The organism is Pseudoclavibacter sp. Marseille-Q434 (assembly GCF_050315415.1).
GTDB lineage: Bacteria > Actinomycetota > Actinomycetes > Actinomycetales > Microbacteriaceae > Pseudoclavibacter.
On record NZ_JBNPQH010000001.1, the window covers coordinates 1 to 55,687 of the forward strand.

The following is a 55,687-nucleotide window of genomic DNA, read 5'->3' on the forward strand; positions in this document are numbered from 1 at the left end:
CGTCTTCCGCGCCGAAGTGGAACAGTGCGCTCGTGCCGCCGCATCCGTTGTCGCACATTCCCCAGAGCGTCTGCGTGGACTCGTCGTAGTCGAGGGCCATGATGCCGCCGAGGCCGGACTCGAGGGTCGCGACGCGACCGGCGCTGCCGTCGTCGAAGAGCGCGTAGGCGTAGACGCCTGCGGTCTCCTCGACGGCGACGAAGAACAGGCCGCCGGCGCCCGGGTAGTTCGCCGAGTCGTACGGGGCACCCGTGTTCTCGTCGAGCAGCTCGCCCTCGAGCTCGCTGTCCGCGACCCACTCGATCGCCTCGATGCCCGTGTTGGCCTCGACCGAAGGGAGGCTTGCGGTCAGGTCCCACTCGGTTGTCGCCACGATCTCGGCGCCCGTCGCGGCTCGGACGTTCACCTCGAGGATCGTGTTCCGGTTCGTCGACTTGACGGAGTTGTCGCGCTCGGCGCCGACGAAGACGGAGTCCGGCCGCTCCGGCGAGAACGTGACGCCCTCGGTGTCCGGGCCCGCCGCATCCGGCTTGCTCGCATCAGCTTGGAAACGCACTCGCTTCGGCGTCTCCCAGCCCTGCGCGGGGGTGACGCCCCCGTCAGCCGTCACCTCGAAGCGGTAGAGCCCGCCCGTGCCGTTCTCGACGGCCCAGAGCGTGCTGCCGTCCGGCGAGTACTGGTAGTCCAGGCCCGACATGTCTTCGGCGAGCGTGATGCCACCGGCGATCGGAGCGACGGCGGCGTCACCCGGCCAGGGCTCGCTGTCGGGAGTCGTGGGACCTGGTGTCTCGGTCGGGGCGTCGGCGCAGGCGTTCGCGCTCCCCTTGGTGACCACCGCGGTCTGGGCGAACTCCCCGGTGCCGTCGGGGCAGCGTCCGTACGTGGTCGCCGCATGCCGGGTCCACGAGTACTGATCGACGACGGTCGTCCCGTCCGTTCCGAACAGCCGCACGCTGTCAGCGCCGCCCAGGCCCAGATCGCTCTCGCCGTCCTCGATCACGAGGTGCGCTCCCGGCGCGACGACCGTGCCGGCCGGGATCGTGTAGCGGTGCGTCGGGTCTTCCGGCGAGTTGTCGGTGAGGACGTAGCCTTCGAGGTCGATCGCCGCCGTTCCCGGGTTCGCGAGCTCGATCCAATCCCCTGGCTCGCCACCGGACGACTCGATCTCATTGATCACGACGATGCCGGGGCCGGAGACGGGCAGCTCAGTCGCGTTCGCGGATGCGGGCACGGCCAGCACCGCACCTCCACCGATCATGAGGGCGACAGCTGCCGCCAGGTTCATTCGTTGTGCTTGCACGCACGCTCCTCTGTTGTGAAATGGCGACCTGGGGGAGCTCAGGCGGGCGTCGCCGCGGGCAAGTCTAGACACCGGGTGGGGATTCGCACCCGTGCCGGATCCCTTCCACGAGACGAATCGCGAATCGTCGTCCTCATTGACGGGAAAAGCGAAGCGCCGACCTCCATTGGAGGTCGGCGCTTCGCGGAACTGCTGCTGCTGCGGCGGTCAGGCTGCCTCATACGTGAGGCAGTCCGCGGCGTCGTTGCCCTGGGCTCCGACGCGGATGGCAGGGGCGCTGCAGGTCAGGTCCTTGTTGAAGCGGCAGTCTGCGGCCTGGCAGGCACCCACTCCTGCGATGACCTTGTCGAGGCCACCCTTGCGGTCGAGGGGGATGAACGTGGCGCAGCCCTCGTCGCCGTCGATCGTCACAGCGGGCGCGTGGCAGCCGTCGTGGTTGAACGAGCATCCGGCGACAGAACAGGTGCTGACGTTGGGGAGATCGAGCAGTGTCATGATGTGCCTCCGTTGTTGGGTTGCCTCAACGGTAGGAGCCCGCGGGCCCCGTATTCAAGCCGACACTGGACTCGATCGTGTCTTCCTGATAAGGGGAGGTTCGCCTTGCTGAGCGGAGCCTTGCCTGCCTCCACGCCCACCCGGCGAGGTCCGGACGAGGCGCGTTATACCTGAGATTTCAGATTGAGGCAAGGTCGGGGTAGACATACCACCAAACGGCGCATACACTCGATGTTTGCGCTTCGTCTCACCATGCCTTCATATTGCGGTCGGCCTGGCAGTGCTTCTCTCACCAACATCTTCGCGGGTCGTCATCGACCGCGTCCGTTGATGATGGGCATGCCTTGTACATCGTGAAACGTGGCGGAACCTCACCGACGACACTACTGGCATCTCGCGGAATCCGCGGGATCGTGGAGGGAACTTCCTTGGCTGCTGCGCGCAACGCATCTCCGACGCCTACGACCGGTCGGAATGCACGCCGACTCTCATTCGCGAAGATCAGCGACACACTCGATGTGCCAGATCTCCTCGCTCTGCAAACCGAATCCTTCGACTGGCTCGTCGGCAACGACGCCTGGAAGCAGCGCCTCGCTCAGGCGCAGGCTGAAGGCCGCACCGACGTCGCTCTCCGCTCCGGCCTCGACGAGATCTTCGAGGAGATCTCTCCGATCGAGGACCTCGGCGAGACGATGCAGCTGAGCTTCACCAACCCGTACCTCGAGCCCGAGAAGTACTCCCTCGAGGAGTGCAAGGAGCGCGGCAAGACGTACTCCGCGCCTCTCTACGTCGAGGCCGAGTTCATGAACCACCAGACGCTCGAGATCAAGACGCAGACCGTCTTCATGGGCGACTTCCCGCTCATGACGAGCAAAGGCACGTTCATCATCAACGGCACCGAGCGTGTCGTCGTCTCGCAGCTCGTCCGCAGCCCGGGCGTCTACTTCGAGCGCACCCCCGAGAAGACCAGCGACAAGGACGTCTTCTCGGCGCGCATCATCCCGAGCCGTGGCGCATGGCTCGAGTTCGAGATCGACAAGCGCGACCAGGTCGCCGTTCGCATCGACCGCAAGCGCAAGCAGTCCGTCACGGTCTTCATGAAGGCCCTCGGCCTGACGACCGAAGAGATCCGCGAGCAGTTCGCCGGGTACGAGTCCATCGAGCTCACGCTCGAGAAGGACGACATCCGCACGAAGGAAGATGCCCTCAAGGACATCTACCGCAAGCTCCGTCCGGGCGAGCAGGTCGCCACGGAGGCGGCGCGCGCTCTCCTCGACAACTTCTACTTCAACTCGAAGCGCTACGACCTCGCCAAGGTGGGTCGCTACAAGATCAACCGCAAGCTCGGCATCGAGTCCGCGATCAGCGAGTCGGTTCTGACCGTCGAGGACATCGTCTCGACGATCAAGTACCTCGTCGCGCTGCACGCCGGCGACGAGAAGTTCGACGGCAAGCGCAACGGCGAGCCCGCCGACATCCGCCTCGACGTCGACGACATCGACCACTTCGGCAACCGTCGCATCCGTGCTGTCGGCGAGCTCATCCAGTCGCAGGTCCGCACCGGACTCAGCCGTATGGAGCGTGTCGTGCGCGAGCGCATGACGACGCAGGAGATCGAGGCGATCACCCCGCAGACCCTGATCAACGTGCGACCAGTCGTCGCCGCGATCAAGGAGTTCTTCGGAACGTCGCAGCTCTCCCAGTTCATGGACCAGAACAACCCGCTCGCGGGTCTCACGCACAAGCGTCGCCTCTCGGCCCTCGGGCCCGGCGGTCTCTCGCGTGAGCGCGCAGGCGTCGAGGTCCGTGACGTCCACCCGTCGCACTACGGCCGCATGTGCCCGATCGAGACGCCTGAAGGCCCGAACATCGGTCTGATCGGCTCGCTCGCGACGTTCGCCCGCATCAACGCCTTCGGCTTCATCGAGACGCCGTACCGCCGCGTCGTCGACACCAAGGTCACGGAGCAGGTCGACTACCTGACCGCGTCCGAGGAAGACGAGTTCGTCGTCGCACAGGCCAACGCGCCCATCGGCGCCGACGGCCACTTCGTCGAGGACGAGGTCCTGGTCCGCCGTAAGGGCGGCGAGGTCGAGCTCGTCCCAGCCGGCGAGGTCAACTACATGGACGTCTCCCCGCGCCAGATGGTGTCGGTCGCGACGAGCCTCATCCCGTTCCTCGAGCACGACGATGCGAACCGCGCGCTCATGGGCGCCAACATGCAGCGTCAGGCCGTGCCGCTCGTCCGCAGCGAGAGCCCAGTCGTCGGAACCGGTATGGAGGGCTTCGCAGCCATCGACGCCGGTGACGTCATCACGGCGAACCGCGCGGGCGTCGTGCAGTCGGTCTCGGCCGACCACGTCGTCCTGCAGCTCGACGAGGGTGGCACCGAGTCCTACTTCCTCCGCAAGTTCGACCGCTCGAACCACGGCACGTGCTACAACCACCGCGTTGTCGTCTCGGCCGGCGAGCGCGTTGAAGAGGGAATGGTCATCGCGGATGGTCCTGCGACGGAGAACGGCGAGCTCGCGCTCGGCAAGAACCTCCTCGTCGGCTTCATGCCGTGGGAAGGCCACAACTTCGAGGACGCCATGATCCTCAGCCAGAACCTGGTGAAGAACGACACCCTCTCCTCGATCCACATCGAGGAGTACGAGGTCGACGCTCGCGACACCAAGCTCGGCAAGGAAGAGATCACCCGCGACCTGCCCAACGTCTCGCCCGAGCTCCTCAAGGACCTCGACGAGCGCGGCATCATCCGCATCGGTGCAGAGGTCCAGCCGGGCGACATCCTCGTCGGCAAGGTCACGCCGAAGGGCGAGACCGAGCTCAGCGCGGAAGAGCGCCTGCTGCGTGCCATCTTCAACGAGAAGAGCCGCGAGGTGCGCGACACCTCGCTCAAGGTCCCTCACGGTGAAGCCGGCACGATCATCCAGGTGAAGGTCTTCGACTCCGAAGAGGGCGACGACGAGCTCGGCTCCGGCGTCAACCAGCGCGTTGTCGTGTACATCGCGCAGGAGCGCAAGATCACCGAGGGTGACAAGCTCGCCGGCCGTCACGGCAACAAGGGCGTCATCGCGAAGATCCTGCCGGAAGAGGACATGCCGTTCCTCGCCGACGGAACTCCGCTCGACATCGTGCTCAACCCGCTGGGCATCCCGAAGCGCATGAACTTCGGCCAGGTGCTCGAGACGCACCTCGGCTGGGTCGCGAAGACCGGCTGGAAGATCGAGGGCGAGCCCGAGTGGGCGAAGAACCTCGTCCCCGAGGCCTACGAGGGAACCCCGGGCGTCAAGCTCGCGACCCCCGTCTTCGACGGCGCGACCGAGGAAGAGCTCACGGGCCTCCTCGACTCGACGCTCAAGACGCGCGACGGCGACCGCCTCATCAACTCGACCGGAAAGACCGTCCTGTTCGACGGCCGCTCCGGCGAGCCGTTCCCGGACCCGATCTCCGTCGGCTACATGTACATCCTGAAGCTGCACCACCTCGTGGACGACAAGATCCACGCGCGTTCGACGGGTCCGTACTCGATGATCACGCAGCAGCCACTCGGTGGTAAGGCGCAGTTCGGTGGACAGCGCTTCGGTGAGATGGAGGTGTGGGCGCTCTACGCGTACGGCGCCGCATACACGCTCCAGGAGCTCCTCACCATCAAGTCCGACGACATCGTCGGACGCGTCAAGGCCTACGAGGCCATCGTCAAGGGCGAGAACATCCAGGAGCCGGGTATCCCCGAGTCCTTCAAGGTTCTCCTCAAGGAGATGCAGTCGCTCTGCCTGAACGTCGAGGTCCTCTCGGCTGACGGCACCGCGCTGAGCCTCCGCGACAACGACGACGAGGCCTACCGGGCCGCCGAAGAACTCGGCATCAACATCTCCAGCCGCTTCGAGTCCTCGTCCGTCGACGAGATCTAAGCCTCCCCGACACGACGAAGACTCATTCTTCACAAGGAGACAACAGCATTGTTGGATGCAACCAAGTTTGATGAACTGCGCATCGGCCTAGCCACGGCAGATGACATTCGCAAGTGGTCGTACGGCGAGGTCAAGAAGCCCGAGACCATCAACTACCGCACGCTCAAGCCCGAGAAGGACGGTCTGTTCGGCGAACAGATCTTCGGCCCTTCCCGCGACTGGGAGTGCGCCTGCGGCAAGTACAAGCGCGTCCGCTTCAAGGGCATCGTGTGCGAGCGATGCGGCGTCGAGGTCACGAAGTCGGCAGTGCGCCGTGAGCGCATGGGCCACATCGAGCTCGCGGCTCCCGTCACGCACATCTGGTACTTCAAGGGCGTTCCGAGCCGTCTCGGCTACCTCCTCGACATGGCGCCGAAGGACCTCGAGAAGGTCATCTACTTCGCCGCGTACATGGTCATCTCGGTGGACGAGGAGGGTCGTCGCGACGACCTCAGCGGCCTCGAGAGCGAGATGCGTCTCGAGCTCAAGAGCCTGAACGACCAGAAGGATGCGGCCATCGCGGCTCGCATGCTCCGCCTCGAAGAGGAGCTCGGTGCTCTCGAGACCGAGGGCGCCAAGGCAGACCAGCTCCGCAAGACGAAGGACGCCGGCGAGAAGGAGATGGGTCAGCTCCGCAAGGGGTTCGACGAGGACATCACCCGCGTCGAGCGCGTCTTCGAGTCGTTCAAGAACCTGAAGGTCGGTGAGCTCAAGCCGGAGGACACCGACTTCCACGAGCTCGTCGACCGCTACGGCGACTACTTCGAAGCCCACATGGGTGCCGAGTCGATCCAGAAGCGCCTGCAGAACTTCGACCTCAAGGCCGAAGGCGAGCTGCTGCGCACCCAGATCGCGGAGGGCAAGGGTCAGAAGAAGATCCGCGCCATCAAGCGCCTCAAGGTCGTCTCGTCGTTCCTCGCAACGGGCAACAGCCCCGCCGCGATGGTCCTCGATGTCGTCCCGGTCATCCCGCCGGAGCTCCGCCCGATGGTGCAGCTCGACGGTGGCCGCTTCGCGACCAGCGACCTCAACGACCTCTACCGTCGTGTGATCAACCGCAACAACCGCCTCCGTCGCCTGCTCGATCTCGGTGCTCCCGAGATCATCGTGAACAACGAGAAGCGCATGCTCCAGGAGTCGGTCGACGCGCTGTTCGACAACGGTCGCCGCGGCCGCCCGGTCACGGGTACCGGCAACCGCGCTCTCAAGTCCCTCAGCGACATGCTGAAGGGCAAGCAGGGCCGCTTCCGCCAGAACCTCCTCGGAAAGCGCGTCGACTACTCGGGCCGTTCCGTCATCATCGTGGGACCGCAGCTGCGCATGCACCAGTGCGGCCTCCCGAAGCAGATGGCGCTCGAGCTGTTCAAGCCGTACGTCATCAAGCGACTGATCGACCTGCAGCACGCGTCGAACATCAAGGCAGCCAAGCGTGCCGTCGAGCGCGCGAAGCCCGAGGTGTGGGACGTGCTCGAAGAGGTCATCCGCGAGCGTCCGGTGCTGCTCAACCGTGCACCCACGCTGCACCGTCTGGGCATCCAGGCGTTCGAGCCGCTCCTCGTCGAGGGCAAGGCGATCCAGCTGCACCCGCTCGTCTGCGCGGCGTTCAACGCCGACTTCGACGGCGACCAGATGGCCGTTCACCTGCCGCTCTCGGTCGAGGCCCAGGCCGAGGCCCGCGTGCTCATGCTCGCGTCGAACAACATCCTCAAGCCGTCGGATGGACGCCCCGTCACCCTGCCTTCGCAGGACATGGTCGCGGGTCTGTACCACCTGACGACGCTGCAGGACGACGTCGAGGGCGCCGGACGAGTCTTCTCGTCCACGGCCGAGGCGATCATGGCGTTCGACCAGGGCTCGCTCGACCTCAACGCTCCGATCAGGCTGCGCCTCACGGGCATCACGTTCGAAGAGGGCAAGGCTCCTGAGGGCTACGTCCAGGGAGAGACCGTGCTCGTCGAGACGACGCTCGGCCGCGCTCGCTTCAACGAGCTGCTCCCGTCCGACTACCCTTACGTCGAGGACACGATGACCAAGGGACGTCTGTCCGGTGTCGTCAACTACCTCGCGGAGCGGTACTCGAAGGACGAGGTCGCCGAGACGCTCGACCGCATCAAGGACTCCGGCTTCTACTGGGCTACCCGCTCGGGCATCTCGATCGCGCTCAGCGACCTCGTGACGCCCGACTCGAAGCGCGAGATCGTCGAGCGCACCGAGGCCGAAGTGGCCGAGCTGCGCAACGAGTGGCAGGTCATGGGCGCGATCTCCGAGCAGGAGTACCGCGAAGAGGTCATCAAGAAGTGGGAAGCTGCAACCGCGCTCGTCGCCGACGAGATGCAGGCGGCCTTCCCGTCGACCAACTCCATCCACCGCATGGTCACGGCAGGCGCAAACGGCAACTGGCTGCAGGTTCGCCAGATCGCCGGTATGCGCGGCCTGGTCGCCAACCCGAAGGGTGAGACCATTCCTCGCCCGATCGTGCACTCGTACCGCGAGGGCCTGACGGTTGCCGAGTACTTCATCTCGACCCACGGTGCCCGCAAGGGTCTGGCCGACACGGCTCTCCGTACGGCCGACTCCGGCTACCTGACTCGTCGACTCGTCGACGTCTCGCAGGACGTCATCATCCGTGAGGACGACTGCGGCACCGCTCGTGGCCTCGACATCCAGATCGCCCACATCACGGATGGCGGCGAGATCGTCGTCGACGACAACGTGGAGAACGCGGTCTACGCCCGCAGCATCTCGGTCGACGCAGTGGACGCCGACGGCAACGTCGTCGCCGCTGCCGGCACCGACATGGGCGACGTCGTCATCGACCAGCTCATGGACGCAGGCATCACCGAGGTCAAGATCCGTTCTGTCCTCACGTGCGAGTCCAGCGTCGGCGTCTGCGCAGCGTGCTACGGCCGCTCGCTTGCCACCGGCAACCTCGTCGACATCGGTGAGGCCGTCGGCATCATCGCGGCACAGTCCATCGGCGAGCCCGGTACCCAGCTCACGATGCGCACGTTCCACTCCGGTGGTGTGTCGAGCGCTGGTGACATCACGCAGGGTCTGCCGCGTGTCCAGGAGCTCTTCGAAGCCCGCACCCCGAAGGGCGCATCGCCGCTCGCCGAGGCCGCTGGTCGCATCGAGATCCAGGACACCGACAAGTCGCGCAAGATCGTCCTCATCCCGGACAACGGCGACGAGCCGCACATCTACCCGGTGCTGAAGCGCGCTGAGCTCCTCGTCGAGGACGGCCAGCACGTCGAGCACGGCCAGCAGCTGCACGAGGGTCCCATCGACCCGAAGGACGTGCTGCGGGTCAAGGGTGCTCGCGAGGTGCAGAAGTACCTCGTCAGTGGTGTGCAGGGCGTCTACCGTTCGCAGGGTGTGCCGATTCACGACAAGCACATCGAGGTCATCGTCCGCCAGATGCTCCGCAAGATCACGGTCATCGACCACGGCGAGACCGACATGCTGCCGGGTGAGCTGGCTGATGGACAGCGCTTCGCGTCCATCAACCGCGCAGCGGTCATGTCGGGCCGCAAGCCCGCGACCGGCCGTCAGGAAGTCATGGGAATCACGAAGGCGTCGCTCGCGACCGAATCGTGGCTGTCGGCCGCTTCGTTCCAGGAGACGACCCGCGTGCTCACGCAGGCCGCCATGGAAGCGACGACCGATCCGCTGGTCGGCCTCAAGGAGAACGTCATCATCGGTCGCCTCATCCCGGCTGGTACTGGTCTCACCAAGTACCGCGAGATGTCGGTCGAGCCGACCGACGAGGCTCGCGCCGAGCGCTACCCGTTCGGCGCAGACGAGGGCAGCTTCGACGAGAACGACCTCACGTTCGTCGACTTCGAGGCCTTCTCGAGCGATGACTTCGGCGGTTCCAACTTCAGCTAGCCCTGAAGTCGCGTCGGCTCGCCGACGCACCAGTGCGAACGCCCCCACCCGTCACGGGTGGGGGCGTTCGCGCGTCTGCGGCTTGTCACCGGGAAGAAGCGAGCCTGCGGCCCTAACGTTGGCTCCATGAGTGACGACACGCGCGCGCCTCGCCAGCCCTCGGATGACGGCCACGAGCCGGAAGCAGGCGGCGGAGCCGGCGAACCCCGAGAGCTTCCCGACCCCCAGGATCGGCTGGAGGCCGCGCTCGCTCGCAGCCGCGGCATCGGCGAGGACGGCGAGGTGCCGTCCGGTGAGGTGCTCGCGGGGGATGACCTCGCGTTCGACGGTCGGGCGGAAGCGCCGACCGATCCCGCGCTCGCGCCTCAGGAAGACGTCAGGGTCGCCTTCGCGGATCCCCTCGCGACCGACGGCACCGACCCGAACGCGACGGTGGGCCTCGATCGGGAGGAGCTCGCGGCCGTGCTCGCCGACGGACCGCGTCCAGGCGCACCTGCAGGTGCGGCAGCCGACACCGAGCAGACAACGGAGGTCGACGGCGAGTCTGCTTCGACGTCTGACACGGTGCCGTCCGCGCCGGAGGCCGGTGCTGATGGCCACGCTGGACCAGAAGATGCCTCGGCGTCGGAGGACGTGCCGGTCATGGAACGCGAGAACGCCGAAGGGGATGACGCCGCGGACTTCCCGGTGACCGAACCGGTTCCCGCCCAGGACCTCGCGGCTGACGCGCTTGGCGCCGCCTCGGTCTCGGCCATCACGGTGGACGCCGCCGGATCTGCCACTGCGCCTGACGAGGAGCGTGAGTCTCCGCGCCGCACCCTCGAGATAGACCGCACAGCTGCCCGTGTCGCGGCCTCGAGCGCAGCCCGCCCATCGGCGCAGGCAGCGGTCGATCCGGAACCGTCTGACGACCATCAGGCCCTCGACGGGGCCACCCCTGTCGCGGGGGAGGTCACGCGTGCGGACGTGGTCGTGACGGAGACGGTCACCGAGCAGCTCGCCGAGGACGGGGAGACCGTGGAAGCGGTCACCGTCACGGAGCGAGTGGACGTCCTCGACGAAGCAGATGCAGCAGCTGTGACCCACGTGCCGACCGAAGACGCGGCTGACGCTGACGCCGACGCCGACGCCGACGCCGACGCCGACGCCGTCCTCGAGACGGATGCCGCGGACCGTCCCGAAGCCGCACCGACGGTCGAGTCGACGCACGCGACCGACGAGCGCCTGGACACCGACTCCGCCAAGCCGGACGCCGACGCGTCCGCCACGCAGGCAGACGACGACTCGACGTTCGCGCCACTCCGACTCTCCGCACCGACGGACAGCGACGACCTGGCCCCGGTGAAGCCGAAGAAGCGCGGGAACCGGATGTTCGCGGTGTTCGTCGCCCTGGTCGCCTCGGTGGTGTTCGCAGCCCTCTACCTGCTGGCCTTCGCCCTGCTGCGGACGGCGTTCAACACGGGGCTCGACCCCATCGGCGAGGCCTCCGAGTTCGCGATCACCGCGGCCTTCACGGTTCCCGTCACGGTCTTCGCCGCGTTCGGCGTGCTGTGGGCACTGATCGTGAACCGCGCCGGCTGGTGGGCCTACGTCCTCGGCGGGTTCCTGGCAGCGGTGCTCGTGGCGGCCGGCTACTACTTCGGAGCGGCTCTCCAGCAGCACCTCGCTGACGGGCTCCCCATCACGAGCATCCAGCTCGACGAGGTCCTCGCGAAGTTCAGGGCCTCCGAGCATCTGCTGTCCGCGCTGGTCGCTGCGATCGCGGCCAGGGAGGCCTTCACCTGGGTGGGCGGCATCGCCGCGGCTCGAGGGCGACGGGTGTCGCGAGCCAACCGCAGGGCGAAGCTCGGGTACGAGAAGCGCATGGCGGAGCGCTCCGCCGAGACCGCGGATGCGAACGGAGTGGCCGAGTGAGCGGTGACCAGCTGCGCAGACTCACGCTGCCGAGCGCCGACTTCCCGGCCTTCCCCGAGGTGGCGATCGACGTGCCCGCCGGGTGGGAGCCGCTGCAGTGGGCTGGCTCGGTGCTCGGTGCGCGGCACCTCGTCGCGACGAACGGCTTCAACCCGAATGTGCTCGTGACGATCGAGCGGTGGCCTGGCACCGTCTCGCACGAGGATGCGCTGACAGTGCTGCGTCAGCGCATCACGCAGGGCGGCGGCAAGGAGCGCCTCGCCGAGTCCGGCACGGAACCACAGCTCATGCACTACGTCGAGTCGACGCAGCGGGACCCGAGGCTGGGCGGGCTCGAGGTCCGCTCGAAGATGGTCGTCCTGCATCGCGGGCCGCTCACGGAGATCGTCACCGCGGTCGGCACGAGCACGGCCGCCCAATCGGCGCACATCGGCAAGGACATCGCGGTGATCGTCCGCGGACTCCAGGTCGAGCTCGCGGCCTGACCTGGACGGCAGCGGTCCCATGATCGAACGCCACGACGCGGAGCTCCCTCCCGACCCGGGTTCGACCTGGGGGAGGGCCGTCACGTGGGGAGCCGTCAGCAGCCTCGTCTTCGCCTCCCTGGTCATAGCAACCTGGGGCTTCGTCGCCCTCGGCCTGGACCGCGACGTCATCGACCTGCCCGGTGTGAGCGTGCTCGTGGCCCCGCTCGCTGTGGCGGCAGGAACGGTCGTGGTGGCCGCCTCCGTGGCGCTGGCGCTCCGCAGACGGTACCGAGGCAGGCCGGGCGTGCTCTGGCTCGCCGCCCCCGGGAGCATCCTCGCCTGGCTCGCCTTCGCGATCGCGGCCGGCATCGCAGCCACGGGGTCCCGAGCAGAGGCCGGAGACCCGGACGCCATCTCACCGCTCCCGAGCCAGGTCGCCATCGGGCTCTCCGTGGGCCCCTTCGGGCTCTCGATCGTCCCCCTGGCGGCGCTCGTCATCCTCGCGGCGGTGCTCTCGACGTCACGGCCGACGCGGCCCGGTCGGGGTCCCGCTTGACCCTGCAAAACTGACGGGGTAGGATTTTTCGGTGCGCGCGCCCTGTCGCGCCCAAAACCGTGCGAACGCTGAAACTGCGAAGAATCTGCAGCGAAGCGCGCAACTGTAAGCAACGCCAGTCGCCTCGACTGCCACCGCTTCACCAACCAGCGATACCAGAGATTTTGTACCGCCGGTCGGTTATCAAGAGGCAAACAGTGCCTCGTAGGCACAGGAATCGTGCTTACCACGATCACGCAGTACAAAACCAAGGAGATTATTCGTGCCAACAATTCAGCAGTTGGTCCGCAAGGGCCGCCGCCCCAAGGCGTCGGCGTCCAAGACGCCAGCCCTGAAGGCCAACCCTCAGCAGCGCGGGGTTTGCACCCGCGTCTACACCACGACGCCCAAGAAGCCGAACTCGGCGCTCCGTAAGGTCGCTCGTGTCAAGCTGTCGAACGGCACCGAGGTGACCGCCTACATCCCAGGTGAGGGCCACAACCTCCAGGAGCACTCGATGGTGCTCGTCCGTGGCGGTCGTGTGAAGGACCTCCCGGGTGTGCGGTACAAGATCGTCCGCGGTGCACTCGACACCCAGGCAGTGAAGAACCGCAAGCAGGCTCGCAGCCGTTACGGCGCGAAGATGGAGAAGAAGTAATGCCACGTAAGGGTCCAGCCCCCAAGCGCCCCGTGGTCGCCGACCCCGTGTACGGCGCCCCCATCGTCAGCCAGCTCGTCAACAAGATCCTGCTTGACGGCAAGAAGGGCCTCGCAGAGCGCATCGTGTACGACGCGCTCGAGGGCGTTGCCGCCAAGTCGGACCAGGACGCGGTCGCGACCCTGAAGAAGGCGCTCGACAACGTGCGCCCCACGCTCGAGGTCCGCTCGCGTCGCGTCGGCGGCTCGACGTACCAGGTCCCGGTCGAGGTCAAGCCTCACCGTGCCAACACGCTCGCACTGCGCTGGCTCACGAGCTACGCGAAGAACCGTCGCGAGAAGTCGATGACCGAGCGCCTCACGAACGAGATCCTCGACGCATCCAACGGCCTCGGTGCCGCGGTGAAGCGCCGTGAAGACACGCACAAGATGGCCGAGTCCAACAAGGCCTTCGCGCACTACCGCTGGTAATCCAGCAGCTGGTAGCCCTCACCACTCTCGCTTCAATCCTTTCGGAGGACACCCGTGGCACAGGACGTGCTTACTGACCTGAACAAGGTCCGCAACATCGGCATCATGGCGCACATCGATGCCGGCAAGACGACAACCACCGAGCGCATCCTGTTCTACACCGGTGTCAACCACAAGCTCGGCGAGACGCACGATGGCGCCTCGACGACGGACTGGATGGAGCAGGAGCAGGAGCGTGGCATCACGATCACCTCGGCTGCTGTGACGTCGTTCTGGAAGAAGAACCAGATCAACATCATCGACACGCCCGGTCACGTCGACTTCACCGTCGAGGTGGAGCGCTCGCTCCGCGTCCTCGACGGTGCAGTCGCCGTGTTCGACGGCAAGGAGGGTGTCGAGCCCCAGTCGGAGACCGTCTGGCGCCAGGCCGACAAGTACGACGTTCCGCGCATCTGCTTCGTCAACAAGATGGACAAGCTCGGCGCTGACTTCTACTTCACGGTCGACACGATCGTCAACCGCCTCGGCGCGAAGCCGCTCGTGATCCAGCTCCCCATCGGCGCTGAGAACGACTTCATCGGCATCGTCGACCTCGTCGAGATGAACGCCAAGGTCTGGCCGAGCGACTCCAAGGGTGACACCACCCTCGGTGCCGCCTACGAGACCCTGGAGATCCCGGAAGACCTCAAGGAGCGCGCGGACGAGTACCGCACGAAGCTCCTCGAGGCTGTCGCCGAGACCGACGACGAGCTCATGGAGCGCTTCTTCGCGGGTGAGGACATCTCGATCCCCGAGATCAAGGCGGCCATCCGCAAGCTCACCGTCACGAGCGAGATGTACCCCGTGCTCTGCGGCTCCGCGTTCAAGAACCGCGGCGTCCAGCCGATGCTCGATGCAGTCGTGGACTACCTTCCGTCGCCGCTCGACGTTCCTGCCGTCATCGGCATGAACCCGCGCGACGAGTCGGAGGAGCTCACACGTCGTCCGAGCGCCGACGAGCCGTTCGCTGCTCTCGCCTTCAAGATCGCCGTGCACCCGTTCTTCGGTCGACTGATCTACACGCGCGTCTACTCGGGACACGTCCCGTCCGGCGCGCAGGTGGTCAACTCCTCGAAGGGCAAGAAGGAGCGCATCGGGAAGATCTTCCAGATGCACGCCAACAAGGAGAACCCGGTCGAGTCGATGACCGCGGGACACATCTACGCCGTCATCGGCCTCAAGGACACCATGACCGGTGACACCCTGAGCGACCCTGACAAGCAGATCGTCCTCGAGTCGATGACCTTCCCGGAGCCCGTCATCGAGGTCGCCATCGAGCCGAAGACCAAGGCCGACCAGGAGAAGCTCGGAACGGCCATCCAGAAGCTCGCCGAGGAAGACCCGACGTTCCGCGTCATGCTCGACCAGGAGACCGGTCAGACGGTCATCAAGGGCATGGGCGAGCTCCACCTCGACATCCTCGTCGACCGCATGAAGCGCGAGTTCAAGGTCGAGGCGAACGTGGGCAAGCCCCAGGTCGCCTACCGCGAGACGCTCACGAAGGTCGTCGAGAAGTTCGACTACACCCACAAGAAGCAGACGGGTGGCTCCGGCCAGTTCGCAAAGATCCAGATCAAGCTCGAGCCGCTTGAGATGGACGCGGACAAGACCTACGAGTTCGTGAACGCCGTCACCGGTGGTCGCGTTCCTCGTGAGTACATCCCATCCGTGGATGCTGGCATCCAGGATGCGATGCAGGTCGGCGTCCTCGCCGGCTACCCGATGGTCGGCGTCAAGGCGTCGCTCCTCGATGGTGCTGCGCACGACGTCGACTCCTCGGAGATGGCGTTCAAGATCGCGGGCTCGATCGCGTTCAAGGAAGCAGCTCCCAAGGCCGGTCCCGTCATCCTCGAGCCGCTCATGGCGGTCGAGGTCCGTACTCCTGAGGAGTACATGGGCGACGTGATCGGCGACCTCAACTCGCGCCGCGGCCAGATCCAGTCGATGGAAGATGCCAGTGGTGTGAAGGTGGTGCGTGCACTCGTGCCGCTGTCGGAGATGTTCGGATACATCGGAGACCTGCGCAGCAAGACCTCTGGTCGCGCCGTGTACTCGATGACGTTCGAAACGTACGCCGAGGTCCCCAAGGCTGTTGCCGAGGAGATCATCCAGAAGAACCGGGGCGAGTAGCCCGAACCTGCTCGGGTGACGCAACGCGTCGCCCGAGCGGGTAACATTCATCACTGAAAACCCGGAAGTCATTCTGCGTCATTCGCGGACTGGCACCAACGACGTCCTAGGAGGACCACAGTGGCTAAGGCCAAGTTCGAGCGGACCAAGCCGCACGTAAACATCGGAACGATCGGTCACGTCGACCACGGCAAGACCACGCTCACCGCAGCGATCTCGAAGGTGCTTGCTGACAAGTACCCTTCGGCGACCAACGTGCAGCGTGACTTCGCGTCGATCGACTCCGCTCCGGAAGAGCGTCAGCGCGGTATCACGATCAACATCTCCCACGTCGAGTACGAGACGCCCAAGCGTCACTACGCTCACGTCGATGCTCCGGGTCACGCCGACTACATCAAGAACATGATCACGGGCGCTGCGCAGATGGATGGCGCAATCCTCGTAGTTGCCGCAACCGACGGCCCCATGGCTCAGACGCGTGAGCACGTGCTGCTCGCGAAGCAGGTCGGCGTGCCGTACCTGGTCGTCGCGCTGAACAAGGCCGACATGGTTGACGACGAGGAGATCCTGGAGCTCGTCGAGCTCGAGGTTCGCGAGCTCCTCTCGAGCCAGGACTACCCCGGCGACGACGCACCTGTCGTTCAGGTCTCGGGCCTCAAGGCGCTCGAGGGCGACGAGAAGTGGGCCGAGAAGATCGTCGAGCTCATGCAGGCTGTCGACGACAACGTGCCGGAGCCCGTCCGCGACAAGGACAAGCCGTTCCTCATGCCCGTCGAGGACGTCTTCACGATCACCGGTCGTGGAACCGTCGTCACGGGTCGCGCCGAGCGTGGCACGCTCTCGATCAACTCCGACGTCGAGATCGTCGGCCTCCGCCCGACCGTCAAGACGACGGTCACGGGTATCGAGATGTTCCACAAGCAGCTCGACGAGGCCTGGGCCGGTGAGAACTGTGGTCTGCTCCTCCGTGGCACCAAGCGTGAGGACGTCGAGCGCGGTCAGGTCATCGTCGCTCCCGGTTCCGTCACGCCGCACACGAACTTCGAGGGAACCGCATACATCCTCTCGAAGGACGAGGGTGGCCGTCACAACCCGTTCTTCACGAACTACCGCCCGCAGTTCTACTTCCGCACCACGGACGTGACCGGCGTCATCACCCTGCCCGAGGGCAAGGAAATGATCATGCCTGGTGACACCACGGACATGACCGTCGAGCTCATCCAGCCGATCGCCATGGAAGAGGGCCTCGGCTTCGCGATCCGTGAGGGTGGCCGCACCGTCGGCGCCGGCACGGTGACGAAGATCAACAAGTAAGCTTCCAGCTCACTGCAGAGTGGGGTCGGACCTTCGGGTCCGGCCCCATTTTTGCGTTCTCCGCGTCCGAACGGCTCGTGACTGCTCGCGGGTCGTCACCGCAGCTCACCGATTCGGGAACCGGGTTAGAATCAGAAACCGTGTGACGAGCGAAGCTCCGCAGCCTCTCGATCCCCTCCGATGAGCTCCTCGACGCACGAGCGGAGGAACGCCCACCGCCTCAGCGCAGCCCCAGGAGCTCGACGAATGTCCGTACGCGCAGAACGCCCCACGAGCGCGACCGCTCGGTCTGCGCCGAACCGCTACCGCACCGACATCCAAGGGCTGCGGGCGATCGCGTCCCTCCTCGTCGCGTCGTTCCACATCTGGTTCGGCACCGTCTCCGGCGGCGTCGACCTCTTCTTCGTCCTCGGCGGATTCCTGCTGGCCACGACCCTCGTCGGTGAACTCGAGCGTCGGGGGAGCATCCGAGCCTGGCAGTACGTCAAGCGCACGGCCACACGCCTGTTCCCCATGGCCGGTCTCGTCCTCCTCGTCGTCGCAGTCGTTCTCCTGCTGACGGCCCCGGCGCTGTCCTTCCAGCGCAATGTCACCGACCTGTTCGCCGCCGCCACCTACTGGGAGAACTGGCGACTCGCCGGCGACGCGACCGACTACATCGCTGCGGGCCACGACAAGTCAGCGGTCCAGCACTTCTGGGCCATGTCGGTGCAGGGCCAGTCCACGCTGATCCTGCTGGGGTTCGTCCTGCTGCTCGGCGCCGTCGCGAAGCTAGCGAAGTGGCCCGTGCGGCGCGTGGCCATCGTGGGGTTCGCGCTGCTCACCGCAGCTTCCTTCGCTTACGCCCTCAACGGGGTGGCGGTCGACCCGGTCCCGACGTACTACAGCACATGGGCCCGCCTGTGGGAGTTCGGGATCGGGGCCGTCGCCGCGCTCGTCATCACGCGGATCCACCTGCCGAAGACGCTCCGGGCGATCGTCGGCAGCCTGGGTCTCGCGCTCGTGCTGACCGCAGGTCTCCTGCCGAGCTCCTGGCCGTATCCGGGACTCATCGCGCTCTACCCGGTCGGCGGGGCGCTGCTCGTCCTCATCGCCGGGGCGTCGGGAGACCCTGCTGGAGGCAACCGACTGCTGACCTGGAGGCCCCTGGTCTGGCTCGGCGGCTTCTCGTACGGGCTGTACCTCTGGAGCTGGCCGATCCTCAAGCTGTTTGTCGAGGTCTTCCCAGACCGAGCTGAGCCGGTCTCGTTCTTCGATGGGCTGCTCCTCCTCGCCGTCTCGATCGCCATCGCGTGGGCGACCTCCCGCGGGCTCAAGCTCCTGGGGAGGATCAGGAACCCGCTCGCCCAGATCGATGCGACTGCCCCGAAGTGGAAGCCGAACCCGAGGCTCATCACCTCCGTCACCGTTCCCCTGGTCGCACTCCTCGCCTTCATCGGCGTCCAGGTCGCTCCGCAGGTCCACGAGGACGCCATCGAGGCGATCGAACTCGCGCCTGCCGTCGACAACCTCGACGAGCTCTCGGCGGTCATCGCGGATGCGATCGCAGATCCCACCGTCCCGGACGGCAGGCTTCTCAGCGGAGCGGAAGCGCGCAGCGAAGAGTGGGAGCTGGACGACTGCGTGTCGGTCGCGTCGGACGAAGCGGTTGATCGCTGCGCCTACGGAAGTCCGGATGCGGAACGCGAGGTGTGGATCGTCGGGGACTCCCAGGCCGTGACCTGGGCGCCCGGATTCCGAGACGCCCTCGGCGAGGACACGAAGCTGCAGCTCATGGGGCTGTCGATGTGCCCGTTCACCTCCGGAGCTGGACTGGACAGCATCGATCACTACCGGGAGACGTGTGAGGGACACAACTCCTGGGTGATCGAACAGGCGACTGAGCGTCTCCCGGATGTGGTCGTGGTCACGTACGGTGCCTGGTGGGTCGGTGACGGATACGAGCACCTCGGCGACGACGTCGGAGCGGACCTCGGACGGGGCAGCAGCGACTACGTGAGAGCCCTCACCGATCTCGGCATCGAGGTCGTCTGGCTCGATTCGGTACCGCCGACGCAGGACCTCGACGAGTGCATGGAGGCGTCGACGGTCTCGGAGGCAGCCAGGGCCTGCGAGACGCCGTTGGGCGACGAGCGCCAGCAGCGCGTCGACGAGCTCGCGACCGAGATGGGGGAGTCCGGTGCGGATGTGGTGCCCACGACAGCCTGGTTCTGCGACCTCGACCTGGCGTCGTGCCCGAGCGTGGTCGCCGGGACTCCGGTTCACAGCGATCCGACGCACATCGGCAGGCAGTACTCGCTCTACCTGTCGAAGGTCATCGCGGACCGAGTTCTGGCCCCGCACGGCTTCTGAGCCACCGATCTCGACGGCGCGACACGCCCGGGTTGCAAGAACAGGTCCGTCCGGTCTAAACTCGGTGAGTTCAGTATTTCGGGGCCCGGCGCTAGTCGTGTGTTCGAATCACTGCCCGGAGAGTGCATAAGCGCCCCGCGTCGCAAGACGCCTGGTGTGCAGCTTAGGCCACCGGCAGCAGAGCAAAGCTCCGGCCAAAGGACAACACCTCACCGAGGTCGAGTCCGGAAGGCCGTCCATCAGCTTGAGTACACTCCTGTGCTCCGAGCAGGTGAACTTGACAGAAAAACAGTGGTGCGAATCCCGGCGTGAAGACGCCACGGGGTTGCATGCGAAGCCGCAATGGCGGCACGTCATTGAGAGAGAGAGTCAACCATGGCGGGACAGAAGATCCGCATTCGACTGAAGTCGTATGACCACGAGGTCATCGACAGCTCGGCGCGCAAGATCGTCGACACCGTAACCCGTGCTGGCGCCTCCGTCATCGGTCCGGTGCCCCTGCCTACCGAGAAGAACGTGATCGCCGTGATCCGTAGCCCTCACAAGTACAAGGACAGCCGCGAGCACTTCGAGATGCGCACCCACAAGCGTCTGATCGACATCGTCGACCCGACGCCGAAGGCCGTCGACTCGCTCATGCGTCTCGACCTTCCGGCCGACGTCAACATCGAGATCAAGCTCTAGGGAAACACATGTCTACCGCTACCAAGACGTTCAAGGGACTGCTGGGCACGAAGCTCGGCATGACCCAGGTCTGGGACGCTGACAACCGTCTCGTCCCCGTCACGGTCATCCAGGTGAGCACCAACGTCGTCACCGAGATCATGACCGTCGAAAAGAACGGCTACGAAGCCGTCCAGATCGCCGCAGGCGCCATCGACCCGCGCAAGGTGAACAAGCCGGCCGCCGGCAAGTTCGCAGCAGCGGGCGTCACGCCGCGCCGTCACATCACCGAACTCCGCACCGCTGACGCAGCGACGTACACGATCGGTCAGGAGCTCGGCGCAGACACGTTCGAGCCCGGCACCAAGATCGACGTCGTCGGCACCAGCAAGGGCAAGGGCTTCGCCGGTGTCATGAAGCGTCACAACTTCTCCGGTGTCGGCGCATCTCACGGTGCCCACAAGAACCACCGTCGCCCCGGCTCCATCGGTGCCTCCGCGACCCCCAGCCGTGTCTTCAAGGGCACGCGCATGGCTGGCCGGATGGGTGGCGACCGCGTCACCGTCCAGAACCTCACGGTTCACGCAGCCGACGCCGAGAAGGGCATCCTCCTCGTCAAGGGTGCTGTCCCCGGCCCCAAGGGTCGTCTCGTTTTCGTTCGCAACGCAGTGAAGGGGGCCTAGTTTCCTATGGCAACCAAGATTGACGTCACCGACGCAGCCGGCAAGAAGTCCGGCACGGTCGAACTGCCTGCCGCCATCTTCGACGCGCAGACCAACGTCCCGCTGATCCACCAGGTTGTCGTCGCACAGCGTGCAGCTGCTCGTCAGGGCACGCACAAGACGAAGAACCGTGGAGAGGTCTCCGGCTCAGGCCGCAAGCCGTTCAAGCAGAAGGGCACAGGCCGCGCCCGTCAGGGTTCGGTCCGCATGCCGCAGCACAAGGGCGGTGGCATCGTCCACGGGCCGACGCCGCGCGACTACTCGCAGCGCACCCCCAAGAAGATGATCGCAGCAGCCCTCATCGGGGCACTGAGCGACCGCGCACGCGGTGGCCACCTGCACATCGTCGACTCCCTCGTCACGGGTGAGAAGGCCTCGACCAAGGTCGCAGCAGCAGCAATCGCGAAGGTCGCGGCAGGACGCAACATCCTCGTCGTCCTCGATCGCAGCGATGAGCTCAGCCTCCTGAGCGTGCGCAACCTCCCGGCGCTCCACGTCCTGTTCGTTGACCAGCTCAACGCCTACGACGTGCTCGTCTCGGACGACATCCTCTTCACGAAGGCTGCCTACGACGCGTTCGTCGAGAGCAAGACCAGCAAGGAGCAGGGCGCATGAGCGCAAACAACAAGGACCCGCGCGACATCATCTTCGCGCCGGTGATCTCCGAGAAGAGCTACAGCCTGATCGACCAGGGCAAGTACACCTTCGAGGTCGACCCTCGTTCGAACAAGACCGAGATCAAGCTCGCCATCGAGCAGATCTTCGACGTCAAGGTCGACAAGGTCAACACCTTGAACCGCACGGGCAAGACGCGCCGCACCCGCTTCGGGCTCGGCAAGCGCAAGGACACCAAGCGCGCCATCGTCTCGCTCAAGTCCGGCACCATCGACATCTTCTCGAACGCCGGTTAATCGAGAGCACAGAGGACGAATTCACATGGCTATTCGCAATTACAAGCCCACGACGCCTGGCCGTCGTGGAGCCTCGGTGTCCGAGTTCACCGAGATCACGCGCTCGACTCCCGAGAAGTCGCTGCTCCGCCCCCTGACCAAGTCGGGTGGCCGCAACAACCAGGGACGCATCACGACCCGTCACATCGGTGGTGGCCACAAGCGCCAGTACCGCGTCATCGACTTCCGTCGCAATGACAAGGACGGCGTGAACGCCAAGGTCGCTCACATCGAGTACGACCCCAACCGCACCGCTCGCATCGCGCTGCTGCACTTCTTCGACGGAACCAAGCGCTACATCCTGGCTCCGAACAAGCTCAAGCAGGGCGACATCGTCGAGTCGGGCGCTGGCGCCGACATCAAGCCGGGCAACAACCTCCCGCTGAAGAACATCCCGACCGGTACGGTCATCCACGCCATCGAGCTCCGCCCAGGCGGCGGCGCGAAGATGGCGCGCTCGGCCGGAGCATCCGTCCGCCTCGTCGCGAAGGACGGCCCCTACGCCCAGCTGCGTCTGCCGAGCGGCGAAGTCCGCAACGTCGACGTGCGCTGCCGCGCGACGATCGGCGAGGTCGGCAACGCCGAGCAGTCGAACATCAACCTGGGCAAGGCCGGCCGCAAGCGCTGGCTCGGCGTTCGTCCCACGGTCCGTGGTGTCGTCATGAACCCGGTCGACCACCCGCACGGTGGTGGTGAAGGTCGCACCTCCGGTGGACGTCACCCGGTGAGCCCCTGGGGTAAGCCAGAAGGCCGCACCCGTCGCCCCAACAAGGAGAGCGACAAGCTCATCGTCCGCCGTCGCCCTGCCGGCAAGAAGCGTAAGTAGGAGATCAGAAGATGCCTCGCAGTCTCAAGAAGGGCCCCTTCGTCGACGAACACCTCTTCCAGAAGGTGGTCAAGCAGAACGAAGCTGGCTCGAAGAACGTCATCAAGACCTGGTCGCGCCGATCGATGATCGTGCCGGACATGCTCGGACACACCATCGCCGTGCACGACGGTCGCAAGCACATCCCCGTGTTTGTCACCGAAACCATGGTCGGCCACAAGCTCGGCGAGTTTGCACCGACCCGCACCTTCCGTGGACACGAGAAGGACGACAAGAAGGGTCGTCGCCGCTAACGCGGCGACGTGAAGGAGGAAAATATGGTGGAGTCAACCGCACGCGTGCGGCACATCCGCGTCACCCCTCAGAAGGCTCGTCGCGTCGTCAACTTGATCCGCGGCAAGCAGGCGCTCGAAGCGCTCGCAATCCTGAAGTTCGCACCTCAGGGTGCCTCTGAGCCGGTCTACAAGGTCGTTGCATCAGCAATCGCCAACGCACGAGTCAAGGCGGACAAGGACAGCGAGTTCCTTGACGAGCGCGACCTCTACATCGCCAAGGCGTTCGTAGACGAGGGTGCAACCCTCAAGCGCTTCCGTCCGCGTGCACAGGGACGAGCATTCCGCATCAACAAGCGCACAAGCCACATCACGGTTGTGCTGGCGACGCCGGAGCTCGCCGAGGCCGAGAAGGGGAGCAGCAAGTAATGGGCCAGAAGATCAATCCGTACGGCTTCCGTCTCGGAATCACGACCGACCACGTCAGCCGCTGGTACGCAGACTCGACCAAGCCGGGTCAGCGCTACAGCGACTACGTCAAGGAAGACATTCGCATCCGCGAGTACCTCCAGAAGTCGCTCGACCGTGCAGGCGTCTCGCGCATCGAGATCGAGCGCACACGTGACCGCGTTCGCGTCGACATCTACACGGCTCGCCCCGGCATCGTCATCGGACGACGCGGAGCCGAGGCCGAGCGTATCCGCGCCGACCTCGAGAAGCTCACGGGCAAGCAGATCCAGCTGAACATCCTCGAGGTCAAGAACCCCGAGGCTGACGCTCAGCTCGTCGCGCAGGGCATCGCCGAGCAGCTCTCTGCTCGCGTCGCCTTCCGCCGTGCAATGCGCAAGGGCCTCCAGGGCGCTCAGCGTGCAGGTGCCAAGGGCATCCGCATCCAGGTCTCGGGCCGCCTCGGCGGCGCTGAGATGAGCCGCTCGGAGTTCTACCGCGAGGGACGCGTTCCGCTGCACACGCTCCGCGCCAACATCGACTACGGCTTCTACGAGGCCAAGACCACGTACGGTCGCATCGGTGTCAAGGTGTGGATCTACAAGGGCGACATGACCAACAAGGAACTCGCCCGCGAACAGGCCAACCAGAAGTCGTCCCGTGGGGACCGTAACGACCGCTCCCGCCGTGGCCCGCGCCGCGACAACGAGAAGCAGGTCGCCGCAGGAGTTGAGGCGTAACCATGTTGATTCCACGTCGAGTCAAGCACCGTAAGCAGCACCGCCCGGACCGCAGCGGCATGTCGAAGGGTGGCAACACCGTCTCGTTCGGCGAGTTCGGCATCCAGGCGCTCACGCCGTCCTACGTCACGAACCGTCAGATCGAGGCAGCTCGTATCGCGATGACCCGCCACATCAAGCGTGGCGGCAAGGTCTGGATCAACATCTACCCGGACCGCCCGATGACCGCCCGCCCCGCCGAGACCCGCATGGGTTCCGGTAAGGGTGCAGTCGACTCCTGGGTCGCGAACGTCAAGCCCGGCCGCGTCCTCTTCGAGGTCGCCGGCGTCAGCGAGGAGCTCGCTCGCGAGGCCCTCACACGCGCCATCCACAAGCTGCCGCTCAAGGCACGCATCATTTCGCGCGAGGAAGGCGAGTAATCATGGCGATTGGTACCAAGGAGCTCGCCACCACCGAGCTCGACAACTTCGAAGACGGACGTCTCGTCGAAGAGCTCAAGAAGGCGAAGGAAGAGCTGTTCAACCTGCGCTTCCAGGCCGTGACCAACCAGGTCGAAGAGCGTGGACGCATCCGTCAGGTCAAGCGCGACATCGCGCGCATCTACACGGTGATCCGCGAGCGTGAGCTCGGGATCCGCGCAACCCCGGCCCCGGTCGAGAAGCCGGCCAAGAAGTCGAAGGCCACGAAGGCTTCGAAGAAGGCCGAAGCCCCTGAGGCTGCGCCCGAGGCTGAGAACGAGGAGACCAAGTAATGGCTGAAAGCACGACACAGCCCGAGGCAACGGAAGAGGCGCACGAGCGCAACTACCGGAAGACCCGGCGCGGCTACGTCACGAGCGACAAGATGGACAAGACCATCACCGTCTCGGTCGAAGAGCGCGTCAAGCACCCCCTCTACGGCAAGGTGCTCCGCCGCTCGAGCAAGGTCAAGGCGCACGACGCCGACAACCAGGCCGGCATCGGCGACCTCGTCCTGATTGCAGAGACCCGTCCCCTCAGCGCTACCAAGCGCTGGCGCCTGGTCGAGATCCTGGAGAAGGCGAAGTAGGCCTCGCCTCTTCGACCGCTCAGCGAAGGAATTTGACAGATGCTTCAGCAAGAATCCCGAGTCCGCGTCGCCGACAACACCGGCGCCAAGGAACTCCTCACGATCCGCGTACTCGGTGGCTCCGGCCGCCGCTACGCGGGAATCGGTGACGTCATCGTCGCGACCGTCAAGGACGCGATCCCCGGCGGCAACCTCAAGAAGGGTGAGGTCGTCAAGGCCGTCATCGTTCGCACGATCAAGTCGACCCGTCGTCCCGACGGCTCGTACATCAAGTTCGACGAGAACGCAGCGGTCATCCTCAAGGGTGACAACGAGCCGCGTGGCACTCGAATCTTCGGACCGGTCGGTCGCGAGCTCCGCGACAAGAAGTTCATGAAGATCGTGTCGCTCGCGCCGGAGGTGATTTAACCCATGGCAACGATCCGCAAGGGAGACCTGGTCCAGGTCATCTCAGGCACGAGCCAGGCTCGCGGTGGAGACCGCGGCAAGCAGGGCGAAGTGCTCGAGGTGCTCCGCGATGAGAACCGCATTCTCGTCCAGGGCATCAACTTCGTGACCAAGCACGTTCGCGTCGGACAGACGCAGCGTGGCACGAAGACGGGTGGCATCGAGACCGTCGAGGCCCCCATCCACATCTCGAACGTCGCACTCGTCGACCCCGAGACCAAGCAGCCGGCTCGCACCGGTGTGCAGGTCGAAGAGGTCACGAAGGACGGCGTCACCAAGACGGTGCGCACGCGCGTCTTCAAGCCCTCGCGTCGCGCAGCCAAGCCTGCCAAGGCAGAGAAGGCCGCCAAGGCTGACAAGGCTGAGAAGGCCGAGAAGAAGCCTGCGACGAAGGCCAAGGCCGCCGCACCGAAGAAGAAGGACGACGAGTAGATATGACTGACATCGCCACGGAGGCTGGCAAAATCCAGCCCCGTCTCAAGCTGAAGTACCGCGAAGAGCTCAAGGCTCAGCTGCAGGCAGACCTCGGCGTGAGCAACGTCCACCAGGTTCCGGGTCTCGTGAAGATCGTCGTGAACATGGGTGTTGGCGAGGCAGCTCGCGACGGCAAGATCATCGAGGGTGCCATCACGGACCTCACGGCGATCACGGGCCAGAAGCCCAAGGTCACGAAGGCCACGAAGTCCATCGCGCAGTTCAAGCTGCGCGAAGGTCAGCCGATCGGCGCGCACGTCACGCTGCGCGGCGACCGCATGTGGGAGTTCCTCGACCGCCTGCTCTCGCTTGCCCTTCCCCGTATCCGCGACTTCCGTGGTCTCAGCGACCGCCAGTTCGACGGCAACGGAAACTACACCTTCGGCCTCACGGAGCAGGTAATGTTCCATGAGATCGATCCAGACAAGATCGACCGCACACGCGGTATGGACATCACCGTCGTCACGACGGCGAAGAACGACGAAGAAGGACGCGCCCTCCTGGGCAAGCTCGGCTTCCCGTTCCAGGCCGGTCTCCAGCAGAACTAGTCTGAACACCCGAGGGTCACGGCAGCAGCCGTGACCCCATCGGGCTGTTGCAACCGCAACCGCCCGTCCACCACAGGTCGCGGGGCCGTGTACGGCCCCGCGAAACCAGGCGAAAGGCACTCATCATGACAATGACAGATCCCGTCGCAGATATGCTGACGCGACTGCGCAACGCGAACTCGGCGCACCACGACTCCGTGTCGATGCCGAGCTCGAAGCTCAAGTCCCACATTGCCGACATCCTCAAGCGCGAGGGTTACATCACCGACTGGACAGTCGAAGATGCACGAGTGGGCCAGACCCTCACTCTCTCGCTCAAGTTCGGTCCGAACCGCGAGAGGTCGATCGTCGGCATCAAGCGCGTCTCCAAGCCAGGTCTTCGCGTCTACGCGCGCTCGACCGAGCTGCCAAGCGTCCTCGGCGGCCTCGGCATTGCCATCCTGTCCACCTCCTCCGGTCTCCTCACGGACCGTCAGGCCGAGCAGAAGGGCGTAGGCGGAGAAGTCCTCGCCTACGTGTGGTAATCCGTCATGTCACGAATTGGTCGTCTCCCGATCAGCGTCCCAGCTGGCGTTGACATCAAGATCGACGCGCAGAACGTCACCGTCAAGGGCCCGAAGGGCGAGCTCGCGCTCGTCGTCGCGAACCCCATCGAGGTCAAGCTCGAAGACGGTCAGGTTCTCGTCACGCGTCCGAACGACGAGCGTGAGTCCCGTGCACTGCACGGCCTGACCCGCACGCTCATCAACAACAACATCATCGGCGTCACCGAGGGCTACACCAAGAAGCTCGAGGTCGTTGGAACCGGTTACCGCATCGTTTCCAAGGGCACGGGCGTCGAGTTCGCACTCGGCTACTCGCACCCGATCAACGTCGAGCCCCCGGCGGGCATCACGTTCCAGGTCGAGGGCAACAACAAGCTCACGGTCGTCGGAATCGACAAGCAGGCTGTCGGCGAGGTCGCAGCGAACATCCGCAAGCTCCGCCTCCCCGAGCCCTACAAGGGCAAGGGCGTGCGTTACGAGGGCGAGCAGATCCGCCGCAAGGCCGGAAAGTCAGGTAAGTAACCATGGGACTCGGAACTCGAGGAAAGAGCAAGCAGGCAGCGACCCGTCGCCGCCACGTCCGCCTTCGCAAGAAGGTCTCCGGCGACGCGCAGCGTCCCCGTCTCGTCGTCACGCGCTCCGCGCGTCACGTCTTCGTCCAGGTTGTCGACGACACCAAGGGCATCACGCTCGCATCCGCATCCACCATGGAAGCTGAGCTGCGTGCGTTCGAGGGCGACAAGTCCGCAAAGGCGAAGCGTGTCGGCGAGCTCGTCGGCGCACGCGCCAAGGACGCCGGCATCGAGAGCGTGGTCTTCGACCGCGGCGGCAACAAGTACGCCGGTCGCGTCGCGGCCATCGCTGATGGAGCACGAGAGGCAGGGCTGAACCTGTGACCGAGAAAATCGACACCAACACGCCCGACAACATGACCGACACGCCCGTTGAGACGGCCGCGTCGAGTGAGTCGGCACAGCGCGAAGGCGGCAGCGGACGCGACAACAACCGTCGCGGCGGTCGCGGCGAGCGCGGCCAGGGTGGCGGTCGTGACCGCAACTCCCGCGATGACAAGAGCCAGTTCCTGGAGCGCGTCGTCACCATCAACCGCGTTTCCAAGGTCGTCAAGGGCGGTCGTCGCTTCGCGTTCACCGCGCTCGTCGTCGTCGGAGACGGCAACGGTCTCGTGGGCGTCGGCTACGGCAAGGCCCGTGAGGTCCCGCTGGCCATCTCCAAGGGCGTCGAAGAGGCGAAGAAGAACTTCTTCCGCGTCCCCCGCGTCCTGAAGACGATCCCGCACCCCGTGCAGGGCGAGGCAGCAGCAGGCGTCGTCCTGCTCCGTCCCGCCGCTGCAGGTACCGGTGTTATCGCCGGTGGCCCCGTCCGCGCCGTACTCGAGTGCGCGGGCATCCATGACGTCCTGTCGAAGTCGCTCGGCTCGTCGAACACGATCAACATCGTGCACGCGACCGTCGCGGCCCTCAAGCAGCTCGAGGAGCCGCGCGCAGTCGCAGCTCGCCGTGGCCTGCCTGTCGACCAGGTCGTCCCGCAGCGCATCCTGCGTGCCGAGGCCAACGCGGCCAAGGCAGCAGCCGAAGCACAGAAGGTTGGTGCCTGATGGCCGCGAGTCTCAAGGTGACCCAGATCAAGTCCAAGATCAGCGAGAAGCAGAACCAGCGCGACACCCTGCGCTCGCTCGGCCTCAAGCGCATCGGCGACACCGTCGTGAGGCCGGACAACTCGGTGAACCGCGGCTACGTCAAGACTGTCGCTCACCTGGTCTCAGTTGAGGAGATTTCCGAATGAGCAAGAACGAGAACGAGAAGGACGTGACCTCCGAGCCGCAGCTCAAGGTCCACCACCTCCGTCCCGCTCCCGGCGCCAAGAAGTCCAAGACGCGCGTCGGTCGCGGTGAGGGCTCCAAGGGCAAGACCGCTGGTCGCGGCACCAAGGGGTCGAAGGCGCGTACAACCGTGCGCATCGGCTTCGAAGGTGGCCAGATGCCACTGCACATGCGTACGCCGAAGCTGCGCGGGTTCAAGAACCCGTTCCGCGTCGAGTACCAGGTCGTCAACCTCTCCAAGCTGGCTGAGCTCTTCCCCGAAGGCGGCGACGTCACCATCGCCGGCCTCGTGGCAAAGGGCGCAGTTCGCAAGAACGAGCCCGTCAAGGTGCTCGGCAATGGCGAGATTGCGGTTAAGCTGAACGTCGCGGTCGACAAGGTCTCCAGCTCAGCAGAGCAGAAGATCGTTGCTGCCGGCGGTTCCGTCAAGTAGTAACTCCAAGCGGGGGTCGGCGGTTGCCGCCCCCCGCTTGTCTCTTTCACGAGAAATGAAAGCAGGAACGTAGTGTTCAGTGCCGTCGCACGAGTGTTCAAGACTCCGGATCTTCGTCGCAAGATCCTCTTCACGCTCGCTATGGTCGCCATCTACCGGATCGGCACCACGGTTCCTGGCCCCTTTGTGAACTACGTCAACGTGCAGCAGTGTCTCGACACTGGGACGCAGATGGCCGGTCTCTACGACATGGTCAACCTGTTCTCCGGTGGTGCGCTGCTCCAGTTGTCGATCTTCGCGCTGGGCATCATGCCGTACATCACGGCATCGATCATCACGCAGCTGCTGCGTGTGGTCATCCCCCACTTCGAGGCACTCCATAAGGAGGGTCAGGCGGGCCAGTCGAAGCTCACGCAGTACACGCGCTACCTGACGATCGCCCTCGCGATCCTGCAGGCGACGACGCTCGCCACAGTCGCGAAGTCCGGGACGCTCTTCGGCACGGGCAACGCAGCCTGCGAGAACGTCCTCAACATGCTCAATGAGTCGGCGGCGACGCCCGAGAACGCCGTGATCAACATGGTCCGCATCGTGCTCATGGTCGCTGCCATGACGGCAGGCACTGCCGTCATCATGTGGATGGCGGAGCTCATCACGGAGCGCGGCGTCGGCAACGGCATGTCGCTCCTGATCTTCACCTCGATCGCCGCCTCGTTCCCCTCTGCGTTCGGCGCCATCGCGGCCGGAACCGGTGGCATGACGACGCTCGTCATCGTCATCGCGATCGGTCTCCTGATCATGATGGCCGTCGTGTTCGTCGAGCAGTCCCAGCGGCGCATCCCGGTCCAGTACGCGAAGCGCATGGTCGGGCGCCGCACCTACGGCGGCAACAGCACATACATCCCCATCAAGGTGAACCAGGCCGGCGTGATCCCGGTCATCTTCGCCTCGTCGCTGCTGTACCTGCCCGCGCTCGTCGCGCAGTTCAACCAGCCGGCAGCGGGGGAGACCCCGCCCGAGTGGGTCACCTGGGTCATGAACAACTTCACGACCGGAGACCACCCGCTCTACATGGCGGTGTACTTCCTCCTCATCATCGGCTTCACGTACTTCTACGTCGCGATCGCCTTCAACCCTGAGGAAGTCGCAGAGAACATGCGCAAGCACGGCGGCTTCGTGCCCGGCATCCGCGCCGGTCGACCGACTGCCGAGTACCTCAACTTCGTGCTGACGCGCATCACGTTCCCCGGCTCGCTGTACCTGGGCGTTCTCGCGCTCATCCCGCTCATCGCGCTCTCCACCGTCAACGCGAACGCCAACTTCCCGTTCGGCGGCGCCTCGATCCTCATCGTGGTCGGTGTCGGACTCGAGACGGTGAAGCAGATCGACGCTCAACTCCAACAACGCAACTACGAGGGGCTTCTCCGATGACACATGACGACCAGACCTTCCGCCTGCTCATCGTCGGACCTCCAGGGGCTGGCAAGGGAACCCAGGCCGTCGGCATCGCTGAGGCCTTCGGCATCCCCGCCATCTCCACGGGCGACATCTTCCGTGCCAACATCAAGAACGGCACGAACCTCGGCCTCCAGGTTCGCGAGATCATCGAGAGCGGCAACCTCGTTCCCGACTCCCTCACGAACGAGCTCGTGCGCGACCGCCTGACCGAGGCAGACGCCGCGGCTGGCTTCCTGCTCGACGGCTACCCCCGCACCCTGGAGCAGGTCGCCTTCCTGACGCAGCTGCTCGCGGAGCAGGGCACCGCCATCGACGCGGTCATCGAGCTCAAGGTCGAGGTGGACAGCGTCGTCGAGCGTCTCCGCCGTCGTTCACTCGAGCAGGGTCGCGCGGACGACACGGAAGAGGCCATCCGCCACCGTCAGAACGTTTACTTGCAGGAGACTGCGCCGCTTCTCGAGACCTACGCAGCGCGCGGTGTGCTCGTGAGCGTCAATGGCTTCGGCACCGTCGAGGAAGTTCGCAACCGTATCTTCGCCGCCCTCGAGCAGCGTGGCCTGCGTCACCCGCTGCATCGGTTGAGCGGCAAGTAAGCCCGACACAGCACCACAACCAAGGACCCGCCGGGAGGAGACTCCGGGCGGGTCCTTCGTGATTGAGGGCCGATCGCACACGGCGGGCGTCGTCTTGGGCCTTTCGTCCCTGGTTCTGCGCGAAGCTTCTCGGCTAGCGTTGCCCTGTCGGCCCTCTCAGTCGGGAGGCGCTGCATGAGCCCTGTAGACAAGGTTGTCCAGGAATGGAGACGCGTATGCCCTCGCCCTCAGCTGAGCCACATGACCTCGTCGATTTCGACGTGCTGTTGAGCAAGGAGGAGTTGGCCTCGCGTCGACGGGTGCGGCTCCTCGTGGACGAGCACGTGCGGCCGCGAATCGCCTCCTGGTACGAGGATGCTGTGTTCCCGATCGACCTCGTGCCGGTGCTTGCGAGCGAGGGACTGCTCGGCATGCACCTGGGCGGGTACGGGTGCGCCGGACGCAGCGCCGTCGAGTACGGCATCGCTGCCGCCGAGCTGGAAGCCGGCGACTCGGGGATCCGCACGTTCGTCTCCGTGCAGGGCTCCCTCGCGATGAGCGCGATCTGGAAGCACGGCAGCGAGGATCAGAAGAACGAGTGGCTTCCGCGCATGGCGGCGGGCGAGGTCATCGGATGCTTCGGCCTGACCGAGCCAGAGGCTGGATCTGACCCGGGGACCATGCGTACATTCGCCCGGCGGGACGGCGACGACTGGGTGATCAGCGGGGCCAAGCGCTGGATCGGCCTGGCGTCGCTCGCTCAGCTCGCGGTCATCTGGGCGCAGACCGACGACGGCGTCCGCGGCTTCCTCGTGCCGACGGCATCCGCTGGGTTCTCGGCGACGCCGATCGGCCCGAAGCTCTCGATGCGCGCCTCCGTGCAGTGCGACATCGTCTTGGACTCGGTCAGGGTCCCTGCCGATGCGATGCTCCCCGGGGCACGCGGGCTGCGCGGGCCCTTCGAGTGCCTCAACGAAGCGCGCTATGGCATCGCGTGGGGCGTCATGGGAGCGGCCAGGGACAGCTTCGAGGCGGCGCTCGCGTACGCGGGGGAGCGGCAGCCGTTCAATCGTCCGCTGTCCGGCTTCCAGCTGACGCAGCAGAAGCTCGTCGATATGGCGCTCGAGATCAACAAGGGCTTCCTGCTCGCGCTCCAGCTCGGACGCCTCAAGGACGCCGGCCGCATCCAACCGCACCATATCTCCGCTGGCAAGCTCAACAACACGCGCGAGGCGATCGCCATCGCACGTGAGGCGAGGACCATCCTGGGCGGCAACGGCATCACCCTCGACTACTCGCCGCTGCGTCATGCGAACAACCTCGAGTCGGTGCGCACCTACGAGGGGACAGACGAGATCCACACCCTCGTCCTCGGCAGCAAGCTGACCGGCATCCCGGCCTTCAGGTAGGCACGGCCGATGCTTCCGGATCGCGAACACGACGGCGTGCTGAGCGGGGTGCGGGTCGCGGACTTCTCGCGGGTGCTCGCGGGCCCATACGCGACGATGATGCTGGCCGACTTCGGCGCGGACGTCATCAAGATCGAGCCGCCCGGCGGTGACGAGACGCGCGCGTGGACGCCGCCGGTCGACGCGCGTGGGCAGTCGACGTACTTCGGGGGCGTGAACAGGGGCAAGCGGTCGCTGTTGCTCGACCTGAGCGATGGGGCTGACGTGGCGACGGCGAGACGCCTCGCCGTCGAGGCTGATGTTGTGGTGGAGAACTTCAGACCGGGGGTCATGGCGCGCTTCGGGCTGGACTACGAGACGGTGCGCGGTGAGAACCCGTCTACCGTGTACTGCTCGGTCACGGGATTCGGCGCCGCCGGCGGTGCGGTGCTGCCGGGGTACGACCTGCTGGTGCAGGCCGTCGGCGGCCTCATGAGCATCACCGGGCCCGTGGGCGGCGAGCCGAGCAAGGCCGGCGTCGCGCTCGTCGACGTGCTGACAGGCTTGAACGCGGTGACCGGGATCCTTCTCGCTCTTCGTGAGCGGGACAGGACCGGCGCCGGGCAGCGGGTCGAGGTCGATCTCATGACGAGCCTCCTGTCGGCGCTCGCAAATCAGGCGTCCAGCACGCTGGCGACGGGAGAGGCTCCTGCGCGGCTCGGCAACGCGCACCCGAGCATCGCGCCGTACGAGCTGTTCGATGCTCGGGACCGGCCACTCGTGATCGCCGTCGGCAACGATCGTCAGTTCGCGTCCCTCGTCGAGACCTTGGGCTGCTCGGAGCTGGCCACTGATGCCCGCTTCTCCTCGAATCAGCTCCGCGTGCACCACCGGTCGGAGCTCAGAGCGCTGCTGGGCGCCCGACTTGGCGAAGATGATGCCCGCGACTGGGTGGGGCGTCTGAGCGACGCTCGGGTTCCAGCCGGTCTGGTGAACGACGTCGCGGAGGCGTTCGCCTTCGCGGAGTCGCTCGGGCTCGAGGCGGTCCTCGAGCTGACAGACGAGGAAGGAGAGCGCGTGCGGTCGGTGGCGAACCCCATCCACCTCTCGTCGACACCCGCGCGCTCCGCCGGGCCGCCGCCCGATCTCCCAGCGGCGGGGGAGAGGGCCGTCTGGCACCAGGAACGCGTTACTGAACCGTGACGCGCGGACGCGCAGCGTTGCCGAAGCGTTGTCGTCTGGTGACCGGAGAAGCCCGGGCCGCCCACTAGCGTCGTTCTGGTGCGCCACATCAGGGGCGCCAAGAGGTCGGGGTGCATGCATGACAAACGGTTCTGCACCGCAGCGGGGCAGCGCTGAGGACGCGGCGATCCTTGCCGCGGCTGGCGTCGCGGCCGTCGTTGGCGTGCTGACCGCGGTCGCGCTGTCAGGGGCGTCCCCGCTCACGGCGGTGCGTGATGCGCTCGTTTCCGACGGAGCGGTGTCCGGCGTCCTCTTCGCCTTTGCGCTGGTGACGGCGGCGTGCATCGTCGCCCTCTCGCTCCGCCGGCGACGCGTGAGGGACGCGCGACGCCGAACGTGGATCACAGCCGCTCTGTGCCTCGTCGCGGTCGCGGGGAGCTCCACCCTCGTTGTTGCCCCCGCACGCCACGCCGGTGAGATGGCCGCAGCGGCTCAGCGGGTCGACAACGAGCGCGCGGTAGCCAGCTGGGAGCAGTGGGGGATCGCCGGCGAAGAGACCAGGACGGTCCTGACCCAGAACGAGCTGGAAGCGGACTACAGCGCTCTTGTCGATGCGCTCGTCGATGTGCTTGCCGAGCCGGTCACCGAGGACTCGCAGTTCCCGCTGCGCGCGCAGCCCAACCCGCAGGACTGCGGGGACTATGCGCATCCGGGGGTCAGGTACGAGAACGTCTTCAGCTTCAGGACAGCTGACGACGCCGCGAGCTGGGCGGCCGTCGAAGCGCTCGTGCGCGGCGAAGGCTTCTTCGTCGAGGCGACCGTGGACACGCTGGTGGCCAGCGGAACCTACCATCCCTCCGTGTCGTTCGTATCACTGGTGGGGCCGGATGAGACCCTGCCGGGCGAACCGTGGCTGACCCTCACCATCTCGGGGAAATGCGGCGTGGCCGATGACTGAACTGCCCGCGCCACCGAGCGCCCCTGCTTCCTCGCTCGCAGAGAAGCCGCAACCGTGGCCGCTGGCCACCGTCGTCCTGGTCTGCGCCGCGATCAGCCCGCTCGCGCCGCTCGTCGCGATCACGTTCCCGTTCGCGGCCGCGACCGGCGACCTGCCGGCCGCGTGGCTCTGGATCCGCGGAGGGCTGCTCGCCGCCTTCCCTGCCCTCATCTTCGCCGTGGCCGTCGGCGGCTCGGTCCGGCTCGCGAGGATCCGGACGCGCGGGGCACTCGCCGCCGTCGTGGGCGCCGGTCTGCTGGCAGCGGCGAACGCTGCATTCACAATCATCTGGTGTGCCGTCGCGGCAAGCCGGGCTGCTGGTGCATGACGTGCAGGAGGACAACACGATGGAGAGCTCAGACGAGCGCGCGGCCGAGGTTGGCGTGGACCCGGCGCGACCGGCGCCGCAACGACAGCAGGGCGCCGTTGGCCGTGCCCCCAGTACGCCAGACCGCGCGCTGTTCATCGGCCTGTACGGGCTCGCCGTCGCCGTCGTGCAGGTTCCCGTCTTCGCGGCTGTGATAGCGCTGAGCCCGTTCTCCTCCGTCGGCATGGCGATTCTCTCGCCCACGTACTTCCTCGACGGGATGGCCACGGCAGGGAGCTACGTGTGGGGAGCGATTCTGCAGGCGCTCCTGATCGTGCTCCTCGCTCTGGTCCCCGCGCTGGTCGCCGTGGTGGTCTGGCTGCTGGTGGGCCGGATGCGCCGCGAGGGGAAGGCCGAGCAGGCTGGCCCTCTCTATGGGCCCCTGGCGATCTCGGCTCTATCGACGCTCGCCATGCTCCTCATCGCCGCCACGGTCGTGGTGAACGGTGTTGTGACCGCGTCCTCCAGCCTCTCCATCAGCTACGAGGGAAGCTACGACGAGGCGGAGTTCGGGTACGGCTACGACGACACGTACGTCGAGCCGTCGCCCGCTGCTCCCGTAGTCCCGACGTTCTCGTCGTTGAGTGCCGACGAGGTGAAGGCGGCTGTCACAGCCCTTGCAGATGAGACCAGAGCGCTCGTGCCTGAACCCCTCGAGGACAACCCCGACTACGCGCAGTACGTGGGCGTCAATGAGGTCGCATGCGGCGATGAGGAGCATCCCGGGGTCCAGGCATGGGTCTCGGCGAGCTTCAGGAGCCCGACCGCCGACATCGACATGACCGCGGTCGAGGAACTCTGGACGCAGCACGGGCTGGTTGTCTCCAGGGACACCGAGTTCATCGCGGACAGCACCTCGGTGACGGGAGACGGTCTCAGCAGCGACGCCCTGGCCCTCGCAACCCTGGAGACGAACGATGGGTGGCTGTACCTGTGGATCGACGGCGACTGCGTCGCCACCGGCTGAGTGTGGACGCGGTCGCCGCCTTCACCGGGGTCGTAGACTCTCCTGATGCGCAAGAGCATCTACAAGACCCCCGCCGAGCTCGCAGCGATGGTCCCAGCCGGACGGATCACGGCCCTCGCCCTCGACGCCGTCACCGAGGCGATCCGGCCGGGAGTGACCACCCTGGAGCTCGACGCCATCGCGGAGCGTGTCGTGCGCGACAACGGCGCGGTGCCGAACTTCGCGCTCGTCCCCGGGTACCGCCACACGATCTGCGCCTCCGTCGACGATGCAGTGGTGCACGGCATTCCGAACGCTGAGCCGCTCAGATCAGGTCAGCTTGTCTCGATCGATGCCGGCGCCATGTTCGAAGGCTGGAACGGTGACTCGGCCCGCACCTTCGTCGTCCCAGGCGATGGCGCAGACGCGGCCGCGGTGGCAGATGGGACGCGTCTCAGCGAGGCCTGCGAGCGCTCGCTGTGGGCAGGTATCGCGAGGCTCGCGACGGCGAAGCACCTCGCCGAGGTCGGCGCCGCGGTCGAGGAGTCCATCGAGCAGTCCGGCGACTTCGGGATCCTCGAGGACTTCGCGGGCCATGGCATCGGGCGAAGCATGCACGAGGAGCCGACCGTGCACAACATCCGAGTGTTCGGCCGCGGGCCAGTCGTGAAGCCCGGTCTCGCCATCTGCATCGAGCCCATGCTCACGCTCGGCGGGCCGGATGTTGTCATCGACGCTGACGAGTGGACCGTCCGCTCAGCAGACGGAACGCTCGGCGCCCACTGGGAGCACACGATCCTCGTGCACGCCGACGGCATCTGGGTCTCGACGGCACACGACGGGGGCGCGGCGGGCCTCGCCGCGTTCGGCGTCGTCCCCACGCCGCCGGCCGGCGCCGGAGTATAGACCGCACTTGCACTCCGCGGGAAGACCACCTAGAGTTGACGCTTGGTGTCTTTTGCGTTGCGATTTCGCGCGCGTCGTCACCGTCCATCCGCACGACCAGCGTGCATTCAATAGCAAACGACAGTGAGGCTATGGCCAAGAAAGACGGCGTCATCGAGATCGAGGGTTCGGTTGTCGAGGCATTGCCAAACGCAATGTTCCGCGTAGAGCTCTCGAACGGACACAAGGTTCTTGCTCACATCTCGGGCAAGATGCGTCAGCACTACATCCGCATCCTTCCTGAGGACCGCGTGATCGTGGAGTTGAGCCCGTACGACTTGACCCGCGGCCGCATCGTCTACCGCTACAAGTAGGCACGCTGTAAGGAACGGCTGGGCATGCGTATGCCCAGCACGAGGCCAGCGATCACAGAAGGAACTTCAATGAAGGTCAACCCCAGCGTCAAGAAGATCTGCGACAAGTGCAAGGTTATCCGCCGTCACGGTCGCGTCATGGTCATCTGCGAGAACCCGCGCCACAAGCAGCGCCAGGGCTAATCGCTCGGGGCTCCTCTCTCACGTGCAGGGCCGGCGTGAGGGATGCCCCTGAGTGCACCTGCACTCGACGTCACAACTGAATACGAAACAGCACCAGTAAGAACCAGAGGGCGTCAAGCCCGACGGGGACACCTTCGGACCGAGGCCGGGGCCCATCCGGTGCATCACACCTCAACCCACAGGAGAAATCCCATGGCACGTCTCGCAGGCGTCGACCTCCCGCGCGAAAAGCGCGTCGAGATCGCACTCACCTACATCTACGGCGTCGGCCGCACGAGCGCACTCAAGGCGCTCGAGGACACCGGCATCGACGGCAACATCCGCGTCAAGAACCTCGACGACGAGCAGCTCGTCCAGCTCCGCGACTACATCGAAGGCAACTTCAAGGTAGAAGGTGACCTCCGACGCGAGGTCGCAGCTGACATCCGCCGCAAGGTCGAAATCGGCAGCTACGAGGGCCTCCGCCACCGCCGCGGTCTCCCCGTGCGCGGCCAGCGCACGAAGACCAACGCGCGTACCCGCAAGGGCCCGAAGCGCACGGTCGCCGGCAAGAAGAAGGCACGCTAGTCGCCGCCGCGACAGCGCCCGCAGATTTCGTAGGAGAGAACATTGGCTACCCCAAAGAGCGCCGCTCGTAAGCCGCGCAAGAAGGACAAGAAGAACGTCGCAGTGGGCCAGGCTCACATCAAGTCGACCTTCAACAACACGATCGTGTCGATCACCGACCCGTCCGGCGCTGTCATCAGCTGGGCTTCCTCCGGTGGAGTCGGCTTCAAGGGCTCGCGCAAGTCGACCCCGTTCGCCGCGCAGCTCGCCGCCGAGGCAGCAGCTCGCCAGGCGCAGGAGCACGGCATGAAGAAGGTCGACGTCTTCGTCAAGGGACCGGGCTCCGGCCGCGAGACCGCGATCCGCTCGCTTCAGGCCGCTGGCCTCGAGGTCGGCTCGATCAACGACGTCACCCCCCAGGCACACAACGGCTGCCGCCCCCCGAAGCGTCGCCGCGTCTAGCCTCTCGTCCGCTGCGAGGCTCTCCCGCAAGGGAGGGCCTTGTGGCGGATGTTCGGCGTCCCCGCTCGAACTCCACACCCGGTCGACGACGTGCGTCGGCTGAATCGCCAAGTGTCATATAGCGGACACTTTGCCGAAAGGAACCCATAGTGCTTATCGCACAGCGTCCAACGCTCACCGAGGAAAGCCTCTCCGAGAACCGCTCGAAGTTCACGATCGGACCGCTCGAGCCCGGCTTCGGCTACACCCTCGGCAACTCACTGCGTCGCACCCTGCTGTCCTCCATCCCGGGGGCTGCAGTCACGAGCATCCGTCTCGACGGTGTCCTCCACAAGTTCACGACCATCCCTGGTGTGAAGGAAGACGTCACCGAGATCATCCTCAACATCAAGCAGCTGGTCGTCTCCAGCGAGCACGATGAGCCGATCACGGCCTACCTCCGCAAGACGGGGGCTGGCGAGGTCACGGCTGCTGACATCTCCGCACCGGCCGGTGTCGAGGTGCACAACCCGGACCTCGTCATCGCAACGCTGAACGACGACGCGAAGTTCGAGCTCGAGCTCACGATCGAGCGCGGCCGCGGCTACGTGTCGGCGACGCAGAACCGCAACGAGTTCTCCGAGGCCGGACAGGTCCCGATCGACTCGATCTACTCGCCCGTCCTCAAGGTCACCTACCGTGTCGACGCGACGCGTGCCGGTGAGCGCACCGACTTCGACAACCTCGTCGTCGACGTCGAGACGAAGCCGGCCATCTCGCCGCGCGACGCCATCGCCTCGGCTGGTCGCACGCTCGTCGAGCTCTTCAGCCTCGCCCGCGAGCTGAACGAGCAGGCAGAGGGCATCGAGATCGGCCCAGCGCCGGTCGACGCGGTCCTCACCAACGAGCTGTCGATGCCGATCGAAGACCTCGACCTCTCCGTGCGCTCGTACAACTGCCTCAAGCGCGAGGGCATCAACACGGTTTCCGAGCTCGTGGCGCTCAGCGAGACCCAGCTCATGAACATCCGCAACTTCGGTCAGAAGTCGGTCGACGAGGTGCGCGACAAGCTCACCGAGCTCGGCCTCTCGCTCAAGGACTCGGTTCCCGGGTTCGAGGGCGCTCACTTCTACGGTGCCGGCGACGACACCGGCGAGTACGTCTAAACAGACCTGCCCGCCAGACCGACTTCACACGAAAGAGAATGACGAATGCCTAAGCCCAACAAGGGTCCTCGCCTCGGAGGCGGCCCCGCACACGAGCGCCTCATGCTCGCTACGCTCGCGGCGCAGCTCTACACGCACAAGCGCATCCAGACGACCGAGACGAAGGCCAAGCGCCTCCGCCCGCTCGCTGAGCGCCTGATCACGTTCGCGAAGCGCGGCGACATCCACGCACGCCGTCGCGTGCTGCAGATCGTCACCGACAAGACCGTCGTGCACGAGCTCTTCACGGAGATCGCACCGCAGATGGAAGGTCGCGACGGCGGATACACCCGCATCATCAAGACCGGCTACCGCAAGGGCGACAACGCCCCCATGGCAGTCATCGAGCTCGTCCTCGAGCCCGTCACCCCGAAGGCCTCCGCAGTGAAGACCGCGCCGGCCGCGGCACCTGCTGAGCCCGAGGTCGAAGCTGACGAGGTCGACACGGCCGCCGGTGACACCGAGGCGTCCGAGCCCACGGCCGACGGCGGCACGCAGCCGACGGAAGCCAACGACGCGGCAGCAGACGCCGCCGAGTCGGACACCGACGAGAAGGCCGACGACGCCAAGTAGTCGGACCTGACACCGAAGCCCTCGAGCATCCACACGGAATGCTCGGGGGCTTCGTCGTGTCGCAGAGAATCGTGATCGAGTAAGGGAAGATGGGTTCATGGCGCACGGGCGAGACACAGCACGGTTCCGTCTGGACATCGCCTACGACGGGACAGCGTTCAGCGGCTGGGCTGCGCAGCCAGAGCTGCGCACCGTCCAAGGGGCGCTCGAAGACGCGCTTCGCCTCGTAGCCCGCGAACTCCCGCCCGGGCCGCTCCTCACGGTCGCGGGCAGGACCGACGCCGGCGTCCACGCCACGGCTCAGGTCGCGCACCTCGATCTCGATGAGCGCGCGGTCGACAACATCCGACGGCGGTCAGACGACGACATCGCCGCGATCCTCCTCCGACGCACCAACGGTGTCCTCGGGCGTGACAGCGATGTCGTCATCTCGCGTGTGTCACCAGCGCCGGACGGCTTCGACGCGCGCTTCTCGGCGATCTCACGCAGCTACGAGTTCCGTATCGCAGACCGGCTCACGCCCCCGAATCCCATCGAGCGGCACCGGACCGCCGTTGTCACGCGCGCGCTGGACGCTGGTCTCATGCAGGCGGCGGCGGAGACCCTCGTAGGGCTCCACGACTTCGCCGGCTTCTGCAAGCCCCGCCCGAACGCGACGACGATCCGAACCCTGCAGCGGTTCGAGTGGATGCGCGATGAACACGGCGTGCTCGTCGCGAACCTCGAGGCCGATGCGTTCTGCCACTCGATGGTGCGCTCACTTGTGGGGATGTGCGCTGAGGTCGGGGCCGGTCGCATCCGCATGAAGGACGTGCCGGCGCTGCTCGAGGCCACCGAGCGAAGCAGCGCGTTCCCCGTCCTGTCTGCACGGGGACTGACGCTGACGGGGGTCGGCTACCCGCCGGAGCATGAGCTGCTCGCGCGCCAGCAGGTGACGAGGGCGCAGCGCCCGGCACTGCATCTTGTCGAACCCTTGGGCGGGTCTGCGGGCGTCGACACGGGATCTACATCTCCCGACTGATTCCCAGGCTCACGCGAACGGTCAGACTGAAGGCATGGTCGATCTCATCAGCTACGCGGCGCTGGCTCTGCCCGTCGTCGTCTTCATCCTGCTGAGCCTGACCTCGAAACTCTGGCCACGAGCGACGGCAGCCGGGGCCTGGACCGCGCTCGGAGCTGGCATCATCGTCTCCGCCTACGGCATCGTGAGCATGGCGATTCCCTCCCTCGACCCGACCGACCCCGACTTCTTCCTCGGATCCTTCCTCTTCGCTGCATCCCTGATCGCCGGGGGAGTGGGAACCATGCTGATCGTGGGCGTGTTCGGAGCGGCGGCGCGGTTCCGGACGATCCGTGCACGGCGCCTCGCGCAGCCTGAGATTGCGAACGCGCGTTCGCTGGCGTAAGCTACTCAAGTTGTCTGCACTTCGGTGTCGGCTTCGAAGTTGAGCCCTCGACTGTGACGTTCGCGGCTGAGCCTTCCCGGGACACGCCTCCCGGCGCCTCATCCGCAACCATCACGACAGAGCGGGATTCACGACCTCCTCATTTCGACGAAAGGTGCACATTCATGCGCACGTACACACCAAAGGGCGGTGACATCACCCATGACTGGGTGGTCATCGACGCGACTGATGTCGTTCTCGGCCGTCTCGCAACCCACGCGGCAGCACTGCTCCGCGGCAAGCACAAGGCAACCTTCGCTCAGCACGTGGACATGGGCGACTTCGTCATCGTCATCAACGCTGAGAAGGTCGCGCTGACGGGCTCCAAGCTCCAGAAGAAGCTCGCCTACCGCCACTCGGGCTACCCGGGCGGCCTCACGGCGACCTCCTACACGGAGATGCTCGAGAAGCACCCAACGCGCGCCGTCGAGAAGGCGATCCGCGGCATGCTCCCCAAGAACACGCTCGGACGCGACCAGCTCAAGAAGCTCAAGGTCTACGCAGGTGCTGAGCACCCGCACGCAGCCCAGCAGCCGAAGCCGTACGTCTTCGACCAGGTTGCCCAGTAGCGGCCCGAGCTAGGAAAGAGAACACAGTGGCAACCATTGCAGAGTCCATCGAGCAGCCGCAGAGCTACTCGACCGAAACCCCAGAGGCAGAGGCAGCCGTCCAGGCTCCTCGTCCGGCACTCACCGTTCCCGGTGCAGCTGTCGGTCGCCGCAAGCAGGCCATCGCCCGCGTGCGCCTCATCCCGGGAACCGGCACCATCACGGTCAACGACCGCGACATCGCCGACTACTTCCCGAACAAGCTGCACCAGCAGCTCATCAACGACCCGTTCACGATCCTGAGCCTCGGTGGCGCGTACGACGTCATCGCGCGCATCTCGGGTGGCGGGCCCTCGGGTCAGGCCGGTGCACTCCGCCTCGGCATCGCGCGCGCTCTCAACGAGATCGACCGCGAGAACAACCGCCCAGAGCTCAAGAAGGCTGGCTTCCTCTCCCGTGACGCTCGCGTCAAGGAGCGCAAGAAGGCCGGACTCAAGAAGGCCCGTAAGGCGCCTCAGTACTCGAAGCGCTAAGTCCAGACATTTCGAATGCCTAGGCTTTTCGGAACGGACGGGGTTCGTGGGCTTGCGAACGACCACCTCACGGTCGAGCTCGCCCTCAGCCTCGCCCAGGCCGCTGCCATCGTGCTCGCGACATCTGCTCGCGAGCACGGGCGGCGGCCTCGTGCTGTTTTGGCCCGCGATCCGCGGGTCTCAGGCGAATTCATCTCGGCCGCGGTCGCGGCCGGACTCGCCTCCTCTGGTGTCGACGTGCTCGACGCCGGGGTCATACCGACGCCGGCTGCTGCGTTTCTGACTGCGGAGATCGGCGCCGACTTCGGCGTCATGATCTCCGCCTCGCACAACCCAGCGCCCGACAATGGGATCAAGTTCTTCGCGCGTGGGGGCCGCAAGCTGGCGGACGATCTGGAGAATCAGATCGAGGCGCTGCTCGGCGGTGAGAAGCTCACGCCCACCGGCGCAGGAGTCGGCAGCATCGAGCGGTTCGCTGATGCCGAAGACCGGTACGCGCTCCACCTGCTGCGCAGCCTTCCGCTGCGCGAAGACGGCACGTCCCCGTTGCGCGGACTGCACGTCGTGCTCGACTGCGCTCACGGCGCGGCCGCGGGGGTCTCGCCGGAGGTCTTCACGGACGCGGGTGCGCAGGTGACCGTCATCGGCAACGCGCCGAACGGGCTCAACATCAACGAGGGTGTCGGGTCGACCCACCTCGGCGAGCTGGCGCGCACCGTGACGGAGCTCGGGGCTGATCTCGGCATCGCCCACGACGGCGACGCCGACCGCTGCCTCGCCATCGATGCTGACGGGAACGTCGTCGACGGCGACCAGATCATGGCGATCCTGGCCGTCTCGATGCGCCGACGCGGCGCCCTGCGTGAAGACACGCTCGTGGCGACCGTCATGTCGAACCTCGGCCTCAAGATCGCGATGCGCGAAGCAGGCATCCGCATGATCGAGACCAAGGTCGGCGACCGCTACGTGCTCGAGGAACTCAACGAGCGAGGCCTCGCCCTCGGCGGCGAGCAGTCGGGGCACGTGATCCTGACCGACTACGCGACGACGGGGGATGGCATCCTCACCGGACTCCACATCGCGGCGGAGATGCGGCGCACGGGCAAGACCCTCGCCGAACTCGCATCCGTGATGCGCGTCTACCCGCAGGTGCTCATCAACGTGCCTGGGGTGCGGAAGGAAGACTGCGCCACCGACGAACCGCTGCAGGCCGCGGTCGCCCAGGTCGCACGCGACCTCGGTGAGAGCGGACGCGTGCTGCTGCGCCCGTCCGGCACCGAGCCGCTCGTGCGCGTCATGATCGAAGCCGGGGAGCAGGAGACCGCGCAACGTCACGCGGAGGCGCTTGCCGCAGTCGTCCGCGAACGCCTGGCTCTCTGAGTCGGATTCGCGAGACTCGGCACCCGCGGACGCCATTCAAGAACGGGGTTCCGCCGCACCATCACGTGGTGCGGCGGAACCCCGTTCTCGTTCTGCGGGATTCCTCTTGATCTCCAGCCTCGCCGCTGGCACCCTCAGTGAGTCTTCCGCGAGGGGAGCTCACCTCGGTGTGCGAACAAAACAAAGCCCGAGGCAAAGTTTTGGTGACAATCTCGCATCTCGAGCTTCGCGCGTGGATATGCTCAACACGCGGAAATCCCGCCAATCGTAAGGAGCTCTCCATGATCGAACGCAAGATCACCGTCGCATCGGAACACGGCCTTCACGCACGTCCCGCAGCGATCTTCGTGCAGGCAGCAACCGAAGCGGGCGTCCCGGTGACGATCGCGAAGGGCGACAAGAGCGTCAACGCGGCCAGCATCCTCGGCGTTCTCTCGCTTGGCGTCTCCAAGGGCGACGAGATCACCCTCTCCGTTGATGGTGACGAAGCCGTCGCCGACCAGCTCGTGGCTCTTCTGGAGACCGACCACGACGCTTGAGCCGCCGCGCGCGCTCCGGCCACTCGGCCAATTCTTGAAATCCGGGAACAGTCGCACTGACTTCTCCCCTCCGATCCCCGCGCATGGGGACTGCTTGGAGCAACAATGACTGCAGAAGCCACAACGACCGAACGCAAGGGTGCCCGCGTCGGCGTCCAGAAGTTCGGTGCGTTCCTCTCCGGCATGGTCATGCCGAATATCCCGGCGTTCATCGCCTGGGGCCTCATCACCACGCTCTTCATCGAGACCGGCTGGCTGAACGAGCTGTTCCCCGCCAACGGCCAGCTCTGGGGCACCCTCGGTGGCTGGGCGATCGACCCGGCCACCATCAGCGACGACAACCCCGAGGGAACAGCCTTCCCCGGTCTCGTCGGCCCGATGATCACGTACCTGCTGCCCCTTCTCATCGCCTACCAGGGCGGCAAGATGGTCTACGACACGCGTGGTGGCGTCGTCGGCGCGATCGCGACGATGGGTGTCATCGTCGGCGCGGGAATCCCGATGTTCATCGGTGCCATGATCATGGGCCCGCTCGCGGCATGGATCATGAAGAAGGTCGACAGCATCTGGGACGGCAAGATCCGCGCCGGCTTCGAGATGCTCGTCAACAACTTCTCCGCCGGTATCCTCGCGATGCTTCTGGCCCTCGCCGGGTTCTTCGCGATCGCTCCGGTCATCACGTGGCTCACCGAACGCCTCGGCGAGGGAGTCGACGCACTCGTCAACGCTGGGCTGCTGCCGCTCGCGAGCATCCTCATCGAACCCGCGAAGATCCTCTTCCTCAACAACGCGATCAACCAGGGCGTCCTCACGCCCCTCGGCGTCGCGCAGTCGGAAGAGGCGGGCAAGAGCATCCTCTTCCTCCTCGAGGCGAACCCCGGCCCCGGTCTCGGACTCCTCCTCGCGTTCTGCTTCTTCGGAGTCGGCGTCGCGCGCGCGAGTGCACCTGGCGCGGTCGTCATCCAGTTCCTCGGCGGCATCCACGAGATCTACTTCCCGTACGTGCTCGCGAAGCCCGCCCTGATCCTCGCGGTCATCGGCGGTGGCGCGACCGGCGTCCTCACGAACGTCATCTTCGGCTCGGGTCTCGTCGCACCGGCTTCTCCCGGGTCGATCTTCGCAATCATGATCATGACGGCGCAGGGAAGCCACCTCGGCGTCATCCTGTCGGTCGTGTTCTCGGCCGGAGTCACCTTCGCGATCGCTGCCGCGATCCTGCTGAGCTCGCGCAAGAAGGACCTGGCCGCGGAAGCAGCCGGAGGCAACAGCTTCGCGGATGCTGTCGCGCAGACCGAAGCGAACAAGGGCAAGAAGTCCGACGCGCTGTCGGGTCTTGCCACGCAGGCCGGTGGCGACGCGGTCGGAACCAGGGTGATCACCAACGTCGTGTTCGCGTGCGATGCCGGCATGGGCTCGAGCGCCATGGGCGCATCCGTGCTCAGGAACAAGATCAAGAAGGCCGGAATCGAGGGGATCAACGTGAAGAACGTCTCGATCGCGAACCTCGATGCAACACCGGACCTCATCGTCACGCACCAGGACCTCACGGACCGGGCGAAGCAGAAGTCCCCAGACGCGATCCACGTGTCCGTGGAAAACTTCATGAACAGCCCCAGGTATGACGAGGTCGTGGCTAGGCTCGCCAACCAGTGAGCCCCGCCATCGATTGACCCTCGGCCCCGAGCTGGAACACTCCAGCTCGGGGCCTCCTATCGAAAGGAACCGAAAAAATGGCAGAAGTACTGAGCCTCGACAGCATCCGTCTCGGCGGAACAGCACGAACGCGCGAGGAAGCCATCACGGAAGCGGGCGAGCTGCTCGTCGCAGCCGGTGCCGTGACGCAGGACTACATCCAGGCGATGCACGATCGCGAGCAGAGCGTCTCGACGTTCATGGGCAACTACCTCGCTATCCCGCACGGCACGAACGAAGCCAAGGACTCGATCCTCGGTTCCGCCCTCTCCGTGATCCGCTACGACGAGCCCATCGACTGGGGCGGAAACGAGACTCGTTTCGTCATCGGCATCGCAGGCAAGGACGGCGGCCACCTCGAGATCCTCTCGAGCGTCGCGATCGTGTTCAGCGACGAGGACAACGTGGACGCCCTCCTGAAGGCGGAAACGCCGGAAGAGCTCGCGCGGCTCCTCGGGGACGTGAACGAGTAATGAAGGCAGTCCACATCGGAGCTGGCAACATCGGGCGCGGGTTCATCGGGCTCGTCCTGCATGAAGCCGGGTACGAGGTCGTCTACGCCGACGTCAACGCCGATCTCATCGGCGCCCTTCAGGCGGTCGACACCTACACAGTGCACGAGGTCGGCCCATCCGCGAAGAGCCACGTCGTCGATCGCTTCAGGGCGATCAACTCGGCCACGCACGAGGACGAGGTCGTGCAGGAGATCGCGACGGCCGACGTCGTCACGTGCGCTGTCGGTCCGAACGTGCTCCGTTTCATCGCGCCCGTCATCCGCAAGGGCCTCGCAGCCCGCGCGGCTGATGCGCCGAAGCTCGCGGTCATGGCGTGCGAGAACGCGATCGGCGCATCCGACACGCTCAGGGGGCTTGTCCTCGAAGGCGCTGAGGAGCTGGCGGATCGAGCGGTCTTCGCCAACACCGCCGTCGACCGCATCGTTCCCGAGCAGGCTGTCGACGGAGTGGACGTCACCGTCGAGGACTTCTTCGAGTGGACGATCGACCGGACGCCGTTCGACGGTGCCGAGCCGAACATCCCGGCAGCGCACTTCGTGGACGACCTCGAGCCGTACATCGAGCGCAAGCTCTTCACGGTGAACACGGGTCACGCGACGATCGCCTATCACGGCTTCGTCGCGGGTGCCACGAACATGCAGGACGCGCTCGCGCTTCCTGCGGTCGCGGCAGAGGTCGAAGCGGTGCTCGGCGAGACGAGCCGAGTGCTCGTCTCGCAGTTCGGCTTCTCGGAAGCCGACCATGCCGAGTACGTCGCGACGACGCTCTCGAGGTTCGCGAACCGTGATCTGCCCGACCAGCCCGCTCGTGTCGGCCGTCAGCCGCTGCGCAAGCTCTCGGCGAAGGAGCGCTTCGTGCGTCCGGCGTCGGAGGCTGCCGCCGCAGGGCTGTCGTACGACGCCCTCGTGCGAGCGATCGGAGCGGCCCTTCGGTTCGACGTCGAGGCAGACCAGGAGAGCGTCGAGCTGCAGCAGAAGCTCGCCACGCTGGACGCGGAGACGTTCACTCGCGAGGTGACCGGCCTCGAGAGCGGCGCGCTCTTCGCGGCGGTCGTCGCCGAGGTCGAGCAGGCGCAGGCGGCACGCACCGCCTAGGCATCCGCTCCACGCAGTCAAGACGCCCCCTCCGAGCCAGCTCGGAGGGGGCGTCCTGCTGATCGGCCGCCCAGCGGTCCGCGTCGTCTCGGGATGGGAAGCTTCCTCTCTTGCCGGAAGTTTCCCGCAACGAAGCGAGGCCGCCATCCCGAGACCTCGACGCCGCGGCGCGCGACCGAGTCCGGCGGCGCACGACGAGACCCCGACCTGGGCGCCCGAGGGTGCGAGCGTGAGGAGTCGGGCTCAGACCTTGCGGAGGAGGACGCTGCGCACGGTGTGGTCGCTCGCCTTCCGAAGCACGAGCTGCGCGCGGGAGCGGGTCGGCATGACGTTCTCCCGCAGATTCGGGCCGTTGATGCGCGACCAGATGCTGCGGGCATGCTCGAGGGCCTCATCGGTGCTGAGATCGGCGAAGCGCCGGAAGTACGACCTCGGGTTCGTGAACGCGCCGCGCTGCAGCGAGAGGAAGCGCTGCTCGTACCAGCGGGCGATGTCTTCGGAGCGCGCGTCGACGTAGATGGAGAAGTCGAACATGTCGCTCACGGCGAGCGAGTGAGCGCGCGGGGGCTGGAGCACGTTGAGCCCCTCGACGATGAGGACATCCGGCTGATTCACGACGATCTCGGCGTCGGGGACGATGTCGTAGCTCAGGTGCGAGTAGAACGGCGCGCGAGCCTCAGCCGCACCGCTCTTCACCTTCGTGATGAACCGCAGCAGCGCCCGCTGGTCGTACGACTCCGGGAAGCCCTTGCGTTCCATGAGGCCGCGGCGTTCGAGCTCCGCGTTGGGGTAGAGGAAGCCGTCCGTGGTGACGAGCTCGACGCGGGGCGTGTCCTCCCAGCGGCGCAGGAGCTCGCGCAGCAGGCGCGACACCGTCGACTTCCCGACGGCCACCGACCCGGCGACGCCGATGACGAACGGGGTGGATGCGCTGCGCTCGCCGAGGAAGCCGCTGGTCGCCCGGTGCAGGGAACGGGCGTTCGAGACGTACAGGTTGATGAGGCGGGAGAGCGGCACGTAGACGTCCCGGACCTCGTCGAGATCAAGGTGGTCCCCGAGGCCGCGGAGCCGGATGAGGTCGGATTCGTCGAGCGTCATCGGGGTGGATGGTGCCAGGTCGGCCCAGTCCTGGCGGAGGATCTCGACGAAGGGCGAGTCTCCTCCGCTGCGCGGAATCTGACCAGTTGCGGACATAGAACGCGAGTCTAGTGCGGTGTCCGGCCCCGCATGAGCGGTGCCCCTAAGATGGCCCGTATGTGCGGAATTGTTGGTTACGTTGGTCCACGAGAGAGCCTTGACATCCTGATGGGCGGCCTCGCAAGACTCGAGTACCGGGGGTACGACTCCGCTGGTGTCGCGGTCATCGATGATGAGGGGCAGATCGAGACCCGCAAGCGTGCGGGCAAGCTGAAGGTGCTGCGTGAGGACCTGGAGCGCCACCCGCTTTCCGATGGCCACACGGGTATCGGCCACACCAGGTGGGCGACGCACGGCGGTCCGACGGACGCGAACGCGCATCCGCACCTCGCCGATGACGGCAAGCTGGCCGTCATTCACAACGGGATCATCGAGAACTTCGCCGAGCTGAAGGCCGAGCTCGTCGAGCTGGGCTACACCTTCCAGTCGGAGACCGATACGGAGGTCGCGGCCGTCATGATCGGCCACGTCTATCGCGAGGTCGGCAGCCTCGAGCAGGCCTTCCGCGCCGTGGTCCGCCGCCTCGACGGAGCGTTCACGCTCCTCGCCGTGCACGCGAACGAGCCCGGACTCGTCGTCGGAGCGCGTCTCAACTCGCCGCTGGTCATCGGCCTCGGCGATGGAGAGAACTTCCTCGGCTCCGACGTCGCCGCCTTCGTCGAGTACACGCCGCGCGCACTGGCCGTCGGTCAGGAGCAGATCGTGCTCGTGCGACCGGATTCGGTTGAGATCACGACGTTCGATGGCGAGCCCGCCACGGCAGAGGCGTTCGAGGTGTCGTGGGACGCGTCAGCCGCCGAGAAGGGTGGCTGGCCGAGCTTCATGGCCAAGGAGATCGACGAGGACCCGGAGGCCGTCGCGAACACGCTGCGCGGTCGCATCGTCGAGGGTCGAGTGGCGCTGCCGGATCTCGATGCGCTCGGGGACGACTTCTTCAACGACATCCACCGCATCATCATCGTCGCGTGCGGAACGGCCGCATACTCGGCGCAGGTCGGCGCGTACGCCATGGAGAAGTGGGCCAGAGTACCCGTGCAGGTCGAGCTCGCCCACGAGTTCCGCTACCGCGACCCTGTCCTCGACTCCCGCACCCTCATCGTCTCGATGAGCCAGTCGGGCGAGACCATGGACACGCTCATGGCGGTTCGCTACGCCATGTCCCGAGGAGCGAAGACGCTCTCGATCTGCAACACGCAGGGCGCGACGATCCCGCGCGAGTCCGACGCGGTCGTCTACACGCACGCGGGACCCGAGGTCGCGGTCGCATCGACCAAGGCGTTCCTCGCCCAGATCACCGCGCTCTACCTGCTCGGCATCTACACGGCCACCGTGCGCGGCACGATGACCGACGAGCGCCGCGAGGAGCTCCTCACGGAGTTCCAGACGATCCCCGAGAAGGTGCGCACGGTCCTCGGCGTTCGGGAACGCATCCACGAGCTCGCGAACTGGATGGCCGACACCCGTTCAGTGCTGTACCTGGGCCGCAACGTGGGCTACCCGATCGCGCTCGAGGGCGCGCTCAAGCTCAAGGAGATCGCGTACATCCACGCGGAGGGCTTCGCGGCGGGCGAGCTCAAGCACGGCCCGATCGCGCTCATCGAACCTGGGCAGCCCGTCTTCGTCATCGTGCCGAGCCCTCGCCACGACGACACGCTGCACCCGAAGATCGTCTCGAACATCCAGGAGATCCGCGCCCGCGGCGCCCGGGTGCTCGCGATCTGCGAGGTCGGCGACGCGGCCGTGCTGCCGTACGCCGACGAGGTCATCGCGGTTCCGCCGACAGAGCCCTTCTTCGAGCCGCTCCTCGCGGTCGTGCCGCTGCAGATCTTCGCGATCGAGCTGGCGACGGCGAAGGGCCTCGACGTCGACCAGCCTCGCAACCTGGCGAAGTCCGTCACCGTCGAGTAGTCGAGCGTGATCGTCGGTATCGGAGTGGACACTGTGGAGCTCGCGCGGTTCGCGCGGGCCCTGCAGCGGGCGCCGCGCTTGCGTGAACGACTCTTCACTCCCGCTGAGCGGGAGCGGTCTGTGGCGTCACTCGGCGCACGGTTCGCGGCTCGCGAGGCGGCCGTGAAGGCGCTCGGCGGGATCGGGTCGCTCAGCTTCCTCGACTTCGAGGTGGAGAGCGGTCCCGCGGGTCGACCCGAGTTCGCGGTGACCCCCGCGCTCCGCGCGCATCTCGACGCCGTGGGTGTCGACCACCTGCACCTCTCGCTCACCCATGAGCGCACGACGGCGACCGCGTTTGTCATCGCCGAGCGGGCTGTCGGCGCTGGAGCCGGCGCGTGACCGGGGCCCGCATCGACGTCGACCTCGATGCCATCCGGGCGAACGTGCGCGCGGTCGCCGAGCTCACCGGCACGCCCCTCCTCGCCGTCGTCAAGGCGAACGCCTATGGGCACGGGGCGTCCGACGTAGCGCGGGCCGCACTCGAGGGCGGAGCGGAGCGCCTCGGCGTCGTCGACCTCGCTGAGGCGTTCGCGCTCCGGGCGGCTGGCATCACCGCGCCCATCCTCGCTTGGATGCACGGGGCTCGCACTGATTGGCTCGCGGCGCTGGGCGCCGAGATCGAGCTGGGCATCTCCTCGCTCGCCCAGCTTGAACTCCTGGACATCGGTCTTGGTCGCCTCGAGCACTCGGATCGCTCCGTGGTGGTGCATCTCAAGCTCGACACCGGCCTCGGGCGCAACGGGATCAGTGTGCTCGAGTGGGAAGCCGCGTTCACGAAGGCGGCCGAGCTCGAGCAACGAGGCATCATCCGGCTCGACGGGCTCTTCAGCCACCTCGCGGGTGCGGGCCACGCGGCTGACGTCGCCCAGCTCACCTCGTTCGAGCGTGCGCTTGATCTCGCGGAACGCTGCGGGCTGACTCCGTCGATCCGGCATCTGGCCGCGACGGCGGGCTCGATGACGTTGCCGGAGGCGCGCTTGGACCTCGTGCGCCTCGGCGTCTCGCTGTACGGGCTCTCGCCGTTCTCCGCGGACGCCGACTGTCCCGTGGCCCTGCGACCGGCGCTCGCGCTGAGCGCTCCGATCCGCGAAGACCAACGAGGTTTTCGAGTCGACGTCGGGCATGCAGCCGGGCTGCCCCCGGTTGCACCGGGTTCGCTGCTCTTCACGGACGACGCGGGGGCCGGCTGGCGCCTGGCATCGATCGAGGCCCTGGAGCTTCGCATCGAGCCGGTCGACGCTGACGTCGCCCCGTCCGAGCAGACAGCCGCGCGTGACGAGCAGCCTCGCCTGCTGGTCATCGACGCGGATCGCTCTGCGAGCGCCGACGACTGGGCGGCCGCGGCGGGCACCATCAACTACGAGGTCGTCACCCGGCTCAGTGCGCGCATCCCGCGCCGCCCGTCCGCACTCGGCGGCGCAGCACCGGACGACGCTGCGGGCTTCCCGGCGCGGACCGACGGTCTCGCGCCGCGGCGGGAGCTCACCGTCGACGTCGAGCTGCTGCGCACGCGCATGGGCGAGCGAGCACGCGGCCTCGCGAAGGCGCTCGCCGATGGGACGGGAGCTCGCCAGGCGGCTCGGATGTTCAGCGTCGACGTCTCGGCGGACGCGTACGGGCTCGGCGCGCGACTCGTCGCCGGTCTTGCCCTCGAACACGGCCTGCTCCCGCTCGTCGCGACCACGGCGGAGCTCGCGCACATCGGGGAGTCGGCACGAAGCAGCACGCTCGTCGACCACGAGCGCACGAGGGACGCCGGCACCCGCGCGGTCTACGGCTTCGACGGGCTGGGAGCGCACGCGGCGGTCTCTCTCGCGAGCGAGCTCGTGCACGTCAAGCGTGTCGCGGCAGGGCACGGCGTCTCCTACGGCTACGACTGGGTCGCCGAGGAGTCCACCATCCTGGGGCTTGTCCCACTCGGCTACGCCGACGCCATTCCCCGTCGGGTCGCAGGCCGGGCCGAGGTGGTCGTCGGTGGCCGGCGGCGACCGATCGTCGGACGCGTGGCCATGGACCAGGTGGTCATCGATCTCCAGGATCAGGAGGCGTGGATCGGCATGCCGGTCTCCGTCTTCGGCTCGGGCCCTCAGGACATCCGCCTCGATGAATGGGCCGCATGGTCTGGCGTCGAACCCAGGGCCTTCGTGGCGGCGCTGGGCCCCCGCGTCGTGCGCCGGGAACTCCAGGGGGAAGGAATGGGGGCGGCAGATGGGAGCTGAGATGGCACCGAGTGCCGTCGTCGGTCTCGCCACGGCTGACGACATGGTTCGGGCCGGCGAGATCATCGGCGGCCAGCTGGTGGCAGGCGACGTCCTCGTGCTCACCGGCCCACTGGGCGCAGGCAAGACGACGTTCGCGCGCGGACTCGGCTCGGCACTCGGGGTCCGTGGACCGGTCACGAGTCCGACCTTCGTGCTCGCCCGCACCCATCCGTCGCTCGTGGGCGGGCCCGAGCTCATCCACGTCGACGCCTACCGCCTCGGGCACCCCGCGGAGCTCGACGACCTCGGACTCGATCTGGCTGCGAGCGTGACCGTCGTCGAGTGGGGGCGGGATGCGGTGCCGCTGGTCGCCGATCGCTGGCTGGAGCTCACCATCGACCGCTCGACGGCGTCGTTCCGTGCGGTGCCAGAGGCTGAACGGGCCCTGTGGGGTGGGGGTCACGATGATGATGACGCGGACGACGAGCCGCTCGACCCACGCCGTCTGACCTTGAGCGTCCACGGGGTGTGGGACCGTCCCGTCGGCGAGTCGCTCGGGCGCGCGCTGCGCACCGAGTTCGGCGCGTCCCCCGCGTAGAATCGATCGCATGCTCTTAGCGATCGATACGTCAGCGGGCACGGATGTCGCGATCGTCACCCCGCACGGTCGCGTGCTCGGTGAGCTGCGCAGCTCTGACACCCGGCACCATGCCGAGGCGGTCGGCAACGCCATCCAGACGGTGCTCGCCCAGGCGGGGCTCTCGCCCCAGCACGTCACGCAGGTGATCGGCGGGATGGGCCCCGGCCCGTTCACGGGGCTCCGTGTGGGCGTCGCTGCGGCACGCACGTTCGCGTTCGCTCGTGGTGCGCGCTTCATCCCGATGCCGAGCCACGATGCGGCCGCCCACGAGTGGCGTGCCGCGCATCCGGAGGCGAACGGCGACCTCCTCGTGTCGACGGATGCCCGGCGCGGTGAGCTCGCGTGCTCCCGCTACGAGCAGGGCCTCCTCGTGGCGAGCTCGTGCGAGCTGCACAGGCCTGACGCCGTTCCCGGTGCTGCGCACCGTTTCGACACGCGCACGATCTCGGCCGCTCACCTCGCCCTCGCCTGGCTCGACCGCGAGGTGCAGGGTCTCGAAGCCGAGCCGAACTCGATCGTCTACCTGCGTGGCGCCGATGCCGTTCCATCGAACGGCCCGAAGCGGGTGACCGGATGATGCGGGCCGTGCTTCGCGACGCGTCCCACGACGACATCCCAGCCATGGTGAGGCTCGACGAGGCGGCGTTCCCGCTCGACCCGTGGTCGCCGTCCATGCTCGCTGGCGAGGTCAAGAGCCAGCACACGAGGTATGTCGTCGTCGAGGACGCGGCTGCGGGTGAGATCCTCGCGGCCGCAGGAGTCATGGCGCTGCAGGGCGGTGGCGAGGCGGATGTGCAGACGATCGCCGTCGACGAGCGGCTCCGGCGCGGCGGGTGGGCGACGCGGATGCTGGCCGAGCTGTTCGCCTGGGCCGAGGGCCGCGGCGCGAAGCAGGTGTTCCTCGAGGTGCGCGAGAACGGTGAGGCGGCCCGGGCCCTGTACTCCGGGCTCGGCTTCGAGGAGATCGGCCGGAGGCCGAAGTACTACCCAAGAGAGGGTGTGGATGCGATCGTGATGCGCGGCCAGCTGCCAGCGGTTCGGGTGTCTGCGGAAACGCGCGTCGCGGCGGGTTCGCGACGGGAGCCGCTGGTGCTCGGCATCGAGTCGTCGTGCGACGAGACCGGCGTCGGCATCGTCCGCGGTCGCGAACTGCTCGCCAACGAGGTGGCTTCGTCTATGGATGAGCACGCCATCTTCGGTGGCGTCGTGCCGGAGATCGCCGCGCGCGCCCACGCCGATGCCATCGTGCCGACGATCGCCGCGGCCCTCGAGACAGCGGGGGTGACGCTCGATGAGCTCGATGCCATCGCCGTGACCCAGGGCCCTGGCCTCGCGGGGGCGCTCATGGTCGGTACGGCGGCGGC

Annotated in this window: 61 protein-coding genes and 1 pseudogene (1 of these 62 cut by a window edge); 59 read left to right on the forward strand and 3 right to left on the reverse strand. The window is 66.4% G+C overall.

The features are described 5' to 3' along the window. Together ACQFZP_RS00005 and ACQFZP_RS00010 are read right to left on the reverse strand one after the other, a co-directional pair. A partial coding sequence (locus ACQFZP_RS00005; RefSeq protein WP_211889959.1) for a lamin tail domain-containing protein occupies positions 1-1,300 on the reverse strand: 1,300 nt, incomplete at its 3' end. A gap of 207 nt (positions 1,301-1,507) precedes the next feature. Next, positions 1,508-1,795, reverse strand: coding sequence for a DUF1540 domain-containing protein (locus ACQFZP_RS00010; RefSeq protein ID WP_104254046.1), 288 nt, complete (start codon positions 1,793-1,795; stop codon positions 1,508-1,510). Between the two features lie 428 nt (positions 1,796-2,223). Here ACQFZP_RS00010 and ACQFZP_RS00015 point away from each other — a divergent pair, with 428 nt between their 5' ends. The 53 genes and pseudogenes from ACQFZP_RS00015 (at position 2,224) to ACQFZP_RS00275 (ending at position 48,335) form a co-directional block, all read left to right on the forward strand. Beyond that, the gene (locus ACQFZP_RS00015) at positions 2,224-5,712 is read left to right on the forward strand and encodes a DNA-directed RNA polymerase subunit beta (protein WP_104254045.1); all 3,489 of its coding nucleotides are present in this window, start codon (positions 2,224-2,226) and stop codon (positions 5,710-5,712) included. A 48-nt stretch (positions 5,713-5,760) separates the two neighbouring features. After that, entirely contained in the window at positions 5,761-9,639 is a 3,879-nt protein-coding gene (locus ACQFZP_RS00020) for a DNA-directed RNA polymerase subunit beta' (RefSeq protein ID WP_104254044.1), read from the forward strand. 126 nt (positions 9,640-9,765) lie between these two features. Further along, complete coding sequence (locus tag ACQFZP_RS00025; protein ID WP_211889960.1) at positions 9,766-11,553, forward strand: hypothetical protein; 1,788 nt, start codon at positions 9,766-9,768, stop codon at positions 11,551-11,553. Then, positions 11,550-12,038 carry a hypothetical protein gene (locus ACQFZP_RS00030; RefSeq protein ID WP_211889961.1) on the forward strand — a complete coding sequence of 163 codons (489 nt, stop codon included), beginning with the start codon at positions 11,550-11,552 and terminating at the stop codon, positions 12,036-12,038. Before ACQFZP_RS00025 ends, ACQFZP_RS00030 begins: the two co-directional genes overlap by 4 nt. 19 nt (positions 12,039-12,057) lie before the next feature. After that, positions 12,058-12,576 (forward strand): hypothetical protein, encoded by a 519-nt coding sequence (locus tag ACQFZP_RS00035; RefSeq protein WP_104312719.1) that lies wholly within the window; start codon positions 12,058-12,060, stop codon positions 12,574-12,576. 262 nt (positions 12,577-12,838) lie between these two features. Beyond that, the gene (gene rpsL, locus ACQFZP_RS00040; RefSeq protein ID WP_068479306.1) at positions 12,839-13,213 is read left to right on the forward strand and encodes a 30S ribosomal protein S12; all 375 of its coding nucleotides are present in this window, start codon (positions 12,839-12,841) and stop codon (positions 13,211-13,213) included. Next, positions 13,213-13,683 (forward strand): 30S ribosomal protein S7, encoded by a 471-nt coding sequence (gene rpsG, locus ACQFZP_RS00045; RefSeq protein WP_104254040.1) that lies wholly within the window; start codon positions 13,213-13,215, stop codon positions 13,681-13,683. Before rpsL ends, rpsG begins: the two co-directional genes overlap by 1 nt. Before the next feature lie 54 nt (positions 13,684-13,737). Next, positions 13,738-15,852 (forward strand): elongation factor G, encoded by a 2,115-nt coding sequence (gene fusA, locus ACQFZP_RS00050; protein WP_104312718.1) that lies wholly within the window; start codon positions 13,738-13,740, stop codon positions 15,850-15,852. 120 nt (positions 15,853-15,972) lie between these two features. Beyond that, complete coding sequence (tuf, locus tag ACQFZP_RS00055; RefSeq protein ID WP_068479300.1) at positions 15,973-17,166, forward strand: elongation factor Tu; 1,194 nt, start codon at positions 15,973-15,975, stop codon at positions 17,164-17,166. A gap of 246 nt (positions 17,167-17,412) precedes the next feature. Further along, the gene (locus ACQFZP_RS00060; RefSeq protein WP_211889962.1) at positions 17,413-19,518 is read left to right on the forward strand and encodes an acyltransferase family protein; all 2,106 of its coding nucleotides are present in this window, start codon (positions 17,413-17,415) and stop codon (positions 19,516-19,518) included. A 375-nt stretch (positions 19,519-19,893) separates the two neighbouring features. Further along, positions 19,894-20,202 carry a 30S ribosomal protein S10 gene (gene rpsJ / locus ACQFZP_RS00065; protein ID WP_068479296.1) on the forward strand — a complete coding sequence of 103 codons (309 nt, stop codon included), beginning with the start codon at positions 19,894-19,896 and terminating at the stop codon, positions 20,200-20,202. A gap of 8 nt (positions 20,203-20,210) precedes the next feature. Next, complete coding sequence (gene rplC / locus ACQFZP_RS00070) at positions 20,211-20,864, forward strand: 50S ribosomal protein L3 (RefSeq protein ID WP_104254037.1); 654 nt, start codon at positions 20,211-20,213, stop codon at positions 20,862-20,864. A 6-nt stretch (positions 20,865-20,870) separates the two neighbouring features. Next, positions 20,871-21,518, forward strand: coding sequence for a 50S ribosomal protein L4 (gene rplD / locus ACQFZP_RS00075; protein ID WP_104254036.1), 648 nt, complete (start codon positions 20,871-20,873; stop codon positions 21,516-21,518). Next, the gene (gene rplW / locus ACQFZP_RS00080) at positions 21,515-21,814 is read left to right on the forward strand and encodes a 50S ribosomal protein L23 (RefSeq protein WP_068479290.1); all 300 of its coding nucleotides are present in this window, start codon (positions 21,515-21,517) and stop codon (positions 21,812-21,814) included. Before rplD ends, rplW begins: the two co-directional genes overlap by 4 nt. A 25-nt stretch (positions 21,815-21,839) precedes the next feature. Beyond that, positions 21,840-22,679: a 50S ribosomal protein L2 gene (gene rplB, locus ACQFZP_RS00085; RefSeq protein ID WP_104312716.1), complete on the forward strand. Its 840-nt coding sequence runs from the start codon at positions 21,840-21,842 to the stop codon at positions 22,677-22,679. A gap of 11 nt (positions 22,680-22,690) precedes the next feature. Beyond that, positions 22,691-22,972 carry a 30S ribosomal protein S19 gene (gene rpsS / locus ACQFZP_RS00090; RefSeq protein ID WP_068479286.1) on the forward strand — a complete coding sequence of 94 codons (282 nt, stop codon included), beginning with the start codon at positions 22,691-22,693 and terminating at the stop codon, positions 22,970-22,972. A gap of 24 nt (positions 22,973-22,996) precedes the next feature. After that, a complete protein-coding gene (gene rplV, locus ACQFZP_RS00095) occupies positions 22,997-23,380 on the forward strand; it encodes a 50S ribosomal protein L22 (protein WP_104254034.1) in 384 nt (127 codons plus the stop codon). After that, positions 23,380-24,138: a 30S ribosomal protein S3 gene (gene rpsC, locus ACQFZP_RS00100; RefSeq protein WP_068479282.1), complete on the forward strand. Its 759-nt coding sequence runs from the start codon at positions 23,380-23,382 to the stop codon at positions 24,136-24,138. The genes rplV and rpsC overlap by 1 nt, the downstream gene beginning before the upstream one ends. A 2-nt stretch (positions 24,139-24,140) precedes the next feature. Then, positions 24,141-24,557 carry a 50S ribosomal protein L16 gene (rplP, locus tag ACQFZP_RS00105; RefSeq protein WP_068479279.1) on the forward strand — a complete coding sequence of 139 codons (417 nt, stop codon included), beginning with the start codon at positions 24,141-24,143 and terminating at the stop codon, positions 24,555-24,557. Positions 24,558-24,559: 2 nt separating this feature from the next. After that, positions 24,560-24,889 (forward strand): 50S ribosomal protein L29, encoded by a 330-nt coding sequence (gene rpmC / locus ACQFZP_RS00110; RefSeq protein ID WP_104254033.1) that lies wholly within the window; start codon positions 24,560-24,562, stop codon positions 24,887-24,889. After that, positions 24,889-25,185: a 30S ribosomal protein S17 gene (gene rpsQ, locus ACQFZP_RS00115; RefSeq protein WP_104254032.1), complete on the forward strand. Its 297-nt coding sequence runs from the start codon at positions 24,889-24,891 to the stop codon at positions 25,183-25,185. Before rpmC ends, rpsQ begins: the two co-directional genes overlap by 1 nt. A 39-nt stretch (positions 25,186-25,224) precedes the next feature. Next, positions 25,225-25,593 carry a 50S ribosomal protein L14 gene (rplN, locus tag ACQFZP_RS00120; RefSeq protein WP_104254031.1) on the forward strand — a complete coding sequence of 123 codons (369 nt, stop codon included), beginning with the start codon at positions 25,225-25,227 and terminating at the stop codon, positions 25,591-25,593. Positions 25,594-25,596: 3 nt separating this feature from the next. Continuing rightward, a pseudogene (gene rplX / locus ACQFZP_RS00125) lies at positions 25,597-25,941 on the forward strand (50S ribosomal protein L24); the annotation flags it as partial. A gap of 125 nt (positions 25,942-26,066) precedes the next feature. Next, positions 26,067-26,654, forward strand: a complete 588-nt coding sequence (gene rplE, locus ACQFZP_RS00130) for a 50S ribosomal protein L5 (RefSeq protein WP_104254029.1) — start codon at positions 26,067-26,069, stop codon at positions 26,652-26,654. 125 nt (positions 26,655-26,779) lie between these two features. Next, the gene (gene rpsH, locus ACQFZP_RS00135; RefSeq protein ID WP_068479267.1) at positions 26,780-27,178 is read left to right on the forward strand and encodes a 30S ribosomal protein S8; all 399 of its coding nucleotides are present in this window, start codon (positions 26,780-26,782) and stop codon (positions 27,176-27,178) included. A gap of 6 nt (positions 27,179-27,184) precedes the next feature. Further along, positions 27,185-27,721: a 50S ribosomal protein L6 gene (rplF, locus tag ACQFZP_RS00140; RefSeq protein WP_104254028.1), complete on the forward strand. Its 537-nt coding sequence runs from the start codon at positions 27,185-27,187 to the stop codon at positions 27,719-27,721. Between the two features lie 2 nt (positions 27,722-27,723). Then, complete coding sequence (gene rplR, locus ACQFZP_RS00145; protein ID WP_068479263.1) at positions 27,724-28,095, forward strand: 50S ribosomal protein L18; 372 nt, start codon at positions 27,724-27,726, stop codon at positions 28,093-28,095. A gap of 32 nt (positions 28,096-28,127) precedes the next feature. After that, positions 28,128-28,814: a 30S ribosomal protein S5 gene (gene rpsE / locus ACQFZP_RS00150; RefSeq protein ID WP_211890724.1), complete on the forward strand. Its 687-nt coding sequence runs from the start codon at positions 28,128-28,130 to the stop codon at positions 28,812-28,814. Further along, a complete protein-coding gene (gene rpmD, locus ACQFZP_RS00155; RefSeq protein ID WP_104312714.1) occupies positions 28,814-29,002 on the forward strand; it encodes a 50S ribosomal protein L30 in 189 nt (62 codons plus the stop codon). The genes rpsE and rpmD overlap by 1 nt, the downstream gene beginning before the upstream one ends. Next, positions 28,999-29,472: a 50S ribosomal protein L15 gene (rplO, locus tag ACQFZP_RS00160; protein ID WP_104312713.1), complete on the forward strand. Its 474-nt coding sequence runs from the start codon at positions 28,999-29,001 to the stop codon at positions 29,470-29,472. Before rpmD ends, rplO begins: the two co-directional genes overlap by 4 nt. Before the next feature lie 72 nt (positions 29,473-29,544). Further along, positions 29,545-30,903, forward strand: a complete 1,359-nt coding sequence (gene secY / locus ACQFZP_RS00165; RefSeq protein WP_104254027.1) for a preprotein translocase subunit SecY — start codon at positions 29,545-29,547, stop codon at positions 30,901-30,903. Beyond that, positions 30,900-31,523 carry an adenylate kinase gene (locus ACQFZP_RS00170; RefSeq protein WP_179556246.1) on the forward strand — a complete coding sequence of 208 codons (624 nt, stop codon included), beginning with the start codon at positions 30,900-30,902 and terminating at the stop codon, positions 31,521-31,523. The genes secY and ACQFZP_RS00170 overlap by 4 nt, the downstream gene beginning before the upstream one ends. A 215-nt stretch (positions 31,524-31,738) precedes the next feature. Continuing rightward, entirely contained in the window at positions 31,739-32,911 is a 1,173-nt protein-coding gene (locus ACQFZP_RS00175) for an acyl-CoA dehydrogenase family protein (protein WP_249311970.1), read from the forward strand. A 9-nt stretch (positions 32,912-32,920) separates the two neighbouring features. Then, positions 32,921-34,093 (forward strand): CaiB/BaiF CoA transferase family protein, encoded by a 1,173-nt coding sequence (locus tag ACQFZP_RS00180; protein WP_211889964.1) that lies wholly within the window; start codon positions 32,921-32,923, stop codon positions 34,091-34,093. Between the two features lie 118 nt (positions 34,094-34,211). After that, complete coding sequence (locus ACQFZP_RS00185; protein ID WP_211889965.1) at positions 34,212-35,030, forward strand: hypothetical protein; 819 nt, start codon at positions 34,212-34,214, stop codon at positions 35,028-35,030. Then, the gene (locus ACQFZP_RS00190; protein ID WP_211889966.1) at positions 35,023-35,397 is read left to right on the forward strand and encodes a hypothetical protein; all 375 of its coding nucleotides are present in this window, start codon (positions 35,023-35,025) and stop codon (positions 35,395-35,397) included. The genes ACQFZP_RS00185 and ACQFZP_RS00190 overlap by 8 nt, the downstream gene beginning before the upstream one ends. A 19-nt stretch (positions 35,398-35,416) precedes the next feature. After that, the gene (locus ACQFZP_RS00195) at positions 35,417-36,403 is read left to right on the forward strand and encodes a hypothetical protein (RefSeq protein ID WP_211889967.1); all 987 of its coding nucleotides are present in this window, start codon (positions 35,417-35,419) and stop codon (positions 36,401-36,403) included. 45 nt (positions 36,404-36,448) lie between these two features. Beyond that, on the forward strand, positions 36,449-37,288 hold the full coding sequence (map, locus tag ACQFZP_RS00200) for a type I methionyl aminopeptidase (RefSeq protein WP_211889968.1): 840 nt from the start codon (positions 36,449-36,451) through the stop codon (positions 37,286-37,288). 131 nt (positions 37,289-37,419) lie between these two features. Then, on the forward strand, positions 37,420-37,641 hold the full coding sequence (gene infA, locus ACQFZP_RS00205; protein ID WP_066056559.1) for a translation initiation factor IF-1: 222 nt from the start codon (positions 37,420-37,422) through the stop codon (positions 37,639-37,641). A gap of 69 nt (positions 37,642-37,710) precedes the next feature. Then, positions 37,711-37,824, forward strand: a complete 114-nt coding sequence (gene rpmJ / locus ACQFZP_RS00210; RefSeq protein WP_008361054.1) for a 50S ribosomal protein L36 — start codon at positions 37,711-37,713, stop codon at positions 37,822-37,824. 192 nt (positions 37,825-38,016) lie between these two features. After that, a complete protein-coding gene (gene rpsM / locus ACQFZP_RS00215; protein WP_068479246.1) occupies positions 38,017-38,391 on the forward strand; it encodes a 30S ribosomal protein S13 in 375 nt (124 codons plus the stop codon). Between the two features lie 42 nt (positions 38,392-38,433). Further along, positions 38,434-38,832, forward strand: coding sequence for a 30S ribosomal protein S11 (gene rpsK / locus ACQFZP_RS00220; RefSeq protein WP_068479244.1), 399 nt, complete (start codon positions 38,434-38,436; stop codon positions 38,830-38,832). A gap of 149 nt (positions 38,833-38,981) precedes the next feature. Beyond that, a complete protein-coding gene (locus ACQFZP_RS00225; RefSeq protein WP_104254019.1) occupies positions 38,982-39,977 on the forward strand; it encodes a DNA-directed RNA polymerase subunit alpha in 996 nt (331 codons plus the stop codon). Between the two features lie 45 nt (positions 39,978-40,022). After that, complete coding sequence (gene rplQ, locus ACQFZP_RS00230; protein ID WP_104312705.1) at positions 40,023-40,589, forward strand: 50S ribosomal protein L17; 567 nt, start codon at positions 40,023-40,025, stop codon at positions 40,587-40,589. 97 nt (positions 40,590-40,686) lie between these two features. Then, positions 40,687-41,610, forward strand: a complete 924-nt coding sequence (truA, locus tag ACQFZP_RS00235; RefSeq protein ID WP_211889969.1) for a tRNA pseudouridine(38-40) synthase TruA — start codon at positions 40,687-40,689, stop codon at positions 41,608-41,610. A 34-nt stretch (positions 41,611-41,644) separates the two neighbouring features. Further along, positions 41,645-41,995, forward strand: a complete 351-nt coding sequence (locus ACQFZP_RS00240; protein ID WP_104312703.1) for a hypothetical protein — start codon at positions 41,645-41,647, stop codon at positions 41,993-41,995. 164 nt (positions 41,996-42,159) lie between these two features. Further along, positions 42,160-42,603, forward strand: coding sequence for a 50S ribosomal protein L13 (rplM, locus tag ACQFZP_RS00245; RefSeq protein WP_068479234.1), 444 nt, complete (start codon positions 42,160-42,162; stop codon positions 42,601-42,603). A gap of 26 nt (positions 42,604-42,629) precedes the next feature. Further along, entirely contained in the window at positions 42,630-43,115 is a 486-nt protein-coding gene (gene rpsI / locus ACQFZP_RS00250; protein WP_104242637.1) for a 30S ribosomal protein S9, read from the forward strand. A 15-nt stretch (positions 43,116-43,130) separates the two neighbouring features. After that, entirely contained in the window at positions 43,131-44,495 is a 1,365-nt protein-coding gene (glmM, locus tag ACQFZP_RS00255) for a phosphoglucosamine mutase (protein ID WP_211889970.1), read from the forward strand. A 281-nt stretch (positions 44,496-44,776) separates the two neighbouring features. Continuing rightward, positions 44,777-45,034, forward strand: coding sequence for an HPr family phosphocarrier protein (locus ACQFZP_RS00260; protein ID WP_068479230.1), 258 nt, complete (start codon positions 44,777-44,779; stop codon positions 45,032-45,034). Positions 45,035-45,139: 105 nt separating this feature from the next. Further along, positions 45,140-46,687, forward strand: coding sequence for a PTS mannitol transporter subunit IICB (locus ACQFZP_RS00265; RefSeq protein ID WP_179556255.1), 1,548 nt, complete (start codon positions 45,140-45,142; stop codon positions 46,685-46,687). Positions 46,688-46,764: 77 nt separating this feature from the next. Next, positions 46,765-47,199, forward strand: coding sequence for a PTS sugar transporter subunit IIA (locus tag ACQFZP_RS00270; protein ID WP_104254012.1), 435 nt, complete (start codon positions 46,765-46,767; stop codon positions 47,197-47,199). Next, complete coding sequence (locus tag ACQFZP_RS00275) at positions 47,199-48,335, forward strand: mannitol-1-phosphate 5-dehydrogenase (RefSeq protein ID WP_104312699.1); 1,137 nt, start codon at positions 47,199-47,201, stop codon at positions 48,333-48,335. The genes ACQFZP_RS00270 and ACQFZP_RS00275 overlap by 1 nt, the downstream gene beginning before the upstream one ends. Before the next feature lie 243 nt (positions 48,336-48,578). On the opposite strand, the gene coaA is transcribed toward ACQFZP_RS00275, so the two are convergent. Then, on the reverse strand, positions 48,579-49,529 hold the full coding sequence (gene coaA, locus ACQFZP_RS00280) for a type I pantothenate kinase (protein ID WP_104254010.1): 951 nt from the start codon (positions 49,527-49,529) through the stop codon (positions 48,579-48,581). 60 nt (positions 49,530-49,589) lie between these two features. Between coaA and glmS the strand changes: the two genes are divergently transcribed. The 6 genes in view from glmS to tsaD are tightly spaced (at most 10 nt apart) and all read left to right on the forward strand, a layout consistent with a single transcriptional unit that may run on beyond the window. After that, a complete protein-coding gene (gene glmS / locus ACQFZP_RS00285; RefSeq protein ID WP_104312698.1) occupies positions 49,590-51,440 on the forward strand; it encodes a glutamine--fructose-6-phosphate transaminase (isomerizing) in 1,851 nt (616 codons plus the stop codon). Positions 51,441-51,446: 6 nt separating this feature from the next. Next, on the forward strand, positions 51,447-51,821 hold the full coding sequence (locus ACQFZP_RS00290; RefSeq protein WP_104312697.1) for a holo-ACP synthase: 375 nt from the start codon (positions 51,447-51,449) through the stop codon (positions 51,819-51,821). Next, a complete protein-coding gene (locus ACQFZP_RS00295; RefSeq protein WP_211889971.1) occupies positions 51,818-53,701 on the forward strand; it encodes an alanine racemase in 1,884 nt (627 codons plus the stop codon). Before ACQFZP_RS00290 ends, ACQFZP_RS00295 begins: the two co-directional genes overlap by 4 nt. A 1-nt stretch (position 53,702) precedes the next feature. Then, positions 53,703-54,281 (forward strand): tRNA (adenosine(37)-N6)-threonylcarbamoyltransferase complex ATPase subunit type 1 TsaE, encoded by a 579-nt coding sequence (tsaE, locus tag ACQFZP_RS00300; protein ID WP_104312695.1) that lies wholly within the window; start codon positions 53,703-53,705, stop codon positions 54,279-54,281. A gap of 10 nt (positions 54,282-54,291) precedes the next feature. After that, positions 54,292-54,900 carry a tRNA (adenosine(37)-N6)-threonylcarbamoyltransferase complex dimerization subunit type 1 TsaB gene (gene tsaB / locus ACQFZP_RS00305; protein WP_211889972.1) on the forward strand — a complete coding sequence of 203 codons (609 nt, stop codon included), beginning with the start codon at positions 54,292-54,294 and terminating at the stop codon, positions 54,898-54,900. Beyond that, positions 54,900-55,687 carry the 5' end (the start) of a tRNA (adenosine(37)-N6)-threonylcarbamoyltransferase complex transferase subunit TsaD gene (tsaD, locus tag ACQFZP_RS00310; protein ID WP_211890725.1) on the forward strand. The gene runs 808 nt beyond the window's last position, so only the first 788 of its 1,596 coding nucleotides appear in the window; it begins with the start codon at positions 54,900-54,902; the stop codon falls past the right edge of the window. The genes tsaB and tsaD overlap by 1 nt, the downstream gene beginning before the upstream one ends.

What these genes read in the sequence shown, in the direction of transcription:
- ACQFZP_RS00010 (WP_104254046.1), bottom strand. Translation starts at nt 1,795, where the DNA reads ATGACACTGCTCGATCTCCCCAACGTCAGCACCTGTTCTGTCGCCGGA.
- ACQFZP_RS00025 (WP_211889960.1), top strand. Translation starts at nt 9,766, where the DNA reads ATGAGTGACGACACGCGCGCGCCTCGCCAGCCCTCGGATGACGGCCAC.
- ACQFZP_RS00035 (WP_104312719.1), top strand. Translation starts at nt 12,058, where the DNA reads ATGATCGAACGCCACGACGCGGAGCTCCCTCCCGACCCGGGTTCGACC.
- rpsG (WP_104254040.1), top strand. Translation starts at nt 13,213, where the DNA reads ATGCCACGTAAGGGTCCAGCCCCCAAGCGCCCCGTGGTCGCCGACCCC.
- ACQFZP_RS00060 (WP_211889962.1), top strand. Translation starts at nt 17,413, where the DNA reads ATGTCCGTACGCGCAGAACGCCCCACGAGCGCGACCGCTCGGTCTGCG.
- rpsJ (WP_068479296.1), top strand. Translation starts at nt 19,894, where the DNA reads ATGGCGGGACAGAAGATCCGCATTCGACTGAAGTCGTATGACCACGAG.
- rplC (WP_104254037.1), top strand. Translation starts at nt 20,211, where the DNA reads ATGTCTACCGCTACCAAGACGTTCAAGGGACTGCTGGGCACGAAGCTC.
- rplD (WP_104254036.1), top strand. Translation starts at nt 20,871, where the DNA reads ATGGCAACCAAGATTGACGTCACCGACGCAGCCGGCAAGAAGTCCGGC.
- rplW (WP_068479290.1), top strand. Translation starts at nt 21,515, where the DNA reads ATGAGCGCAAACAACAAGGACCCGCGCGACATCATCTTCGCGCCGGTG.
- rplB (WP_104312716.1), top strand. Translation starts at nt 21,840, where the DNA reads ATGGCTATTCGCAATTACAAGCCCACGACGCCTGGCCGTCGTGGAGCC.
- rpsS (WP_068479286.1), top strand. Translation starts at nt 22,691, where the DNA reads ATGCCTCGCAGTCTCAAGAAGGGCCCCTTCGTCGACGAACACCTCTTC.
- rplV (WP_104254034.1), top strand. Translation starts at nt 22,997, where the DNA reads ATGGTGGAGTCAACCGCACGCGTGCGGCACATCCGCGTCACCCCTCAG.
- rpsC (WP_068479282.1), top strand. Translation starts at nt 23,380, where the DNA reads ATGGGCCAGAAGATCAATCCGTACGGCTTCCGTCTCGGAATCACGACC.
- rplP (WP_068479279.1), top strand. Translation starts at nt 24,141, where the DNA reads ATGTTGATTCCACGTCGAGTCAAGCACCGTAAGCAGCACCGCCCGGAC.
- rpmC (WP_104254033.1), top strand. Translation starts at nt 24,560, where the DNA reads ATGGCGATTGGTACCAAGGAGCTCGCCACCACCGAGCTCGACAACTTC.
- rpsQ (WP_104254032.1), top strand. Translation starts at nt 24,889, where the DNA reads ATGGCTGAAAGCACGACACAGCCCGAGGCAACGGAAGAGGCGCACGAG.
- rplN (WP_104254031.1), top strand. Translation starts at nt 25,225, where the DNA reads ATGCTTCAGCAAGAATCCCGAGTCCGCGTCGCCGACAACACCGGCGCC.
- rplE (WP_104254029.1), top strand. Translation starts at nt 26,067, where the DNA reads ATGACTGACATCGCCACGGAGGCTGGCAAAATCCAGCCCCGTCTCAAG.
- rpsH (WP_068479267.1), top strand. Translation starts at nt 26,780, where the DNA reads ATGACAATGACAGATCCCGTCGCAGATATGCTGACGCGACTGCGCAAC.
- rplF (WP_104254028.1), top strand. Translation starts at nt 27,185, where the DNA reads ATGTCACGAATTGGTCGTCTCCCGATCAGCGTCCCAGCTGGCGTTGAC.
- rplR (WP_068479263.1), top strand. Translation starts at nt 27,724, where the DNA reads ATGGGACTCGGAACTCGAGGAAAGAGCAAGCAGGCAGCGACCCGTCGC.
- rpsE (WP_211890724.1), top strand. Translation starts at nt 28,128, where the DNA reads ATGACCGACACGCCCGTTGAGACGGCCGCGTCGAGTGAGTCGGCACAG.
- rpmD (WP_104312714.1), top strand. Translation starts at nt 28,814, where the DNA reads ATGGCCGCGAGTCTCAAGGTGACCCAGATCAAGTCCAAGATCAGCGAG.
- rplO (WP_104312713.1), top strand. Translation starts at nt 28,999, where the DNA reads ATGAGCAAGAACGAGAACGAGAAGGACGTGACCTCCGAGCCGCAGCTC.
- ACQFZP_RS00170 (WP_179556246.1), top strand. Translation starts at nt 30,900, where the DNA reads ATGACACATGACGACCAGACCTTCCGCCTGCTCATCGTCGGACCTCCA.
- ACQFZP_RS00175 (WP_249311970.1), top strand. Translation starts at nt 31,739, where the DNA reads ATGCCCTCGCCCTCAGCTGAGCCACATGACCTCGTCGATTTCGACGTG.
- ACQFZP_RS00180 (WP_211889964.1), top strand. Translation starts at nt 32,921, where the DNA reads ATGCTTCCGGATCGCGAACACGACGGCGTGCTGAGCGGGGTGCGGGTC.
- ACQFZP_RS00185 (WP_211889965.1), top strand. Translation starts at nt 34,212, where the DNA reads ATGACAAACGGTTCTGCACCGCAGCGGGGCAGCGCTGAGGACGCGGCG.
- ACQFZP_RS00190 (WP_211889966.1), top strand. Translation starts at nt 35,023, where the DNA reads ATGACTGAACTGCCCGCGCCACCGAGCGCCCCTGCTTCCTCGCTCGCA.
- ACQFZP_RS00195 (WP_211889967.1), top strand. Translation starts at nt 35,417, where the DNA reads ATGGAGAGCTCAGACGAGCGCGCGGCCGAGGTTGGCGTGGACCCGGCG.
- map (WP_211889968.1), top strand. Translation starts at nt 36,449, where the DNA reads ATGCGCAAGAGCATCTACAAGACCCCCGCCGAGCTCGCAGCGATGGTC.
- infA (WP_066056559.1), top strand. Translation starts at nt 37,420, where the DNA reads ATGGCCAAGAAAGACGGCGTCATCGAGATCGAGGGTTCGGTTGTCGAG.
- rpmJ (WP_008361054.1), top strand. Translation starts at nt 37,711, where the DNA reads ATGAAGGTCAACCCCAGCGTCAAGAAGATCTGCGACAAGTGCAAGGTT.
- rpsM (WP_068479246.1), top strand. Translation starts at nt 38,017, where the DNA reads ATGGCACGTCTCGCAGGCGTCGACCTCCCGCGCGAAAAGCGCGTCGAG.
- rplQ (WP_104312705.1), top strand. Translation starts at nt 40,023, where the DNA reads ATGCCTAAGCCCAACAAGGGTCCTCGCCTCGGAGGCGGCCCCGCACAC.
- truA (WP_211889969.1), top strand. Translation starts at nt 40,687, where the DNA reads ATGGCGCACGGGCGAGACACAGCACGGTTCCGTCTGGACATCGCCTAC.
- ACQFZP_RS00240 (WP_104312703.1), top strand. Translation starts at nt 41,645, where the DNA reads ATGGTCGATCTCATCAGCTACGCGGCGCTGGCTCTGCCCGTCGTCGTC.
- rplM (WP_068479234.1), top strand. Translation starts at nt 42,160, where the DNA reads ATGCGCACGTACACACCAAAGGGCGGTGACATCACCCATGACTGGGTG.
- glmM (WP_211889970.1), top strand. Translation starts at nt 43,131, where the DNA reads ATGCCTAGGCTTTTCGGAACGGACGGGGTTCGTGGGCTTGCGAACGAC.
- ACQFZP_RS00260 (WP_068479230.1), top strand. Translation starts at nt 44,777, where the DNA reads ATGATCGAACGCAAGATCACCGTCGCATCGGAACACGGCCTTCACGCA.
- ACQFZP_RS00265 (WP_179556255.1), top strand. Translation starts at nt 45,140, where the DNA reads ATGACTGCAGAAGCCACAACGACCGAACGCAAGGGTGCCCGCGTCGGC.
- ACQFZP_RS00270 (WP_104254012.1), top strand. Translation starts at nt 46,765, where the DNA reads ATGGCAGAAGTACTGAGCCTCGACAGCATCCGTCTCGGCGGAACAGCA.
- ACQFZP_RS00275 (WP_104312699.1), top strand. Translation starts at nt 47,199, where the DNA reads ATGAAGGCAGTCCACATCGGAGCTGGCAACATCGGGCGCGGGTTCATC.
- coaA (WP_104254010.1), bottom strand. Translation starts at nt 49,529, where the DNA reads ATGTCCGCAACTGGTCAGATTCCGCGCAGCGGAGGAGACTCGCCCTTC.
- glmS (WP_104312698.1), top strand. Translation starts at nt 49,590, where the DNA reads ATGTGCGGAATTGTTGGTTACGTTGGTCCACGAGAGAGCCTTGACATC.
- tsaE (WP_104312695.1), top strand. Translation starts at nt 53,703, where the DNA reads ATGGCACCGAGTGCCGTCGTCGGTCTCGCCACGGCTGACGACATGGTT.
- tsaB (WP_211889972.1), top strand. Translation starts at nt 54,292, where the DNA reads ATGCTCTTAGCGATCGATACGTCAGCGGGCACGGATGTCGCGATCGTC.